The sequence below is a fragment of the Nocardioides deserti genome (assembly GCF_014266025.1).
Taxonomy (GTDB): domain Bacteria; phylum Actinomycetota; class Actinomycetes; order Propionibacteriales; family Nocardioidaceae; genus Nocardioides; species Nocardioides deserti.
This window is the reverse complement of record NZ_JACMYC010000004.1, coordinates 338,190-392,339: the sequence shown is the minus strand read 5'-3', so window position 1 is coordinate 392,339 and position 54,150 is coordinate 338,190. Positions and strand designations below refer to the sequence as shown.

65 protein-coding genes and 1 tRNA gene (2 of these 66 running past the window's edge) are annotated in these 54,150 nt (G+C 73.2%); 28 read left to right on the top strand and 38 right to left on the bottom strand.

The annotated features are described in order from the left end of the window. Positions 1-151, bottom strand: partial view of a glycosyltransferase family protein gene (locus H7344_RS09845; protein ID WP_229706886.1) — the beginning only. The gene continues 920 nt to the left of window position 1, outside the view; the window shows 151 of its 1,071 coding nt (coding positions 1-151); the start codon lies at positions 149-151; its stop codon lies off the left edge, out of view. A gap of 253 nt (positions 152-404) precedes the next feature. On the opposite strand from H7344_RS09845, the gene H7344_RS09840 reads away from it, so the two are divergent. Both H7344_RS09840 and H7344_RS09835 read left to right on the top strand, forming a co-directional pair. After that, complete coding sequence (locus H7344_RS09840; RefSeq protein WP_186345824.1) at positions 405-1,583, top strand: zinc-dependent alcohol dehydrogenase; 1,179 nt, start codon at positions 405-407, stop codon at positions 1,581-1,583. Beyond that, positions 1,580-2,020 (top strand): SRPBCC family protein, encoded by a 441-nt coding sequence (locus H7344_RS09835; RefSeq protein WP_186345823.1) that lies wholly within the window; start codon positions 1,580-1,582, stop codon positions 2,018-2,020. Before H7344_RS09840 ends, H7344_RS09835 begins: the two co-directional genes overlap by 4 nt. Positions 2,021-2,077: 57 nt before the next feature. Here H7344_RS09835 and H7344_RS09830 read toward each other — a convergent pair whose 3' ends face one another. Next, complete coding sequence (locus H7344_RS09830; RefSeq protein ID WP_186345822.1) at positions 2,078-2,746, bottom strand: helix-turn-helix transcriptional regulator; 669 nt, start codon at positions 2,744-2,746, stop codon at positions 2,078-2,080. A gap of 114 nt (positions 2,747-2,860) precedes the next feature. Here H7344_RS09830 and H7344_RS09825 point away from each other — a divergent pair, with 114 nt between their 5' ends. Together H7344_RS09825 and H7344_RS09820 are read left to right on the top strand one after the other, a co-directional pair. Next, complete coding sequence (locus tag H7344_RS09825; RefSeq protein WP_186345821.1) at positions 2,861-3,061, top strand: hypothetical protein; 201 nt, start codon at positions 2,861-2,863, stop codon at positions 3,059-3,061. After that, the gene (locus H7344_RS09820) at positions 3,058-3,696 is read left to right on the top strand and encodes a methyltransferase (protein WP_229706887.1); all 639 of its coding nucleotides are present in this window, start codon (positions 3,058-3,060) and stop codon (positions 3,694-3,696) included. The genes H7344_RS09825 and H7344_RS09820 overlap by 4 nt, the downstream gene beginning before the upstream one ends. A 139-nt stretch (positions 3,697-3,835) precedes the next feature. On the opposite strand, the gene H7344_RS09815 is transcribed toward H7344_RS09820, so the two are convergent. Genes H7344_RS09815 through H7344_RS09805 form a run of 3 tightly spaced genes read right to left on the bottom strand, consistent with a single transcriptional unit; the run spans position 3,836 to position 5,189 of the window. Next, positions 3,836-4,084, bottom strand: a complete 249-nt coding sequence (locus H7344_RS09815; protein ID WP_186345820.1) for a CDGSH iron-sulfur domain-containing protein — start codon at positions 4,082-4,084, stop codon at positions 3,836-3,838. Continuing rightward, entirely contained in the window at positions 4,081-5,049 is a 969-nt protein-coding gene (locus tag H7344_RS09810; RefSeq protein WP_186345819.1) for an iron-containing redox enzyme family protein, read from the bottom strand. Before H7344_RS09810 ends, H7344_RS09815 begins: the two co-directional genes overlap by 4 nt. After that, a complete protein-coding gene (locus H7344_RS09805) occupies positions 5,049-5,189 on the bottom strand; it encodes a hypothetical protein (RefSeq protein WP_186345818.1) in 141 nt (46 codons plus the stop codon). Before H7344_RS09805 ends, H7344_RS09810 begins: the two co-directional genes overlap by 1 nt. A 135-nt stretch (positions 5,190-5,324) precedes the next feature. On the opposite strand from H7344_RS09805, the gene H7344_RS09800 reads away from it, so the two are divergent. Next, positions 5,325-5,657, top strand: a complete 333-nt coding sequence (locus H7344_RS09800) for an STAS domain-containing protein (protein WP_186345817.1) — start codon at positions 5,325-5,327, stop codon at positions 5,655-5,657. Positions 5,658-5,946: 289 nt separating this feature from the next. Here the strand turns inward: H7344_RS09800 and H7344_RS09795 are convergent, their stop codons facing one another. After that, positions 5,947-6,450: a pyridoxamine 5'-phosphate oxidase family protein gene (locus tag H7344_RS09795; protein WP_222130444.1), complete on the bottom strand. Its 504-nt coding sequence runs from the start codon at positions 6,448-6,450 to the stop codon at positions 5,947-5,949. Between the two features lie 161 nt (positions 6,451-6,611). Here H7344_RS09795 and H7344_RS09790 point away from each other — a divergent pair, with 161 nt between their 5' ends. The 8 genes from H7344_RS09790 to H7344_RS09755 all read left to right on the top strand — a co-directional run bounded on the left by H7344_RS09790 (position 6,612) and on the right by H7344_RS09755 (position 15,186). Next, on the top strand, positions 6,612-7,346 hold the full coding sequence (locus tag H7344_RS09790; RefSeq protein ID WP_222130443.1) for an HAD family hydrolase: 735 nt from the start codon (positions 6,612-6,614) through the stop codon (positions 7,344-7,346). Between the two features lie 65 nt (positions 7,347-7,411). Continuing rightward, positions 7,412-9,661: a SpoIIE family protein phosphatase gene (locus H7344_RS09785; RefSeq protein WP_186345816.1), complete on the top strand. Its 2,250-nt coding sequence runs from the start codon at positions 7,412-7,414 to the stop codon at positions 9,659-9,661. Between the two features lie 63 nt (positions 9,662-9,724). Beyond that, positions 9,725-10,033, top strand: a complete 309-nt coding sequence (locus H7344_RS09780) for an STAS domain-containing protein (protein ID WP_186345815.1) — start codon at positions 9,725-9,727, stop codon at positions 10,031-10,033. Then, complete coding sequence (locus tag H7344_RS09775; RefSeq protein WP_186345814.1) at positions 10,030-10,422, top strand: ATP-binding protein; 393 nt, start codon at positions 10,030-10,032, stop codon at positions 10,420-10,422. The genes H7344_RS09780 and H7344_RS09775 overlap by 4 nt, the downstream gene beginning before the upstream one ends. Before the next feature lie 39 nt (positions 10,423-10,461). Continuing rightward, entirely contained in the window at positions 10,462-11,871 is a 1,410-nt protein-coding gene (locus H7344_RS09770; RefSeq protein ID WP_186345813.1) for an MFS transporter, read from the top strand. 60 nt (positions 11,872-11,931) lie between these two features. Next, positions 11,932-13,107: a hypothetical protein gene (locus H7344_RS09765; protein ID WP_186345812.1), complete on the top strand. Its 1,176-nt coding sequence runs from the start codon at positions 11,932-11,934 to the stop codon at positions 13,105-13,107. Between the two features lie 206 nt (positions 13,108-13,313). Next, complete coding sequence (locus H7344_RS09760) at positions 13,314-14,540, top strand: hypothetical protein (protein WP_186345811.1); 1,227 nt, start codon at positions 13,314-13,316, stop codon at positions 14,538-14,540. Between the two features lie 25 nt (positions 14,541-14,565). Beyond that, positions 14,566-15,186: a class F sortase gene (locus H7344_RS09755; RefSeq protein WP_186345810.1), complete on the top strand. Its 621-nt coding sequence runs from the start codon at positions 14,566-14,568 to the stop codon at positions 15,184-15,186. Positions 15,187-15,417: 231 nt separating this feature from the next. On the opposite strand, the gene H7344_RS09750 is transcribed toward H7344_RS09755, so the two are convergent. From H7344_RS09750 to H7344_RS09720, 7 genes are read right to left on the bottom strand one after another with little or no spacing between them, the layout of a single operon-like run. Then, entirely contained in the window at positions 15,418-17,868 is a 2,451-nt protein-coding gene (locus tag H7344_RS09750) for a penicillin acylase family protein (protein ID WP_186345809.1), read from the bottom strand. A gap of 43 nt (positions 17,869-17,911) precedes the next feature. Further along, a complete protein-coding gene (locus H7344_RS09745; RefSeq protein ID WP_166193439.1) occupies positions 17,912-18,211 on the bottom strand; it encodes a GroES family chaperonin in 300 nt (99 codons plus the stop codon). A 32-nt stretch (positions 18,212-18,243) separates the two neighbouring features. Then, complete coding sequence (locus H7344_RS09740) at positions 18,244-18,495, bottom strand: DUF3618 domain-containing protein (protein ID WP_186345808.1); 252 nt, start codon at positions 18,493-18,495, stop codon at positions 18,244-18,246. After that, positions 18,492-19,337: an energy-coupling factor ABC transporter ATP-binding protein gene (locus tag H7344_RS09735; protein WP_229706888.1), complete on the bottom strand. Its 846-nt coding sequence runs from the start codon at positions 19,335-19,337 to the stop codon at positions 18,492-18,494. The genes H7344_RS09740 and H7344_RS09735 overlap by 4 nt, the downstream gene beginning before the upstream one ends. Then, entirely contained in the window at positions 19,334-20,026 is a 693-nt protein-coding gene (gene cbiQ / locus H7344_RS09730; RefSeq protein WP_186345807.1) for a cobalt ECF transporter T component CbiQ, read from the bottom strand. The genes H7344_RS09735 and cbiQ overlap by 4 nt, the downstream gene beginning before the upstream one ends. Continuing rightward, positions 20,027-20,449, bottom strand: coding sequence for a PDGLE domain-containing protein (locus H7344_RS09725; RefSeq protein ID WP_186345806.1), 423 nt, complete (start codon positions 20,447-20,449; stop codon positions 20,027-20,029). Further along, a complete protein-coding gene (locus H7344_RS09720; protein WP_186345805.1) occupies positions 20,446-21,132 on the bottom strand; it encodes an energy-coupling factor ABC transporter permease in 687 nt (228 codons plus the stop codon). Before H7344_RS09720 ends, H7344_RS09725 begins: the two co-directional genes overlap by 4 nt. A 102-nt stretch (positions 21,133-21,234) precedes the next feature. On the opposite strand from H7344_RS09720, the gene bcp reads away from it, so the two are divergent. Together bcp and H7344_RS09710 are read left to right on the top strand one after the other, a co-directional pair. Then, complete coding sequence (bcp, locus tag H7344_RS09715) at positions 21,235-21,711, top strand: thioredoxin-dependent thiol peroxidase (protein WP_186345804.1); 477 nt, start codon at positions 21,235-21,237, stop codon at positions 21,709-21,711. Positions 21,712-21,751: 40 nt separating this feature from the next. After that, positions 21,752-21,825, top strand: a tRNA-Leu gene (locus H7344_RS09710). A 16-nt stretch (positions 21,826-21,841) separates the two neighbouring features. Here H7344_RS09710 and H7344_RS09705 read toward each other — a convergent pair. After that, complete coding sequence (locus H7344_RS09705) at positions 21,842-22,354, bottom strand: hypothetical protein (protein WP_186345803.1); 513 nt, start codon at positions 22,352-22,354, stop codon at positions 21,842-21,844. A 63-nt stretch (positions 22,355-22,417) separates the two neighbouring features. On the opposite strand from H7344_RS09705, the gene H7344_RS09700 reads away from it, so the two are divergent. Both H7344_RS09700 and H7344_RS09695 read left to right on the top strand, forming a co-directional pair. Further along, positions 22,418-23,215: an SDR family NAD(P)-dependent oxidoreductase gene (locus H7344_RS09700; protein ID WP_186345802.1), complete on the top strand. Its 798-nt coding sequence runs from the start codon at positions 22,418-22,420 to the stop codon at positions 23,213-23,215. Between the two features lie 45 nt (positions 23,216-23,260). Further along, positions 23,261-24,151 carry a bile acid:sodium symporter family protein gene (locus H7344_RS09695; protein ID WP_186345801.1) on the top strand — a complete coding sequence of 297 codons (891 nt, stop codon included), beginning with the start codon at positions 23,261-23,263 and terminating at the stop codon, positions 24,149-24,151. A 138-nt stretch (positions 24,152-24,289) separates the two neighbouring features. Here H7344_RS09695 and rdgB read toward each other — a convergent pair whose 3' ends face one another. The 4 genes from rdgB to H7344_RS09675 form a co-directional block, all read right to left on the bottom strand. Continuing rightward, positions 24,290-24,907 (bottom strand): RdgB/HAM1 family non-canonical purine NTP pyrophosphatase, encoded by a 618-nt coding sequence (gene rdgB, locus H7344_RS09690; protein WP_229706889.1) that lies wholly within the window; start codon positions 24,905-24,907, stop codon positions 24,290-24,292. A gap of 4 nt (positions 24,908-24,911) precedes the next feature. Next, the gene (gene rph, locus H7344_RS09685) at positions 24,912-25,640 is read right to left on the bottom strand and encodes a ribonuclease PH (RefSeq protein ID WP_186345799.1); all 729 of its coding nucleotides are present in this window, start codon (positions 25,638-25,640) and stop codon (positions 24,912-24,914) included. A gap of 64 nt (positions 25,641-25,704) precedes the next feature. After that, a complete protein-coding gene (locus tag H7344_RS09680) occupies positions 25,705-26,511 on the bottom strand; it encodes an ABC transporter permease (RefSeq protein WP_186345798.1) in 807 nt (268 codons plus the stop codon). Then, entirely contained in the window at positions 26,508-27,443 is a 936-nt protein-coding gene (locus tag H7344_RS09675; RefSeq protein ID WP_186345797.1) for an ABC transporter ATP-binding protein, read from the bottom strand. Before H7344_RS09675 ends, H7344_RS09680 begins: the two co-directional genes overlap by 4 nt. A gap of 132 nt (positions 27,444-27,575) precedes the next feature. Between H7344_RS09675 and H7344_RS09670 the strand changes: the two genes are divergently transcribed. Both H7344_RS09670 and H7344_RS09665 read left to right on the top strand, forming a co-directional pair. After that, positions 27,576-28,742, top strand: a complete 1,167-nt coding sequence (locus H7344_RS09670) for a sensor histidine kinase (RefSeq protein WP_186345796.1) — start codon at positions 27,576-27,578, stop codon at positions 28,740-28,742. Beyond that, positions 28,739-29,419 (top strand): response regulator, encoded by a 681-nt coding sequence (locus H7344_RS09665; RefSeq protein WP_186345795.1) that lies wholly within the window; start codon positions 28,739-28,741, stop codon positions 29,417-29,419. Before H7344_RS09670 ends, H7344_RS09665 begins: the two co-directional genes overlap by 4 nt. Before the next feature lie 240 nt (positions 29,420-29,659). Here H7344_RS09665 and H7344_RS09660 read toward each other — a convergent pair whose 3' ends face one another. Beyond that, a complete protein-coding gene (locus H7344_RS09660) occupies positions 29,660-30,433 on the bottom strand; it encodes an MBL fold metallo-hydrolase (protein ID WP_186345794.1) in 774 nt (257 codons plus the stop codon). Positions 30,434-30,607: 174 nt separating this feature from the next. On the opposite strand from H7344_RS09660, the gene H7344_RS09655 reads away from it, so the two are divergent. Next, positions 30,608-31,660 carry an alkaline phosphatase family protein gene (locus tag H7344_RS09655; RefSeq protein WP_186345793.1) on the top strand — a complete coding sequence of 351 codons (1,053 nt, stop codon included), beginning with the start codon at positions 30,608-30,610 and terminating at the stop codon, positions 31,658-31,660. 28 nt (positions 31,661-31,688) lie between these two features. Here H7344_RS09655 and H7344_RS09650 read toward each other — a convergent pair whose 3' ends face one another. The 5 genes from H7344_RS09650 to H7344_RS09630 form a co-directional block, all read right to left on the bottom strand. Next, positions 31,689-32,801 (bottom strand): DUF3152 domain-containing protein, encoded by a 1,113-nt coding sequence (locus H7344_RS09650; protein WP_186345792.1) that lies wholly within the window; start codon positions 32,799-32,801, stop codon positions 31,689-31,691. Continuing rightward, positions 32,792-33,739 (bottom strand): PLP-dependent cysteine synthase family protein, encoded by a 948-nt coding sequence (locus H7344_RS09645; protein ID WP_186345791.1) that lies wholly within the window; start codon positions 33,737-33,739, stop codon positions 32,792-32,794. Before H7344_RS09645 ends, H7344_RS09650 begins: the two co-directional genes overlap by 10 nt. Positions 33,740-33,777: 38 nt before the next feature. Beyond that, complete coding sequence (locus H7344_RS09640) at positions 33,778-34,341, bottom strand: NYN domain-containing protein (RefSeq protein ID WP_186345790.1); 564 nt, start codon at positions 34,339-34,341, stop codon at positions 33,778-33,780. A gap of 51 nt (positions 34,342-34,392) precedes the next feature. After that, complete coding sequence (locus H7344_RS09635) at positions 34,393-34,668, bottom strand: MoaD/ThiS family protein (RefSeq protein ID WP_186345789.1); 276 nt, start codon at positions 34,666-34,668, stop codon at positions 34,393-34,395. Between the two features lie 80 nt (positions 34,669-34,748). Beyond that, complete coding sequence (locus H7344_RS09630; RefSeq protein ID WP_186345788.1) at positions 34,749-35,183, bottom strand: Mov34/MPN/PAD-1 family protein; 435 nt, start codon at positions 35,181-35,183, stop codon at positions 34,749-34,751. Between the two features lie 84 nt (positions 35,184-35,267). On the opposite strand from H7344_RS09630, the gene gdhA reads away from it, so the two are divergent. Then, on the top strand, positions 35,268-36,614 hold the full coding sequence (gdhA, locus tag H7344_RS09625; protein ID WP_186345787.1) for an NADP-specific glutamate dehydrogenase: 1,347 nt from the start codon (positions 35,268-35,270) through the stop codon (positions 36,612-36,614). A 107-nt stretch (positions 36,615-36,721) separates the two neighbouring features. On the opposite strand, the gene H7344_RS09620 is transcribed toward gdhA, so the two are convergent. Genes H7344_RS09620 through clpS form a run of 3 tightly spaced genes read right to left on the bottom strand, consistent with a single transcriptional unit; the run spans position 36,722 to position 38,107 of the window. Further along, positions 36,722-37,189, bottom strand: a complete 468-nt coding sequence (locus H7344_RS09620; protein WP_186345786.1) for an NUDIX hydrolase — start codon at positions 37,187-37,189, stop codon at positions 36,722-36,724. A 34-nt stretch (positions 37,190-37,223) separates the two neighbouring features. Next, a complete protein-coding gene (locus H7344_RS09615) occupies positions 37,224-37,814 on the bottom strand; it encodes a DUF2017 domain-containing protein (RefSeq protein WP_186345785.1) in 591 nt (196 codons plus the stop codon). Beyond that, on the bottom strand, positions 37,811-38,107 hold the full coding sequence (gene clpS, locus H7344_RS09610; RefSeq protein WP_186345784.1) for an ATP-dependent Clp protease adapter ClpS: 297 nt from the start codon (positions 38,105-38,107) through the stop codon (positions 37,811-37,813). The genes H7344_RS09615 and clpS overlap by 4 nt, the downstream gene beginning before the upstream one ends. A 109-nt stretch (positions 38,108-38,216) precedes the next feature. Here clpS and H7344_RS09605 point away from each other — a divergent pair, with 109 nt between their 5' ends. The 5 genes from H7344_RS09605 to H7344_RS09590 all read left to right on the top strand — a co-directional run bounded on the left by H7344_RS09605 (position 38,217) and on the right by H7344_RS09590 (position 42,759). Beyond that, entirely contained in the window at positions 38,217-39,458 is a 1,242-nt protein-coding gene (locus tag H7344_RS09605; RefSeq protein WP_229706960.1) for a nicotinate phosphoribosyltransferase, read from the top strand. A 32-nt stretch (positions 39,459-39,490) separates the two neighbouring features. Next, on the top strand, positions 39,491-40,048 hold the full coding sequence (locus H7344_RS20230) for an isochorismatase family protein (protein WP_222130442.1): 558 nt from the start codon (positions 39,491-39,493) through the stop codon (positions 40,046-40,048). Then, on the top strand, positions 40,041-40,826 hold the full coding sequence (locus tag H7344_RS20225) for an enoyl-CoA hydratase-related protein (protein ID WP_229706890.1): 786 nt from the start codon (positions 40,041-40,043) through the stop codon (positions 40,824-40,826). The genes H7344_RS20230 and H7344_RS20225 overlap by 8 nt, the downstream gene beginning before the upstream one ends. Before the next feature lie 176 nt (positions 40,827-41,002). Continuing rightward, entirely contained in the window at positions 41,003-41,500 is a 498-nt protein-coding gene (locus H7344_RS09595) for an ArsR/SmtB family transcription factor (protein ID WP_186345781.1), read from the top strand. Then, positions 41,497-42,759, top strand: coding sequence for an MFS transporter (locus tag H7344_RS09590; RefSeq protein WP_229706891.1), 1,263 nt, complete (start codon positions 41,497-41,499; stop codon positions 42,757-42,759). Before H7344_RS09595 ends, H7344_RS09590 begins: the two co-directional genes overlap by 4 nt. A 15-nt stretch (positions 42,760-42,774) precedes the next feature. On the opposite strand, the gene H7344_RS09585 is transcribed toward H7344_RS09590, so the two are convergent. Then, positions 42,775-43,302, bottom strand: coding sequence for a DUF1697 domain-containing protein (locus tag H7344_RS09585; protein WP_186345780.1), 528 nt, complete (start codon positions 43,300-43,302; stop codon positions 42,775-42,777). Positions 43,303-43,321: 19 nt separating this feature from the next. Next, positions 43,322-44,560: a 4-hydroxyphenylpyruvate dioxygenase gene (gene hppD / locus H7344_RS09580; protein WP_186345779.1), complete on the bottom strand. Its 1,239-nt coding sequence runs from the start codon at positions 44,558-44,560 to the stop codon at positions 43,322-43,324. A gap of 82 nt (positions 44,561-44,642) precedes the next feature. Between hppD and H7344_RS09575 the strand changes: the two genes are divergently transcribed. Continuing rightward, on the top strand, positions 44,643-45,128 hold the full coding sequence (locus H7344_RS09575; RefSeq protein WP_186345778.1) for an Lrp/AsnC family transcriptional regulator: 486 nt from the start codon (positions 44,643-44,645) through the stop codon (positions 45,126-45,128). A 92-nt stretch (positions 45,129-45,220) separates the two neighbouring features. Here H7344_RS09575 and H7344_RS09570 read toward each other — a convergent pair whose 3' ends face one another. From H7344_RS09570 to H7344_RS09550, 5 genes are all read right to left on the bottom strand, one after another. Next, a complete protein-coding gene (locus H7344_RS09570; protein ID WP_186345777.1) occupies positions 45,221-45,868 on the bottom strand; it encodes an IclR family transcriptional regulator in 648 nt (215 codons plus the stop codon). A gap of 214 nt (positions 45,869-46,082) precedes the next feature. Continuing rightward, positions 46,083-47,771: a DEAD/DEAH box helicase family protein gene (locus H7344_RS09565; protein ID WP_229706961.1), complete on the bottom strand. Its 1,689-nt coding sequence runs from the start codon at positions 47,769-47,771 to the stop codon at positions 46,083-46,085. A 149-nt stretch (positions 47,772-47,920) separates the two neighbouring features. Next, the gene (locus H7344_RS09560) at positions 47,921-48,190 is read right to left on the bottom strand and encodes a DUF3039 domain-containing protein (protein WP_186345776.1); all 270 of its coding nucleotides are present in this window, start codon (positions 48,188-48,190) and stop codon (positions 47,921-47,923) included. 103 nt (positions 48,191-48,293) lie between these two features. Further along, positions 48,294-48,851 carry a YqgE/AlgH family protein gene (locus H7344_RS09555; protein WP_308423314.1) on the bottom strand — a complete coding sequence of 186 codons (558 nt, stop codon included), beginning with the start codon at positions 48,849-48,851 and terminating at the stop codon, positions 48,294-48,296. A gap of 80 nt (positions 48,852-48,931) precedes the next feature. Further along, positions 48,932-49,495: a hypothetical protein gene (locus H7344_RS09550; RefSeq protein ID WP_186345775.1), complete on the bottom strand. Its 564-nt coding sequence runs from the start codon at positions 49,493-49,495 to the stop codon at positions 48,932-48,934. A gap of 131 nt (positions 49,496-49,626) precedes the next feature. On the opposite strand from H7344_RS09550, the gene H7344_RS09545 reads away from it, so the two are divergent. Further along, the gene (locus H7344_RS09545; RefSeq protein ID WP_186345774.1) at positions 49,627-50,331 is read left to right on the top strand and encodes a TetR/AcrR family transcriptional regulator; all 705 of its coding nucleotides are present in this window, start codon (positions 49,627-49,629) and stop codon (positions 50,329-50,331) included. Between the two features lie 3 nt (positions 50,332-50,334). Here the strand turns inward: H7344_RS09545 and H7344_RS09540 are convergent, their stop codons facing one another. The 4 genes from H7344_RS09540 to H7344_RS09525 form a co-directional block, all read right to left on the bottom strand. Beyond that, positions 50,335-51,351, bottom strand: coding sequence for a DUF3048 domain-containing protein (locus H7344_RS09540; RefSeq protein ID WP_186345773.1), 1,017 nt, complete (start codon positions 51,349-51,351; stop codon positions 50,335-50,337). Between the two features lie 157 nt (positions 51,352-51,508). Beyond that, complete coding sequence (locus H7344_RS09535) at positions 51,509-52,276, bottom strand: SDR family NAD(P)-dependent oxidoreductase (protein ID WP_186345772.1); 768 nt, start codon at positions 52,274-52,276, stop codon at positions 51,509-51,511. 69 nt (positions 52,277-52,345) lie between these two features. Beyond that, on the bottom strand, positions 52,346-52,777 hold the full coding sequence (locus tag H7344_RS09530) for an HIT family protein (protein WP_186345771.1): 432 nt from the start codon (positions 52,775-52,777) through the stop codon (positions 52,346-52,348). Continuing rightward, on the bottom strand, positions 52,777-54,150 hold the 3' portion of the coding sequence (locus tag H7344_RS09525) for a M15 family metallopeptidase (RefSeq protein WP_186345770.1). It continues 69 nt past the right edge of the window; 1,374 of the gene's 1,443 nt are visible here — the last part of the coding sequence; its start codon lies beyond the right edge, outside the window; its stop codon occupies positions 52,777-52,779. Before H7344_RS09525 ends, H7344_RS09530 begins: the two co-directional genes overlap by 1 nt.

The window sequence follows — 54,150 nt, the reverse complement described above, 5'->3', positions numbered from 1 at the left end:
GCTCGCGGACCCAGTCCGCCTCGAGCATCGCGGGCGGCCACCAGACCTGCGAGTCGGCCGGACGGCCCTTCGGCCGCGGGTCGGGCAGCCGCCGGGGAGCGGGGCCCGTCTCGGGCGCGAGGTGCCGGACGTAGACGTGCCCGGACGGCACGGAGGCCACCGTCACGGGTCGGTCCGCGCGCGCGTGGCGACGGCGGACCGAGGTCACCGGGGCAGGGTCGACGAGCGTCACTGCCCGCCGGTGCCCCCTGGCGTGATGCGCGACCTCACCCCAAAGGACGAAAGCGGCTCGTGCCCACCGACCCGCGGACGCCCCGTGTGCCCGGGGACGAGCCGGGTCACCGGACGGTCGAGACGCACCCACGGACGAAGCGGCCCGCGCGGCCGACGAGGAGGAGCACCGGATGAAGGCAGTGACCTGGCAGGGATCGCAGAACATGCAGGTGGTCGAGGTGCCGGACCCCACGATCGTCGACCCCACGGACGCGATCATCAAGGTGACCTCGACCGGGCTGTGCGGATCCGACCTCCACCTCTACGAGCCGCTCTCGCCGTTCATGACCAAGGGTGACGTCGTCGGCCACGAGCCGATGGGCGTCGTCCAGGAGGTCGGCCCCGGAGTCAAGGACCTCAAGGTCGGCGACCGGGTCGTCGTGCCGTTCAACGTCAGCTGCGGCACCTGCTGGATGTGCTCGCAGGGCCTGCACAGCCAGTGCGAGACGACGCAGAACCGCGAGCACGGCACCGGCGCGAGCCTCCTGGGCTACAGCAAGCTCTACGGCCAGGTCCCTGGCGGCCAGGCCGAGTACCTCCGCGTGCAGTTCGCCGACACCCTGCCGATCCGGGTGCCCGAGGGTCCCTCCGACGACAGGTTCCTCTACCTCTCCGACGTGCTGCCGACGGCGTACCAGGCCGTGCGGTACGCCGAGCTGCCGGACGACGGCGTCCTGCTCGTCATGGGCGCCGGCCCGATCGGCGACATGGCCTCCCGGATCGCGCTGCACGAGGGCCACCGCGTGATCGTCGTCGACCGCGTCCCCGAGCGGCTCGAGCGCGTCCGCGCCCGCGGCGGGGAGACCATCGACCTCGACGCCGTCGACGACCTAGCCGAGGAGGTCCGCAGCCGCACCGGCGGTCGCGGCGCCGACTCCGTGATCGACGCGGTCGGCATGGAGGCGCACGGCAACCCGGCCGCCGAGAAGGCGATCAAGGCCGTCGGTCTGCTCCCCGACGCCATCGCCGAGCCGCTGATGCTCAACGTCGGCTTCGACCGCCTGGCCGCGCTGCACGCCTCGATCGACTGCGTCCGCCGCGGCGGCACGGTCTCGCTGTCCGGCGTGTACGGCGGCGCGACCGACCCGATGCCGATGTTCCAGCTCTTCGACAAGCAGGTGCAGCTGCGGATGGGCCAGGCCAACGTCCGGCGCTGGAGCGACGACATCCTGCCGCTGCTCACCGACGGCGACCCGCTCGGCACCGAGGACTTCGCGACCCACCACCTCCCGCTGGACGCCGCGCCCGAGGCGTACGCCAAGTTCCGCGCCAAGGAGGACGGCATGGTCAAGGTGGTGTTCCGCCCGTGAGCACCACCACCCGCCGCATCCACGCCACCCCCGAGCAGGTCTGGGAGGTGCTGTGCGACGGCTGGCTCTACCCGCTGTGGGTGGTCGGCGCGTCGCGGATGCGCGACGTCGAAGAGAGCTGGCCGCAGGTCGGGGCGAAGCTCCACCACTCGGTCGGCACCTGGCCGTTGCTCATCGACGACAACACCGAGGTGCTCGAGGCGCGTCCGCCCTCGTTGCTGGAGCTGAAGGCGCGCGGTTGGCCCGCCGGCACCGCCCGGGTCCGGCTGCGCCTCGACGCCGTCGGCACCGAGACCGAGGTGACCATCGAGGAGGACGTCGAGGACGGCCCCGGCCGGCTCATGCCCAAGCCGTTGCGCGACCTCCAGCTCGGCTGGCGCAACGTCGAGTCGCTGCGCCGCCTGGCGTACGTCGTCGAGGGGCGCGTCGCGGGCTGACCCGACCCTTCCGCCCAGCCCCTGCGTCGTCCGTCGGCCGGCCCCGGTCCCGAGGCTTCAGTCCTCGCGCTGGGTCCGGCCGTCGACGTGGCGGACGCGGTCGGGCTGGAACCCGTGCTCGATGCCGAACGCCACCGCCTGCGCGCGCCGGTTGACGTCGATCTTGCGGTAGAGCGTGCGGATGTAGGTCTTGACCGTGTTGACGCCGATGTAGGCGCGCTGGCTGATCTCCTGGTTCGACAGACCCTGGGTGATGAGGGCCAGCACCTCCGACTCGCGCTGGCTCAGCCCCAGCTCCTCCCCCGGCCAGCGCCCGAACTCCCCCGACTCCGCCGGCTCGGTCGCCTCCGGGGTGACCGTCTCCCCGCGGTGCACCCGCTCGATCAGGTCGACGAGGTCCTCCGCGCTGATCCCCTTGGAGAAGTACGCCGCCGCACCGTTCTCGAGCGAGCGCTGCACCAGGTCGGGCTGCACGTTCCAGCTGAACACAGCGACCTTCGCGTCGGTCCCGTGCAGCAGCGCGTCGATGTCGGTCAGGTCGCCCTGCACCTGCCCGAAGGAGTCGTAGAGCACGACGTCGACGTCGCTCGCGACCGGTGTGCGACTGTCGAGCTCGACCACCTCGACCCGGTCGGCGAACGGCTGCAGCAGCGCGGCGACGCCCGCGACGACCAGCTCGTAGTCGTTCACGATCGCTATGCGCACGGGGCGCGTCTGCTCGGCCATGGGAGCATCCCACCACACGTGCGCCGGGCCGTTCATGCGCGGACGGCACCGCATGGCCGCCGCGGCTTCGGGACACAGGGCGGGCATGTGCCTGTGCCGAGACGGGGAGCCGTCATGACCGACCACAAGCCGGTGGACAACCGGCGTGCCCGCTACCTCATCGCCGCTGCCGTGCTGGTCCTCGTGGTGGTGGTCGGAGCGGTCTACTTCCTCATCGTCGGGATCCGCGGGGACGAGGAGGACACCGGCCCGAAGAGCCCCACGACCGACGTCGTCGTCCCAGGCCTCCTGATCCACGCGGGCGCGGGCCGGTGACGGCCCGTCCCGGCACCGCGGTGGGCGAGCAGGTCGCCTTCGGACCCCTGACCATCATCTTCGACGAGCGCGTCCTGCGGCCCCGGCCCTGGACGGTCGGCCAGTCCGAGTGGGCGGCCGAGCTGCTGGCCGACGCGCCGGCCGGACCGGTGCTCGAGCTGTGCTCGGGAGCGGGCCAGATCGGCCTGCTCGCGGTGCACGACAGCGATCGGCAGCTGGTCTGCGTCGACGCCAACCCCGTCGCGTGCGCCTACACGCTGCAGAACGCCGCGGCGGCCGGCCTGGGCGACCGGGTCGAGGTCCGCAACGGCGACCTGGCCACGATGGTGCCGACCGACGAGCGGTACGCGCTCGTCGTCGCGGACCCGCCGTGGGTGCCCGCCGCCGACACCGGCCGCTTCCCCGAGGACCCGCTGCTCGCGATCGACGGCGGCAGCGACGGCCTCGTCGTCGCGATCGCCTGCGTCGAGGTCTCGGCGGCACACCTGCTGCCTGGCGCCTCGCTGCTCATCCAGCTCGGCAACGTCGAGCAGGTCGACGCCCTCGCCGGCTCGGTGGCCGCCCGCTCCGGCCTCACCCTCGACTCCACCCGCGTCTTCGAGCGCGGCGTCGTCGCCCGGTTCGTCCGCGGCTGAGCCGGCCGGTAGTGGCCGGCCGCGTCGTGTCGTTCATCAAGGTATGCAGACGAACCGGCACCGCGGCCGCCGTCGGTTTCCCTGCATACCTGGATGAGAACTCCGGCCGGATGGTCCCAGGCCAGCGGTGCGAGTCCCGCTAGGGACGCAGCTTCTTCGGCAGCAGCTTGTGCGTGCCGTCGCACCACGGCTTGGTGGCGGACTTGTTGCACCGGCAGACGGCGCTGACCGGGCGGGTGGTGCGGTGCCGGTTGCCCTCGGCGTCCTCGATGACCGCGTCGCCGCGCAGCAGCATCGGGCCCTCGGGGCACATCACGATCGTGGGCCGTTCCTCGACCACCGGGCGTGCGGCGGGGTCGGGCGTCGGGTCGGCGGACTGGGCGCTCATGCGTCCACCCCCCAGCGCTCGAGCAGGTCGCGGGCCTGGCGGTCCTCGGTGTCGAGGCAGGCGAAGGCACCCAGGAAGACGTCGTCGGCCAGGTTCGGCTCCATCGCGACGAGGGGCACGCAGATGTCACGCACGGCGAGCTGCTCGTGGACGGCGTCGGCCTCGACGTGCTCGCGGTAGTACTCGACGATCTCGTCGGGGAAGCCGAGGCGCTCGAGGCCCTGGGCCATCCGGCGCGACGGGATCGAGCTGGTCGCCTCGAACGCCGCCAGGTGGCCGAGCGAGGCGGCACGCAGCCGCCGGTGCAGGCCGAGGAACGACTGGACGTTGTTCGACTCCAGCACCGGCACGGTCGCCTCGTCGACGTACGCGCCGTACTCCGACCGGAGGCCCGCAGCCTCGAGGCCGCGCTCGAACAGGTGCTGGTGCAGCCGGGCGGGGTTGCCGTCGCCGTACTCGTCGAACTGCAGCTCCATCAGCGCGGCCTTCGGGCCGGTGGGCAGCCGCGGGACGACCCAGGCGGAGGGGTCGGCCTCCTTGAGGTGGTAGACCGACTTCTGCCGGAGCAGCTCCATCGTCTGTGCCTCGGTCGCGTCGGTCTGGACGTAGCGCGCCATCGACGGCCCGTCGTGGGCGGCGATGTAGTCGAACAGGTCCTTGGCAAGGTCCTCCACGCGGTCGCTGGTGCGCTCGGGCCGGTGCGCGTCGTACCGCTCACGCAGCTCGGACTCCAGCACCTCCTCGAGCCCCGCCCGCACGCGCAGCACGTCCGGGCTCCACTCCCAACGGTCGTCGACGTCCTCGAAGCCGCGGTAGTGCAGCTCGTACGACGCCCACAGAGCGATCGCGCGGTCCTCGGCGTCGTCGGCGACGCCGGCATCGAGCACGACCGCCGTGCCGGGCTCCTCCCGCAGCGCGGTGAACAGCTGCTCGCTGAGCGTCCCGCGGGCCTTCGGCAGCAGCATCAGTCCCGGCTCCCGTCGTCCTCGCGGTCCAGCCGGTGCCAGACACCGCGGCAGTCGCGGAACCCGGTCCCCGGTCCGTCGGCGATCGGGAGGTCCACCTGCGTGGGCGGCGCCGGGCGCCCGTCGGTCAACAGCGTCATGCCGCCCCGGTGACCGGCCCCACCGCCCCGGAAACCTGCGCTGTCCACAGGCGGCGGCGCCCGAGCCCCCGGAACTACCCCGAGGGGTGAGGACATGGGTTTCGGGACCGCTCGCCTCGCCGATAGGGTCGAGCCATGCTCGAACGGCCTTTCTCGTCCTCCCACGCCGATGGGGTCCTGACCCTCGGCGGGTCCATCGACGAGTACGCCATCGCCGCGCTCCGCAGCGCGATCAAGGAGCACTCCGACGAGCACCGCCGTCCGCTGACCGTCGAGCTGAGCGACGTCGACTTCCTGCCGAGCGTCGCGGTCGGCGTGCTCGCCACCGGCCTGCGCCAGGCGGAGGAGAACGGCGCGGAGCTCGCCCTCGTCGCGGCGCCCGGCACGATCGCCCACCGCGTCCTCGTCATCACCGGCATGCCGTTCTTCGAGGCGGTGCCGGAGCACGGCACCCCCGGCACCGTCTGACTCAGCACCGTCTGACCCGTCTCCACTGCTCCGTCGCTCACCGGCGGCTCGGCTCTTCACCCGATGGGGTGAAAACCACATCGGATGTGATTGCCGTTCCGGTCGCCCGGGTACTTCCCGAACGCCGGCGGTTCCTCCGTAAGGGCCTTACGCAGACCCTGTGGCTGCGGGGACGACCGCCGGCGCATCTCTCACCGGACGATCGCGACGTCCGGACGGCACGAGGCCCGGCGCTCGACAAGCGCCGGGCCTCGTCGTCCGTGCGGGGACGGTGACCGCGGCAGCCGGGCTACAGGTCGACGGATCCGGTGTCGGCGTCGTAGGTGTCGCCGGTCAGCTTGGTCTTGGCGAAGCTGATCAGCGAGGCGACCTTGCCGCCGGGGCTGTCCCAGTACTCCCCGTGCTCCACCGCGACGTGGATGAGCACGGCCTGCGGGTCCTCCGGCCCGCCGGGGAGCCAGGCCTCCGCGAAGGTGTTCCAGAGCTCGCGCAGCTTCGCCTCGTCGTCGACCACGGTGGCCGCCCCGCGCAGGGCGACCCAGGAGTCGCGGGCCGAGAAGGTCAGCCCGACCTGCGGCCGGGCGCGCAGGTCCTCGACGTGCTGGGTGTCGCGGGCGGTGATGAACCACAGGTCCGCGGTGGGCTCGACCTCCTGCCGCGCCATCGGGACCGACCGCATCCGTCCCTCGGCGTCGACGGTTGTCATCATCGCGATCGGCATGTCGTCGATCAGGTCGACGAGCTTGCGCTCCTCCGCGTGCGGGGTGTCCTGGCCGGTGCTGGCGTCGCTCACGTGGGTTCCCTCCCGGTGGTCGAGTGGTGCGTACGCCGCTCGGCGCGGCGTCCTCGTGCGGTACCCCCGCCGTGGGGGCCCGCACACGGCCCAGCCGGTTCGGAGCCGATCCGCCAGCCGCACCTGACTGCCGGAGCGTCCGGCGGGGAACCGTGCTCGCGATGACCATGCGAACCCCCGACACCCCCAGCCGCCCCGCCCGCCCCGAGCGCCCCGACTCCGTCGTCCTCGACCTGGACGGCACGCTCGTCGACTCCGTCTACGTCCACGTCGGCTGCTGGCGGGCGGCCTTCCGCGACGTGGGCGTCGACGTCGCGTCCCACCGGCTGCACCGCGCCATCGGCATGGGCGGGGACCGGCTCGTGGCGGAGGTGACCGACGACAGCGTCGAGCGGTCGGTCGGCGACGACGTGCGCGCCCGGCACGCACACCACTTCGACGCGAGGTTCGGCGAGATCGTCGCGCTCGACGGCGCCGAGGACCTGCTGGAGGCGCTGCGGACCTCGGGTCTCCAGGTCGTGCTGGCCAGCTCCGGGGAGCGCGAGCTCACCGACCGCCTGCTCGACCTCGTCCCCGGGACGTCGGCGATCCGCGCGACACTGGCCGGCGACGAGGCGGAGTCCAGCAAGCCCGCGCCCGACCTGCTCTCGGTGAGCCTCGAGCGGGTCGACGCCGCGCGTGCCTTCGCCGTCGGCGACACCGTCTGGGACGCCGAGTCGGCGCACGCCGCCGGCGTGGCGTTCGTCGGGGTGCTGACCGGTGGGGTCACCGCGGCGGAGCTGCGGGAGGCCGGCGCGGTCGAGGTCGTCGAGGGTCCGCGGGAGCTCGCCGAGCGGCTCGACGAGGTGCTCGCCGCGGTGGCCGAGGAGGCGGCGGGAGCCGACCGACAGGGGTGAGCCCGGCGCGGGTCGCCGACCGGTAAAGTGGCCCGCGACCTGCTGCGACTGCCGATGGAGCCCGCGTGACCGAGACGGTGTCGCCGCACACCCCGGCGTACGGTCGCGTCGACCTCAACAACTGCGACCGCGAGCCGATCCACATCCCGGGCGCCATCCAGCCGCACGGCGTGCTGCTCGCGGTCGACCCGGCCACCGGCACCACCGTGATGGTCTCCGCCAACGTCGAGGAGCTGCTCGGCGTCCCGCTCGACGAGGCGCTCGGCCGTCCCCTCACCGATTTCGTCGGCGAGGGCGCCACCCGCGCCATCGAGCACCATGCGGAGCTCGCGACCGCCCGCGAGCCGCTGACGCTGCTCCTGCCGGCCGACCGCGGCGGCGCGCTGGCCGGCGGCACGGTCGACGTCGGCGTGCACACCTCCGGCGGCCGCCTCGTCGTCGAGATCGAGTCGCTCGAGCGCGGCCGCGCCCTCCCGATGTCGTACCGCTCCGCCCGCAGCGCGATGGGCCGCCTGGCCGCGTCGACGACGGTCGACGAGCTGACCGCCCAGCTGGCGCGCGAGGTCTCCTCGATCACCGGCTTCGACCGGGTCATGGTCTACCGCTTCGACCAGCACTGGAACGGCGAGGTCGTCGCCGAGGAGCGCCGCGAGGACCTCAACCCGTTCCTGGGCCTGCACTACCCGGCCACCGACATCCCGGCCCAGGCCCGGCGGCTCTACACCGCCAACTGGACCCGGCTCATCGCCGACATCGGCTACACCCCCGTACCTCTCCACCCGGTGCTCGACCCGGCCACCGAGGCGCCGCTGGACCTGTCGCACTCCACGCTGCGCAGCGTCTCGCCGATCCACGTCGAGTACCTCTCCAACATGGGCGTCACCGCCTCGATGTCGGTCTCGCTCATCGTCGACGAGGAGCTGTGGGGCCTGGTGGCCTGCCACCACTACTCCGGTCCGCACCGGCCGAGCCAGGACGCCCGCGCCGCGGCGGAGTTCCTCGGCCAGGTCGCCTCGCAGATGGTCGCCGAGCGGGAGCGCTCCGACCAGCGCGAGGCCGCGCTCGCCGCTCAGTCGACGCTGGCGAAGATGACCGCCCGACTCTCTGCCTCGAGCGACGCCCCGCTCGACGGTCTCGTCGCCGACCCCGACCTGCTGCGCCTCATGGACGCCGGCGGCGTCGCGCTCTGCCACGACGAGCAGCTGCACACCGCCGGCCAGGTGCCCGACGACGACGTCGTACGCCGCATCGCCCAGCTGCTGCTGCGGCCCACCGGCGACGTCGTGGCCAGCGACCACCTCGCCGTGCTCGACCCCGCACTGGCCGAGCACGCGCCGGTCGCCGCCGGGGCGCTGTGCATCGCCGCCGGCCCGGAGAGCTGGCTGCTGTGGCTGCGGCCCGAGCTCGAGCAGGTCGTCGACTGGGGCGGCGACCCGACCAACAAGCTGCTCGCCGCGCAGGAGGGCCCCGAGGTCCGCCTCTCCCCCCGCAAGTCCTTCGAGAAGTGGCAGCAGGTCGTGCGCGGGCACAGCGCCCCGTGGGAGGCCTGGCAGGCCGACGCCGCCACGGCGCTGCAGACCCACGTCAACGGCCTCATGCTCCAGCGCTCGCGCGAGCAGATCGCGGTCGCGGAGTCCCTCCAGCGCTCGATCCTGCGCGAGCAGCTGCCCGAGGTCGAGGGCATCGACGTCGTCGCCCGCTACCTCCCGGCCTCGACCTTCCAGCTCGGCGGGGACTGGTGGGACGCCGTCGAGGTCGGCGGCGGCCGCGTCGCCTACGTGGTGGGCGACGTCGCCGGGCACGGCGTCAGCGCGGTCGGGGCGATGACCCAGATCCGAACCGCGATGCGCGCCTACCTCTTCGCCGGCGACGACCCCGGCACCTGCCTGGACCGCCTCGACCAGCTGATGTCGTCGCTCATCGACGAGCGCGTCGCAACCGCCCTGGTGGCCGTCGTCGACGCGGACAGCCGCCGGGTCGAGCTGGTGAGCGCCGGGCACCCGTTGCCGCTGCTCTTCGACGGCGTCACCGCTCGCGACGTACCCGTCACCGCGCGCCCCCTGCTCGGCCTCGGCGAGGGTCACGCCCGCGCCGCCGAGGTCGAGGTGCCGCCGGGCTCGACGCTGCTGATGTTCAGCGACGGCCTCGTCGAGCGGCGCGAGGTGGACCTGCTGGCCGCCCTCGACCTGCTCCGCGAGGCCGGCGGCACCGGGCCCGGCGACGAGCCGCTCGACCGGTGGATCGACCGCCTCGTCGAGGCGGTCCCCGGCGAGAAGGACGACGACACCACCGTCCTCGCCATCCGGTTCCACTGACCTCCGAAGGCGAGGGGAGGCACGGCCGCCACGGCCGAGGACCGCCTCCGTTACGATGACCGGGTGTTGGATCGACCCTTCAGTGCGGACTACGACGAGCAGAGCCGCACCGTGCGCGTGAGCGGCACGATCGACGAGCTCGCCGGCCCCCGGTTCCGCGACGTCCTGCAGAAGTACAGCAAGGACTTCGCCGAGACCCTCGTGGTCGACCTCAGCGACGTCGACTTCATGCCGAGCCTCGCCATCGGCGTGCTCGCCACCGCCCACAAGAACATGAGGAACGCCGGGGCCGAGCTCGACCTCGTCGCCGAGGACGGGTCCGTCGCGCAGCGCGTGCTGCACGTGTGCGCGATGCCCTACCGGACCGCATGAGCACCGGCGACGTCCGGTCCTACCGGCTCCCCTTCGAGCTGGCCGCCGCCACCGCGGCGCGGCACCAGCTCCACGACTTCCTGACGCAGGCGGGCGTGCCCGACCGGATCGTCAACGACGCGGCGCTCGTGGTCAGCGAGCTGGTCACCAACGGCGTCGAGCACGGCCGGTCCGACGACGACGCCATCCACGTCTCCTGGTGGGTGCAGGACGGCATGCTGACGCTCTGCGTGCGCGACGACGGCAGCGAGGCCGAGCCGACCGTGACGCAGGTCGACATGTACGCCCCCCGCGGCCGTGGCCTCGCCCTGGTCGAGTCGATCTGCCAGAGCCTCCAGATCGACCGCTCCGAGGGCACGCAGATCACCGCCACGCTCAAGCTGGGCTGACCCGTAGCACCACGCTCCCGGCCCGCGATCACCTTCGCGGTGCTGGCCACGGCAGCGGCGTCGTTCTCGCTGCTGCAGTCGTTGATCGTCCCGGTCCTCGCCCGGATCCAGGTCGAGCTCGACACCGACCAGGCGACCGTCACGTGGGTGCTGACGGCGTACCTGCTCTCCGCCTCGATCTGCACTCCCCTGCTCGGCCGGATCGGCGACGTGGTCGGCAAGGTGCGGATGCTCGTCATCACGATGAGCGCGCTCGTCGTCGGGTCGCTGATGGCGGCCTTCGCGCCGAGCATCGGCTGGCTCATCGCGGCGCGCGTGGTGCAGGGTGCCGGTGGCGGCGTGCTGCCGCTGTCGTTCGGGATCATCCGCGACGAGTTCGGACGACGGATGCCGACCGCCCTGAGCGTGATCGCCTCGCTGACCGCCGCCGGCTTCGGCATCGGCGTCGTCGTGGCAGGGCCGATCGTCGACGGGCTGGGCTACCGCTGGCTGTTCCTGCTGCCGATGTTCGCGACCGCCGCGGCCGCCGTCGCCGCCCTGCTGTTCGTGCCCGAGTCGCCCGTGCGCACCGCCGCCCGGCTGCCGGTGCTGCCCGCGCTGCTGCTCAGCGGGTGGCTCGTCTCGCTGCTTCTGGCGCTGAGCAAGGGCAACGCGTGGGGCTGGGCCTCCGGCCGCGTCCTCGGCCTGCTGGCCGCTGCGGTCGTGCTGCTGGTCGTCTGGGTCCGCACCGAGTCCCGCGCACCGGTGCCGATGATCGACATGCGGATGATGCGCCGGCGTGGGGTGTGGACCACCAACCTCGTCTCGGGCTTCGTCGGGTTCGGCATGTTCGCGTCGTTCGGCTTCCTGCCGCAGTTCCTGCAGACCCCCGAGGAGGCCGGCTACGGATTCGGCGCGACCATCTCGGAGTCGGGGTGGCTGCTGCTCCCCTCCGCGGTCGCGAGCTTCCTCGTCGGGTTCGTCACCGCCCGGCTCGTGCGGACGCTCGGCGCCCGCGTGGTCGTGGTGACCGGCGCGCTCGCCGCGGCGGCGACGTACTTCTCCATGGCCCTGCTCCACGACGAGACCTGGCAGCTGTACGCCGCCACGAACGTCCAGGGCCTCGGCTCCGGCCTGATCTTCTCCAGCCTCGCCGGCGTCGTCATCGCCTCGGTGCCGCCGGAGCAGACCGGCGTCGCGAACGGGATGAACGCCAACATCCGCACCATCGGCGGCGCCGTCGGGTCGGCCGTCATGGCCGGGATCGTGACCGCCCACGTGCTGCCGAGCGGCATCCCCGAGGAGCGCGGCTACACCCTCGGCTTCGCCGTCATCGGCGTCGTGATGCTGCTCGCCGCGCTCGCGGCGGCCTTCATCCCGGACGTCCGGCACCTCGGCGGGGCGGCCGATCCTCAAGACGGCCGCAAGATTGTCCCCTCCCGCCGCAAGGTTCCTGCAACACGGACCTGATCGGCCGAGACCGCTGCGACGCTTCTTCCACCAAGCTACCTCCCGGAAGAAGACACCTACGTGCGCACCCGCCTCGCTCCACTCGCCGCCCTCGCGGCGGCCGCCGTCGTCGTCCCGGTCGTCAGTCTCGCGCCCACCTCGGTGGCGGCGCCCAGCACGGACAAGGTGTGCGCCCCGCTCTCGTCCGGGAAGATCGACACCAAGGGCGACCCGCAGTCGGTCACCGTCCATGCCCCCGCCGGGAAGATGATCGTCGGCTACTGCGTGAAGGCCGGCAGTGCCCAGCAGGGCAACGGCCCGGTCACGGTGGATCTCGCGAAGCCGGTCGACACCCTCACCATCCGGCACCCGTCGGGCAAGGCGGTCTCGCACTACTCCGTGCGCTGGGGCACGATCGTGTCGCCGGCGCCCACCACGCCGGCCCCGACCACCCCGTCCGAGCCTGCGCCCACCACCCCGGCCCCCACCGAGCCCGCGCCGACCATCCCGGCTCCGACGACCGGCCCTGACCCCGTCGTCGTGCCCGACCCGGTCGTCGTCGAGGACACCGAGAACGACCCGGCCGTCGACCCGCACGGCAACTTCGACTGGAACTGGCGCTACGCCGACCCGTCCTGCTACGGGCTCTTCGTCCCCTACCCGTCGAACATCCCCGACGGGCAGTCCAACGACGTCAACGTCCGCGTGTGGACGGACTCCGCCGGCGAGGTCACGCTGAACTTCCACAACAACGTGGCCACCTGGTCGGGCAACCAGGAGTTCGTCTACAGCCAGCACCGGAGCTGGCCGGCCGGCGTGCGCGAGTATGCCGTGGTCTGGACCCAGGTCGGCGGCAGCAACTACCACTACGGCGAGAAGTTCCACCAGGAGCCGGCCAAGGCGCCGCTGACCTGCCGGATCAACGACGACGGCGACCCGGAGACGTACGACGTGCCGCTCGCCGTCAGCGACATCGAGGGCTGGCGCACCAGCGCGACGACCGTTCGCAAGGGCGCCACCCCGCCGGCCGCCCGCGTCACCGTCGAGCAGCCGGGCCTGGAGACCCTCACCCTGCAGCGCTACCAGGCCGGCCGCAGCTGGAGCACCGTGAAGACCATCACGCCGGGCAGCCGCACGACCACGGTCGTCTTCCCGCGGGAGAAGAGGAAGGGCACCTACCGCTACCGCCTGGTGCTCCCCGGCTCGGAGGCGACCACCGGCGCGACCACGAAGGCGTTCATCGTCCGGGTCCGCTGACCGTCCGAGGAGGACTGCCACCGCGAGGTGGCCCACGAGCCACGAGGGCCGGTTCCCCGGGGGGAGGACCGGCCCTCGTGCCATGCCCGGGGACGTCGGCACGAGGGCGCACCCGTAACCCCGCCGCCGTGCGGCCGTTGGGATGACTGGACCACTGTCGACATCGGGGCCGCGTTCCGGGAGGCGCGCGGCGGGGGAGCCACACCGTGACCACACGTCGTACCGCCGCGCGGATCGCCGCCGCGACCACCGCCAGCTCGCTCGTGCTGCTGACCGGCGCGCCCGCGCTGGCCGCCGAGGACCCGGTCGCGCAGGCCAGCGCCACCGCCGTGCGGCTCACGATCGGGGGCACGCCCGCCGACTCCGGGACCTACCGGGTCACCAACGACGGCAAGCGGCAGCGCACGACGGGCAGCGACAGCCCCGCGATCTCGGTGCTGACGGGCCAGGACTTCATCCAGGCCGGCACGTTGGCGCAGAAGGCGCGCACCCAGATCGAGGACGGCCGCGGCGCGTCCGCAGCCTGCTCCGGCCTGGCCGGCGACGGTGCGGTGCTGCTCGAGGTCGACGAGGGCAGCTGCCTGCGCCCGGGTGAGAACCTCGAGCTGAACGCCGGGAACCTCGACCTCTCGAACCTCCAGATCCTCCGGTCCGACTTCCTCGCCGGGTTCGACCAGCAGCTCCAGGACGCCCTCGCGCCGGTCCTCGACCCGCTTCTCGCCGGCCTCCAGACGGCGCTCGAGCAGGTGCTCACCGCCGCAGACGCCGCGATCGTCCTCGACCTCGGTGCGATCCAGAGCTTCTGCATCGCCCGCCCGGGCGAGGTCAGCGGCGGCACCACGCTCGCCGGCGCGGGCGCCTCGCTGCGCCTCGCCGGCCAGGAGGTCGACCTGGTCGACCTGCCGGCCGACCCCGCCCCGAACACCAAGCTCGTCACCGACCTCGGCGAGGTCGTCGACCTGCTCCTGCAAGCGCTGCGCACGCAGTTCACCGAGGCCATCGGCGGCGCGCTCGGCCCCCTCGCCCAGGTCGTCGACCAGGCCGAGGTGCTCACCTCCGCGCTCGGCACCGTCGGCGAGCAGCTCGCGCCGCTGGAGGACAACGTCCTCGACGTCACGCTCAACAAGCAGGAGCGCGGACGTGACCGGATCGACGTCACCGCGCTTGACCTGCGGCTGCTGCCCGCCGCGGCCAGCTTCGGCGTGGAGCTGCTGAACGTCGAGATCGGCCACAGCAGCTGCGGTCCGAACGGGCGCGTCCAGCCCGACGAGCCGAACACCCCGGCGCCGCAGCCCCAGCCGGAGGAGCCGCAGGTCCCGATCTCGGTGCCGGCGGGCAGCGACGGCGCGCTGGGCACCGGCGGGCTGGTCGCGCTTCTCCTGGCCGCGATCGGCGCCGGCGTCGCCGCCACGCGTCGTACGCTCCGCTCCTGAGCCGCCCGGACCGACCGAGCCGACCGTGACCAGCGCCGACGACACCGAGCCGGGGCCGGGCGCGCGCCGGGAGGCGGTACGCCGCCGGGTCGCCGCGGTCGCGCACGGTGTGTGGGTCGGGGTGCTGGTGCTGGCCCTCGGGCTCACCGTGGCCGGCGCGGTGCTGCCGGGAGGCGAGTCCGCGGCGCGGTCGTACGTCGCGCCGGCGCCCGCGCAGCCGATCCGGCTGAAGATCCCCTCGCTCGACGTGGTCGCGCCCGTCGCGCCCATCGGCATGCGGCCCGGCCGCGTGCTCCAGCCGCCGGCCGACCCCGACCAGGTCGGCTGGTGGGACGTCAGCGCCCGCGCCGGCGCGCGGGGCGGACAGACCGTGGTCACCGGCCACACCGTGCACACCGGCGGCGGGGCGCTCGCCCGGGTGCCGTCGTTGAAGCAGGGCCAGCGCGTGCTCGTGGTGAGCCGCAAGGGCACGGTCCGCTACCGCGTGACGACCGTGCAGGTGATGAGCCGAGCGAGACTCGCCGAGCGCGCCGAGGCGCTCTTCGGCCAGGACCACGGCCGGGGCCGGCTGGTGCTCGTGACCTGCTCGGACTGGAACGGCTCGTACTTCGAGAACAACGTCGTCGTCCTCGCCCGGCCCCTCTGAGGGACCGGACGAGGACGGACCGGCTGCTCCCTGCTGGGGTCAGCCGGAGCCACGACCGGACGAAGTTGACGAGTGTCGACGTAGTGGTCCCCGTCGCCTTCGTTACCGGCAGGTTCGACAGGCGGGAGCCTGACCTTCTGGGCCTCCGCAACACCTCTGGGCCCAAGCAACGGCCCAGAACGTCAGGCGTACCACCTATGGGTGGTACGCCTGCACGGCCGGCGCCCCCTCTCAGCGGCCCGTGACGACCTTCCGCCGGACCAGGTCGCGCCGGACCTGGGCGTCGGTCCAGGGGAAGCGGACCCACTTCTCCTGGGCGAAGAGGCGGGTCTGGTCCGACGACCACGGGGAGGCGGGGTCCTCGGACTGGCCGTAGGTGAGGATCGTGCGCGCGTCGAGGCCGCCGCCGCGCCGGTAGCTGATCGCCTGGATGTGCGAGGAGCCGTAGGTGATCGGCTTGTACCGCCCGCCCTTGGTCACGTTGCGCGAGGACAGCACGTTGGCGTTGCCGAGCTCGTCGCCGTCACCGCCGCCGAGGCCGATGGCGGGGGCGCCGCGGTCGCCGGCGACCTGGAGCGAGCCCCACCTCGCGTCGAAGGGCACGCCGGCCTCGCGCACCGCGGCGATGGCGTCGGCCATCGCCTGCACGACGCCGGGGTTGGCCCAGTTGAGGCCGCGCGGGGTGTTGAGCGGGTCGGCGGCACTGAACGGCACCGTCCAGACCGTGTCGACCAGGTCGAGGGGCAGCGCGGGCAGCCGCTCGACGAAGGCCTCGAAGAGGTGGACGCCGCGGGAGTCGCGGTCCGAGCGGCCGTCCCACGTCCGGAGCGCGGCGCACGCGTCGGTCTCCCCCGTCAGCGAGCAGACCCGGTCGAGGGCGCCGTCGGCGCGCATCACCTCGGCAGCCATCACCCGGTTCTCGTGCTGGTGGCCGCGGAAGCTGGCCGGCGTCTCCTTGCGGCCCTTGGCGAGCCGACGGGCGACGTAGTCGGCGACGACGCGGGTGCGCATGGTCCGCTCGCAGCGCTCGCAGCCGATGATGCTCGGGAAGCCCTCGAGCCGCGAGGCCGGGTGGGGCAGCCAGTAGGAGTCGTTGGCGTTCATCACCCAGTCGCGGCGCACCACCGACGGCAGGTTCCGCGGGCCGAGGATGCCGGGGCGCTGGGCGTCGGCGTCCGCGCCCCACGCGCAGTCGCTCTCGGCGCGGGTGCCGTCGAGCCCGGGCAGGCCGGCGACGGTGTCGATGACCCGGCCGACGACGGTGAGACAGCGCTGCTCCATGGCGTTGGTGACGTGCGGGACGACCGAGTGGTCGGCGTACAGCACGTCGCCCTTGCGGTCCGCGGCCGTCGTGTTGACCCACGGCATGCCGCCACCTCGGTCCTGGCGGCGCAGCAGGTCGCGGACGTCGCGCGCCTTGCCCATGTCCAGGAACGTGTCGAGCGTGCGCAGGTGCTCGGCGTTCGCGTCCCGGATCGCCCACACGCTCAGCGGGCTCCACGGCATCAGCTGGGCGGGGTCGTCGACGACGTAGCCCTGGGCGGTGCGCCACACGTCCTCGGTGACGGTGCGGACCTTGCCGCCCCGGCGGACCTTGACCCGCACCTCGTGGCGCTGGAGCTGCTTCGGCCCGCTCTCGGTGAGGTACGACGTGGGGCCGAGGAGGCGGTACTCGTAGGGCGTGAAGCGGTACGCCGTGGAGACGGTGTGGCTCCACGCGACGTCCTTGTTCCAGCCGATGTTGATCGCGGGCGAGCCGATCAGCGAGGCACCGGCCACGTCGTAGCGGCCCGGGATCGTCTGGTGCTGCTGGGTGAACTTGTAGCGGCCCTTCCACGGGAAGTGCGGGTTGCCGAGCAGCATCCCCTTGCCGGTGCTCGTGACGCGGCCGCCGGCCGCGGTCGCGTTCGAGCCGAAGGGCGCGTCGGGGTCGCGGCCGAAGCCCTTGAGGAGCGCGTCCTTGTCGACGTCAGCGGCCCGCAGCGGCAGCTCGGGGAGGCCGGGGTCGGTGAGCGTCGGCGGCGCGGCGTCGGCGATCTCCGGGATGAACACGCCGGTGGAGGCGAGCAGGTTGGCGAGGTACACGCCGTACCAGAGGTCGAGCGGGGTGACGTCGGGCTTCAGGTAGCCGGCGCCCTTGCAGGCCGGGTCGGTGACGCCGGTGCGGCCCTCCTCGCGCAGGTAGGTGTTGAGGCCGGCGGTGTAGCCCCGGACCATCGCCCGGGCCTGCTTGCCGGGGCCGGCGACCTTGTCGCGCAGCAGCTTCTCGACGACCCGGCGGTTGCGCAGGTCGCCGACCACGGTGTCGACCTGGAGGTTGCTGGCGTCGAGGGTGACCTGGTCGTTGTAGCGACCCTTCGGGCCGAACCACAGCGACCGCTCGCCGCGGCCGGTGACCAGGGTGTCGGCCAGCGTGCACAGCGACGCGCCCGCGGCGGCGTACCCGCTGCCGAAGCCGAGCGAGCCGAAGTCGTCGGCGGTGATGTGCGGGATGCCGTGCTTGGTCCACTCGATCGTCGCGCGGTAGCGCGCCGGCTTCCCGACGGCGGCGGGCGAGGCGGCGGACGTCGTGGCGGCACCGGGCCCCTCGGGCGCACCGGAGGCGGTCGACGGGACGGACACGGCGAGGCCGGCGGGCACCAGGGCGGCCGCGGCGAGGGAGCAGGTCAGGCGTCTCAGCACGCCCGCTCAACGGCCGCTGACCTGCGGAGTTACGTCAGACGTGTCAGAGGTAGAGCCCGGTCGCCTCGTCGGCGAGGCGCTCCGCGGCGACCGCGTGGACGTCGCGCTCACGCATGACGACGTACAGCTCGCCGTGCACCTCGACCTCGGCCTTGTCGCCGGCCTCGAAGAGCACGCGGTCGCCGACCTCGACAGCCCGCGCGTGCGGACCGACGGCGACGACCTTCGACCACGACAGCCGGGTGGCGCCCATCGCGGCGGTGGCGGGGATGACGATCCCGCCGGAGGAGCGCCGCTCACCGGCGTCCGCGTCGACCTCGCACAGGATGCGGTCGTGCAGCATCTTGATCGGGGTCTTGTCAGAGGCGGGCACGATCAGCCGGCGACCTTCCGGACCACGACGAGCAGGGCGACCGCGCCCACGACCGCGCCGACGGTCTTGAGGATGTTGTCGGTGCGGGGGTTGCCGGCCGCGTCGACGTAGTGCGCCTTGATGGTCGCGACCTCGCGGCCGACGATCGTCTTCGGGCTCGAGCGGTACAGGAGCTGGTCGATGGTGGTCGCCAGGCGCTCGCGGGTCTCCTCGATCTCGCGCTCGAGGGAGGAGGTGTCGTTGCCCTTGCTCACGTGAGGTCTCCTGGGTTCGTGTGCGTGCCGGGAGATGCTACCGATCCCCCGGTGTCCGGCGTGCGGCGCGGTGCGGTCCCCTGCCCGGTGCCCACTCCTGGCCCGAGCGTGCGGGGGTCGAAGCCGAAGGGCAGCTCGAGGCGGTGCGCGCGCATGAGCGCGTCGTCGGTGAGGACGTCGTACGTCGACCCGTCGGCCACGACCGTGCCCCCGGAGAGCACGACGGCGCGGGGGCAGAGCTCGAGGGCGTAGGGCAGGTCGTGGGTGACCATCAGCACCGTCACGTCCAGCGCGCGCAGGATGTCGGCGAGCTCTCGTCGGGAGGTCGGGTCGAGGTTGGAGGACGGCTCGTCCAGCACCAGCACCTCCGGCTCCATCGCGAGCACGGTGGCGACCGCGACGCGGCGGCGCTGGCCGAAGGAGAGGTGGTGCGGCGGGCGGTCGACGTGCTCGGCCATCCCGACCTGCTCGAGCGCGGCCATGACCCGGCGGTCCAGCTCGGCGCCGCGGACGCCGAGGTTGGCGGGGCCGAAGGCGACGTCCTGGCGGACCGTGCCCATGAAGAGCTGGTCGTCGGGGTCCTGGAAGACGATGCCGACGCGGCGCCGGACCTCCTGGATGTGCTTCTTCTCCACCGGCAGCCCGCTGACCGCGACGCTCCCCGCACCGGCGGTGAGGATGCCGTTGAGGTGCAGGACGAGCGTGGTCTTGCCGGCGCCGTTCGGGCCGAGCAGCGCCACCCGCTCCCCGCGGTGGACGTGGAGGTCGACGCCGAAGAGCGCCTGGTGGCCGTCGGGGTAGGCGTAGGCCAGGCCGCGGACGTCGAGGACGGGGGCGCTCATCGGTGCTCGTGCCCACCTGTCGTCGTCGGCAGCGTGCCGGTGTAGCCGCGGGACAGCATCGCGAGGTGGACCCGCTCGCCCCGCTCGTAGCTGCGGATGAACAACGCCCCCAGCGAGCGGGCCAGCACCGGCCAGTGCCGAGGCGAGCGCGGCTCGCAGCCGCGCGAGCGCATGGCGGTCAGCGTCCGGCCGAGGTCAGCGGTGACCACGTCGAGGTAGCGCAGCATGAACGACATGATCTCGACCAGCAGCGGCGGCATCCGCAGCCGCCGCAGCCCAACCAGCACGTCGGTCGGCTCCGTGGTCGCGGCCAGGGTGAGCGAGGCCATCACGCCGATCGTTCCCTTGACGGCAAGGCCCCACGCGGCGACCAGGCCGGGCTCGGAGACGGTGAGGCCGAGGACTTCGGTGCGTGGACCCTCCGCGACGAACGGCACGAGCGCCGCGAAGACGAGGAACGGCACCTCGACGACCATCCGCCGCAGCACCCAGCCGAGCGGCACCCGTGCGACCAGCACGGTGCCGACCACGACGGCGGCGTAGGCCGCGAACACGGCGTACCACTCGCGGGGCGTGGCGACGACGAGCAGGACGAAGCCGACCAGCACCAGGATCTTCAGGTGCGCCGGCGCGCGGTGGACGGCGCTGTGGCCGTGGTGGTGCAGACGGTGGCCGTGGGCGGCACCCACTCAGGCCCGCTCGGGTGCGGAGGCGCGCTCGTCCGAGGTGTCCGGGGCCTGGTCGGTGGGGTCGGTGGGGCCGCGCCGGCGCAGGGCGAGCGCGAGGCCGCCGGTCAGCACGAGCACGACGAGGGTCCCGAGCACGCCGGCGATGCCGACGCTGAGCCGCTCGTCGTCCACGCCCTTCGTGGCGTAGTCCGCGAAGGGGCTGTCGGCGGTCGGTGAGTCCTCGGCGGTGTCGAGGAAGCCGGTCTCCCCCGCGACGTGCTCGAGGCCGTCGGGGTGGGAGCTGGCGTAGTAGCTGGCGACGCCGGCCACGAGGAGCGCGACGACGAGGCCGGCGACCAGGAGGGCGCGGGTGCTGACCCGGCGGCGGACCGGCTGCCGGGCCCGGTCGTCGGTCGTGCCGCTGCCGCTGGTGTGGGTGCTCATGCCGCCACCGTCCGGATCTCGAGCTCGCGGGCGGCCACCAGCGGTCGGGCGCCGCGGACCAGGTCGGGCCGCACCGCGACCACGGCGCCCACCACCAGGCCGGTCACGACCGCCTCGCCGATGCCGATGAGGACGTGCCAGCCGAGCATCGCGGTGAGCACCTTTCCGGCGTCGACCGGGGCGGTGCCGCCGATCGCGAAGAGCAGGCTGAAGACCGCCGCCGCGACCGGGACCGACACGAACGCCGCGACCGCCGCGGTCGGCGCGACCGTGCCGAGTCGGTGCGGCAGCACGGCCTGGAGCGCGCGGAACACGACGTACCCGACCAGCGCGGTGACCACGCCGATCAGCACGACGTTGGTGCCGAGCGCGGTGATGCCGCCGTCGGCCATGAACAGTGCCTGGACGACCAGCACCACCGACACGCACAGCAGGCCGGTCCACGGGCCGACCAGGACGGCGGCCAGCGCGCCGCCCATCAGGTGGCCGCTGGTGCCGGCGCCGACGGGGAAGTTGATCATCTGCGCCGCGAACACGAACGCCGCCACGAGCCCCGCCATCGGGGCGGTGCGGTCGTCGAGCTCGGTGCGCGCCCTGCGGAGCGCGACGCCGACCGCGGCCGCGGCGACCACCCCCGTCGCGACGGACGTCGGTGCGTCCAGGAACCCGTCGGGCACGTGCATGGTGCGGCTCCTCGGCTGTCGGAGGTCGTCGGTACCGTCGACGGCGCCGGCGGACCCCGCCCAGCCTATGTTGTTGCACATCGCTCGCAAGAAGGAGAACCCGTGGCCGAGACGCCCCGCCTGTCCCCCGGTGATGCCGCACCGGACTTCACCCTGCCGGACGACACCGGTGAGCAGGTGACGCTCTCGGACCTGCGCGGGCGGAAGGTGATCGTCTACTTCTACCCCTCCGCGATGACCCCGGGCTGCACCAAGCAGGCCTGCGACTTCAGCGACTCCCTCGACTCGCTGCAGGCGTCCGGCTACGAGGTGCTCGGCATCTCGCCCGACAAGCCGGAGAGGCTCGCGAAGTTCCGCGAGAAGGAGGGCCTGACGATCCGCCTGCTCTCCGACGCCGACAAGGCCGTGATGACCGCCTGGGGTGCGTTCGGCGAGAAGAAGCTCTACGGCAAGGTCGTCCAGGGCGTCATCCGCTCCACCGTCGTCGTCGGCGAGGACGGCACCGTCGAGGTGGCGCAGTACAACGTCAAGGCCACCGGCCACGTCGCCAAGCTGCGCAAGGACCTCGCGCTGGCCTGACGCGCGGCCGGCGCCGCGGCGTACTTAGACTCGGCGCCGCGCGCCCGTAGCCCAATTGGCAGAGGCACCAGGTTTAGGTCCTGGCCAGTGAGAGTTCGAGTCTCTCCGGGCGCACCCTCCGGGATCGGGGTCACGCGCCGTCGAGCGCTGCCTCGTACGACGCGACCTCGCGCCGCGTGAGCGCGAGCCGCATCCGCACGACGACCGAGCCGCGCACGACGTGCTGCTCGGCGTCGCGCGGGAGCATGCCGCCCGTCAGGGACAGCATCTCCTCGGAGCGGCGCTGCGCGGACTCAGGAGATCCCCACACCTCGACGAGCGCGCCGCACTCGATGCCGGGCTGGTCACACGGGAAACGGGAGTCGAGCACGGTCCAGCCCTCGACGAAGTCCGCCGGCCCACCGGGCATCCTGACCAGGTCGCCCTTGCGCAGCGGCACCAGCCGCTCGGTCGTCGGCATCGCCCCGAGCGCGGCGGCGACCTCCGCCCCGCTCGGACCACGGTCCCCGCTCTCCGCAGCCGTAGCCGGACCACCCGCCGGTGCAGGGCCCTCGGCGCAGGACGCCAGCCCGACGGCCAGTCCGATCGTCAGGCCCGCGACGAGCAGGCGGGCCAGCAGCGACGGAGTGACCCGAGTCGGCATGGCGGCACCGTAACCGCTGAGGGGACCGGTCTCGAGCCATCCACCGCGGGGTACCCGGCCGCCATGGACTCCACGAAGCAGGCAGGGCTCGCGCTGGTGACCGGTGCGTCGACCGGGATCGGGCTGTCGGTGGCCCGCGAGCTGGCCGGGCGCGGGTACGACGTGGTGATGGCGGCCGAGGAGCCGGAGGTCCACGTCGCCGCGGCTGAGGTCAAGACCACGCACGGCACCGACGTCCGCGCCGTCCAGGTCGACCTGACCCGTCCCGAGGAGGTCGAGCACCTGTGGCGCGAGGCGGCCGGCACCGGCCGGCCCGTCGACGTGGCGGTGCTCAACGCGGGCGTGGGGGTCGGCGGGACCTTCGCCGACACCGACCTCGACCGTCACCTCGGGCTGGTCGACCTCAACGTCCGCTCGACCGTGCACCTGGCCAAGCTCGCCGTCGACGACATGGTCCGGCGCGGATCGGGCCGGATCCTGGTGACGGCGTCGATCGCCGCGGTCGCGCCGAGCCCGTTCCAGGCGACGTACGCCGCGTCCAAGGCGTTCGTGCACTCCTTCGCCGAGGGCATCCGCCACGAGCTGCAGGACACCGGCGTCAGCGTCACGTCGTTGATGCCGGGCCCGACCGACACCGAGTTCTTCCGGCGCGCCGACCTGCTCGACACCCCGCTGGGCCAGGGCCCGAAGGACGACCCGGACGACGTGGCGCGCGACGGGCTCGACGCGTTGTTCGCCGGCAAGCCGCACGTGGTCGCGGGCTCGATGAAGAACCGCGCCCTCGCCGAGATCGCCACGCACCTCCCTGACCGGCTGACGACGAAGGCGTTCGCGGCGCAGACCAAGAAGAAGGACGACTGAGCGGTTCTGCGCCCGTGCTGTGACGGCGGTCACTAGAGTCCGCGCATGGACTCCGCCCTGACCACCGTCGGTCTGCCCATCGCCTTGGGCATCATCATGCTCGGCCTCGGGCTGTCGCTCGTGCCCGACGACTTCCGTCGGGTCGCGCGGCACCCCAAGGCGGTCGCCGTGGCGCTCGCCTGCCAGCTGGTGCTGCTGCCGCTGTTCTGCTTCGGGCTGGTCAAGGTGCTCGACCTGTCCCCGCTGCTCGCCATCGGCATGTTGCTGCTCGCCGCCTCCCCGGGCGGCACGAGCGCCAACCTCTACAGCCACCTCTTCCGCGGCGACGTCGCCCTCAACGTCACCCTCACGGCGATCAACTCGATCGTCGCGATCGTCACGCTGCCGGTGATCACCAACCTGGCGATCAGCCACTACGGGCTCGAGGACGAGGTGTCCCTGCAGTTCACCAAGGTGGTCGAGGTGTTCGCGGTCGTGCTGGTGCCGGTGGCGATCGGCATGCTCATCCGGCAGCGCGCCGCGGCGTTCGCCGCCCGGATGGACAAGCCGGTGCGGATCGGGTCGGCGGTCATCCTCGGCGTGCTGGTGCTCGGGATCCTGCTCGACCAGCGCGAGGACGTCGGGGACTACATCGCGGACGTCGGCCTGGCGGCCGCCCTGTTCTGCGCGGTCTCCCTCGTCGTCGGGTACGTCGTGCCCCGCGCGGCCGGGATCCGGGAGAGCGAGGCGATCGCCTCCTCGATGGAGATCGGCGTGCACAACGGCACGCTGGCGATCTTCGTCGCGGTCGAGGTCCTCGACAGCACCCGGATGTCGGTGCCGGCCGCCGTCTACTCGGTCTTCATGTTCATCTTCGCCGCCCTGTGGGGGCTCCTGCTCACCCGGTACCTCGCCCGCCGCGACACGGCGTCCCCGCGGTCGACGCCGGTGGGCTGAGCGGCGAGCTGCATGTAACGCGCTGTCCGTACAACTACCGCGCCGTTCGAGCGGCGCGGTAGCTGTACGGATGGCGCGGTAGTCGGTCGGACGGCGCGTTACCTGTGCGGACGGCGCGGTAGACCGACGGACGGCGCGTTACATGTGGAGCGCGCGGGCCACGAGCGGGGCGATCTCCCTCAGGGCGCGGCCGCGGTGGGAGACGGCGTCCTTCGCGGCCGGGTCGAGCTCGGCGGAGGTCAGCCCGGGGGCGGCGTGCTCGTCGGCGACGAAGAGGACGTCGTACCCGAAGCCGCCGCTGCCCCGCTGCTCGCGGATGACGTGCCCGTCCATCCGGCCGTGCACGACCAGCTCGGTGCCGTCGGGGTGGACGAAGGCGATCGCGCAGGCGAAGTGGGCGGTACGCCGCTCGTCGGGGACGTCCTCGAGCTGCTCGAGCAGCAGCCGGTTGTTGCGGGCGTCGTCCTTCGGCTTGCCCGACCACCGCGCCGACAGCACGCCCGGCATCCCGTTGAGCGCGTCGACGCACAGGCCCGAGTCGTCGGCCAGCGCGGGCAACCCGGTGGCCGCCGCGCCCGCGCGGGCCTTGAGCAGCGCGTTGCCCTCGAAGGTCGACTGGTCCTCGACCGGCTCGTCGTACGCCGTGACGTCGTCGAGGCCGACCACCTCGACGTCGGGAGCGTGCTCGCGGAGGATCCGCTCCATCTCGGCGAGCTTCTTGGCGTTGCGCGAGGCGAGGAACACCTTGGTTTCCACAGGCTCAACCAACGCGGAGCGCCTCCTGCTGCATCCGGGTGAGGTCGGCGCAGCCCTTCTCGGCCAGCCCGAGGAGCGCGTCGAGCTCGGAGCGGTCGAAGGCGGCGCCCTCGGCGGTGCCCTGGACCTCGACGAACTTCCCGTCGCCGGTCATGACGACGTTCATGTCGGTCTCGGCGCGGACGTCCTCGACGTAGGGCAGGTCGAGGCGCGGGACGCCGTCGATGATGCCGACGCTGACCGCGGCGACCGAGCCGGTGAGCGGCTGGGCGGAGGCGGCGAGCGCCCCGGAGGCCTTGAGGGACGCGACGGCGTCGGCCAGGGCGACGTACGCACCGGTGATCGCGGCGGTGCGCGTGCCGCCGTCGGCCTGGAGGACGTCGCAGTCGAGGACGATGGTGTTCTCGCCGAGCGCCCGGTAGTCGATGACGGCGCGCAGCGAGCGGCCGATGAGCCGGCTGATCTCATGGGTGCGGCCGCCGATGCGACCCTTGACCGACTCGCGGTCCGAGCGGGTGTTGGTGGCGGCGGGGAGCATGGCGTACTCCGCGGTGACCCAGCCGAGGCCGGAGCCCTTGCGCCAGCGTGGCACGCCCTCCGAGGCCGACGCGGCGCACAGCACCCGGGTCTTCCCGAACTCCACTAGCACCGAGCCGGCGGCGTGGTCCAGCCACCCGCGGGTGATCTTGATCGGGCGCAGCTCGTCGTCGGCCCGGCCGTCTTCGCGTGTCATGGGGACCACGCTAGAGGGCCGGGCCGACGTCGGGGAGCCGGGGCGGGCCCCGGGCAGCCGGGTGCTACTTGACCTCGGCCCGCAGCACGCGGATCCAACCGAGCACGAACGGGACGACGATCCAGATCAGCGTGGTGGTGCCGAGCTGGGCGTACTGCTCACCGGTCAGCCCGGCGCCCCCGAAGCTGCTGAAGAGCGGCTCCTGCGCCGTGCCGAGGTCCAGCCACGGCGCGAGGTCGCGCAGCGCCGAGACCAGGCTGAACACGATGCTCGAGGCGATCGGCAGCACGAAGAACGTCACGATCGCGGCCGGGGTGTTGAGCAGGATCAAGCCGTAGGCCAGACCCTGGAGGATGGTCAGCAGCTGGAGGGCCAGGAAGAGCGCGAACAGCTTGGTCTCGAGGTCGTCGAAGCCGCCCTCGGCCCCGCCGAGGACCGTGCAGACCGCCGCGACCACGAGCGCGGCGACGAACGCCGCGAGACCGAAGATCAGCGCGGCGACCGTCTTGGCGGCGATCACCTTGGTGCGCGCGGGCTCCAGCGAGAAGGTCACCATCGCCGTGCGCTGGCTCCACTCGCTGGTGACCAGCAGGATGCCGAGCACCGGCAGCAGGAAGCCCTGCGGGGTGGCCGAGATGCCGATGAAGTTGCCGAACGTCCGGTCGGGACCGTCGGCGGCGAAGAAGAAGATCGTCATGATCGCCGCGGTGATCAGCACGATCGCGCCGAGCAGCCACCGGCCGGCGCGGGTGTCGTAGATCTTGCGCAGCTCGACCCCGACCAAGCGGGTGAACGGCACCTTCGGCGTGCCGGAGACGTCGAGGGTCATCGAGGGTCCGGCGGCGGAGGACGAGGGGGTGGTGGTGCTCATGCCTGGGCTCCTTCCTGGAGCTGGGTCGCGGCCTCGGGGTGGCCCTCGCGCTGGGTGCCGGCGGTGAGCTCGAGGAAGAGGTCCTCGAGGCCGCGGGCGCCGCTGCGCAGGTCCGTCAGCACGACGCCGGCCTCGAGCGCGGCGCGGCCGACCTCGGCGGGCTCCGCATCGACGCGCAGCCCGGAGCCGGCCGGCGCGGCGGCGTACCCCTTGGCCTGCAGGGCGCCGGCCAGGCGCTCGTTGTCGAGGGAGGTGACCAGCGCGGCCGCGGGGCCCGACTGGGCGAGCAGCGACGCCTTGTCCCCCTGCGCGACGATCTTGCCGCGGCCGATGAGGATCATCTCGTCGGCGACCAGCTCGACCTCGTTGAGCAGGTGGCTGGAGAGCAGGACGGTGCCGCCGCGGTTGGCGTAGCCCTTGAGCAGGTCGCGCATCCAGCGGATGCCGGCCGGGTCGAGGCCGTTGGCGGGCTCGTCGAGGATGAGCACCGACGGGTCGCCGAGCAGCGCGTGGGCGATGCCGAGACGCTGCTTCATGCCGAGGGAGTAGTTGCGCATCCGGCGCTTGGCCTCGGCGTCGGTCAGCGACACCAGCGCCAGCATCTCGTCGACGCGCGACATGGGAAGGCCCATCGTCTTCGCGCCGAGGGTGAGGATCTCGCGGCCGGTGCGGCCGGCGTGCTGGGCACCGGCGTCGAGGAGCACGCCCACGTGACGGCCCGGGTTCGGGATGTCGTGGTAGTCCAGCCCCCCGATCGTCACGGTCCCGCGGGTCGGCGGGGTCAGGCCCACCATGATCCGCATCGTGGTGGTCTTCCCGGCGCCGTTCGGCCCGAGGAAGCCGGTCACGCGGCCGGGTTGGCAGGTGAAGCTCACGTCGTCGACGGCGGTGAACCCGCCGTACGTCCTGGTCAGTCGGTCGACCTTGATCATGCCCCCACCCTGCCCGACGCGGGCCGCTCCGCGCACCGGACGCGCGGCGGTGCCGGGGTGACCTAAGTAGGGGTTCGGCGCCGACCGGCGCAGGCTGGGGGTACGCCGGCGGGCGGCCCTAGCCTGTCGGGCGTGGACCGGCCGACCCAGGACGACGTCGCGCCGCCGCTGACGCCCTGGGGGCGGACGTGGCGGCTGCTCGCCGTGCTGGCGCTGAGCGCGGCCGTGTGGCTGCCGATCGCGGAGGACCAGCTGCGCGAGACGCCGTGGCTGGGCCGGCTCGACGTGACCCTGGGCGTGCTGTCGTGCCTGCTCGTCACCCAGCGGCGGCGCTGGCCGCTGGCCGTGGCGTTGCTGCTCAGCGCGTTCGGCGCGGTCTCGGGCCTCGCCGCCGGCCCCGCCACGCTGGCCGCCGTCTCGGTGGCGACGCGACGGCGGTGGCCGGAGCTGGTGGCGGTCTTCGTCGTCGGGCTCGCCGGCGCGCAGGTCTTCACGATGACCCAGGACGACCGCAGCACCGACCCGCTTTGGCTGCTCACCACGCTCAACGTCGTGGTGCTGGCGGCGTGCATCGGGTGGGGCATGTACGTCGGCTCGCGCCGCGAGCTGCTGTGGACGCTGCGGGCCCGGGCCGAGCGCGCCGAGGCCGAGCAGGAGCTCCGCGCGGACCGGGCCCGGGCGACCGAGCGGGCGCGGATCGCCCGCGAGATGCACGACGTCCTCGCGCACCGGATCTCCCAGATCTCGCTGCACGCCGGCGCGCTGGGGTTCCGCGAGGACCTGACCGCCGAGGAGATGCGGGCCAGCGCCGCGGTCATCCAGGCCAAGGCGCACGAGGCGCTCACCGACCTGCGCGGGGTGCTCGGCGTGCTCCGCGACGAGGACACCGGCGAGGTGGTGCACGCGCCCCAGCCGACGTACGACGACGTCCCGCGGCTGGTGGCCGAGGCGCGGGAGGCGGGGCTCCACGTCGAGCACGTCGACCGGGTGGACGACAGCGCCGGGCCGGTGCCCGACGTGGTCGGCCGCACCGTCTACCGGATCGTCCAGGAGGGGATCACGAACGCCCGCAAGCACGCGCCGGGGGCCCTGCTGACCATCGAGCTGGCCGGGTCGCCGGAGGAGGGCGTCGCCGTGACGCTGTGCAACCCGCTCGGCTTCGGAGTGGCCGTCACGCCCGGCGCCGGCCTCGGGCTGGTGGGGCTGTCGGAGCGGGCCGCGCTGCGCGGTGGCCGGCTCGAGCACCGTCGCGACGGCGGGGCATTCGTGCTGCACGGGTGGTTGCCGTGGACGGCATGACCACAGGTCTCCCTGCTCCCGTGCGGGTGCTGGTGGTGGACGACGACCCGATCGTCCGGTCGGCGCTGTCGCTCATGCTGGGCGGGCAGGCCGACCTCGAGGTGGTCGGCGAGGCCGGCGACGGCCAGGAGGGCGTGGCGCTCGTCGAGCGGCTGCGTCCCGACGTCGTGCTCATGGACATCCGGATGCCGGTGCTCGACGGGCTCGAGGCGACCCGACGGCTGCACCGACTCCCGGAGCCGCCGCGGGTGATCGTGCTGACGACGTTCGACGCCGACGAGCACGTGGTGCAGGCGCTCGCCGCCGGCGCGGACGGGTTCCTGCTCAAGGACACTCCCCCCGCCCGGATCGTCGAGGCACTGCGCAAGGTCGCCGACGGCGAGCCGATGCTCTCCCCCTCGGTCACCCGCACCCTCATCGACCGGCTGCGCGCCGACCACGCCGACCCGGCCGACGACCGGGCGGCCCGCGCGGAGCGCCGGCTCTCGTCGCTGACCGACCGCGAGCGCGAGGTGGCGCTCGCCGTCGGCCGCGGCCTCAGCAACGCCGAGATCGCCCGCGAGCTGCACCTGTCCGTGCCGACCGTCAAGGCGCACGTGTCGCGGCTGTTCGAGAAGCTCGTCGTCACGAACCGCGTGCAGATCGCCATCTGCGTCCACGACGCCGGGTTGGCCTGAGCGTCGCCTGGTCCCTCGGGGTCCGGCGACCCGCGGCTTGCCCGGACCCCTGATGTCCACGGCCGCCCGACGGGGTCCCGGGCGCACACGATCGTTCAATTGAGCGGTTGTTGCGGGGTGGAAGCGCTTCCGACTGCTACTCCCCAGCAATTGAACGATCGTTGACGCCCGGACGCCCGGGATCGAGACGCCGAGATGGGATGGCCCGGGAGCGCGAGCTGTCGACGCGCAGGGGCTGGCTCAGGAGCCGAGCTCGTAGACCGCGCCGGGGCGGGCGAGCTCGAGGGGGCCGTCGTACACCGCGGTGGCCTCGGCGAGGACGACGGCGGGGTCGTGCCAGGGCGGGACGTGGGTGAGGACGAGCCGGCGGGCGCGGGCGCGGGTGGCGGTGGTGCCGCAGTCGGCACCGGTGAGATGCAGGTCCTCGGGGTTGTCCTGGCCCTCCTCGAAGGATGCCTCGGCGAGGAACAGGTCGGCGTCGGCAGCCAGCCGGTCGAGCCCTTCGCACGGGCCGGTGTCGCCGCTGTAGGCGAGCACGGCGCCGTCGGCCTCGATCCGCAGGCCGAAGGCCGGCACCGGGTGGGCGACCGGGACGGGGTCGACGGCGAACGGCCCGATCCGGACCGGCCCGTCCCAGACCACGAAGTCGAACTCCTCGCGCATGCCGGGGTCCAGCGGCAGGTCGTAGGCGCGGGCCATCCGGTCCGCGGTGCCCTCGGGGCCGTGCACCGGGATCCGGCGCTGCGGACCGTCGGGGTGGTAGCGCCGCAGCACGTGGTAGCCGCACAGGTCGAGGCAGTGGTCGGCGTGCAGGTGGCTGAGCAGCACCGCGTCGATCGCGAGCGGGTCGGCGACGCTGTGCAGCGGGCCGAGCGCGCCGCTGCCGAGGTCCACGAGCACCCGCCAGGTGCGGGAGCCGGTTCCGTCGTCGTGCTCGGCCTCGAGCAGGTAGCAGCTGGCCGGCGACGTGGGTCCCGGGTAGGACCCGGAACAGCCGATGACCGTGAGCCTCACGCGCGTCCTCCCCCGAGACGTCCGCCCGCGGTGACCCGGGCGCCGGGGACGGCGGCGGGAGCGGACACGAGCGGCACGGACGCAACGGTAAGCGCAACCGCCCTCGATTGGCACGGACTCTTGAGCAGCGTCACGTCGCGTCGAGCCACGTCACACGCGGGTTAGCGTGGGTGCGTGCGCCGTACCCCCCTCGTTGCCGCCGCGCTGACCGCGCTTGCCTCGCTCGCCTGCACCTCCACCCCGGCCGGTACGTCGCCGGGTGACGCGTCGGCGGACGCGTCGGCCACCGCGGCCCGGGCGTCCGCGGCCACGCGCGAGGTCCCGGCCGACCGCCGCGTGCTGGCGATCTCGGTGGACGGTCTCAACCCGTCGGCGCTCGGCCGGCTGGGCCGTGGCCGCACGCCGGCGCTCCACCGGCTGCTCGCCGAGGGCGCGTCGACCCGGAACGCCCGCACCGCGCGCGAGCTGACCCTGACGCTGCCCAACCACACCGGCATGGTCACCGGCCGCCGGGTCGACGCGAGCCGCGGCGGTCACGGCATCACCTGGAACTCCCACCGCCCCGGCACGACCGTCCAGCGCGCAGCCGGCCACGGGGTGGCGTCGGTCTTCAGCGTCGTCCACGCCGCCGGGGGCGAGTCGTCGGTGTTCACCGGCAAGGACAAGTTCACGCTCTTCGACCGCTCCTGGCCGGCGGGCGTGACCGACCTGACGTACGACGAGGACCCGCTTGCCCTGGTCAAGGCGGCCCGTCGCGACCTGCGCCGCGAGGACCGGGCGCTGACCTTCGTCCACCTCGCCACCCCCGACGTCGCCGGGCACGAGCACGGCTTCATGACCGGGCCCTACCTCGAGGCCGTCGCGGCGACCGACTCCCTCATCGCGAGGCTCGTGCGGGCGGTCGAGGCCGACCCGGGGCTCCGGCGGGAGGTCGTGGTCGTGCTCACCGCCGACCACGGCGGCAAGGGCAAGGACCACTTCGACCCGACGCGGTACGCCGACTTCCGGGTGCCGTTCCTGGTGTGGGGTCCAGGCATCGCGCCCGCGGACCTCTACGCGCTCAACCCCGACCGCCGGGCGCCCGGCCGCTCGCGCACGTCGTACGCCGGCAGCCAGCCCGTCCGCAACGGCGACCTCGCCAACGTGGTGACCGGCCTGCTCGGGCTCGGCCCGGTGCCGGGGAGCGAGCTCGGCGTCGACGACCCGCTGGACGTCGTCGCGGACTGACCGCCGAGGCGGTCCGACGGGCCCAGCGCTAGCGCAGCTCGCGGACCGTCGGCCAGGGGTTGAACCGGCAGCCGCCGAGACCCTTGGACTGCTGCTGCATGACGGGGGCGAGCTGGCCGGCGCCGCCGCAGGACGCGTGGCCGCGGCCGAGCCAGTGGCCGGTCTCGTGGTTGACGACCATGTGGCGGTAGTCGCGCAGCGCGCCGCGAGCGGCGTTCCAGGCCGGCGAGGCGTGCTTCCACCGCTCCTGGTTGATGACGACGTAGCGGCCGACCCGGCAGCTCCACTGGGCACTGCAGATCGGGTGGAACGTCGGCACCTCGCCGGCGGCGGCGAGCACCAGGGTGAACGACCCGCCGCGGCGGACCGGCACGAACCGGACGCCCCCGCCGCGCCAGCCGCGCGCGTCGGCGTAGGTCTCCTGCGCCTGCCGGCGGAACGTCGCCAGGCTGGTGGTGATCCGCCCGCGGGTCTGCACGGAGTAGGTGACCGTCCGACGGACCCCGACGCGGTGCTCGACCCGCCGCGGAGCGGTGCGCAGCCGCACGGTCGTGTGGCCGGGCGCGGTCAGCCTGACGTCGGCGCGGACGTTGCGGCCGACGTCGCCGGGGCGCAGCCGGTAGGTGCGGCCGCGCTCCCCCGCGACCAGCTTCCCGCCGACGCGCCAGCGGACGCGCTGCACCCGCGGCGCGGGGCGCACGTCGCCGAGCGTGACGCGGACCGTGCGCCCGAAGCGGGTCACCCCGGCGACCCCCGGTGCGGTGCGCACCTGCAGCGGCGCGCGGCGTACGCGCTCGGTGGGCTCGGACCGCACGGTGGTCGAGTACCCGGCGCTGTCGGTGGCCGTCACCTCGACGCTGATCCGGCGGCCCAGGTCGTCGAGGCCGAGGTCGTAGGTGCGGCCGGTGGCACCGGGGACCGGCTCGGCGGCTCGCAGCCACTGGTAGCCGAACGTGAGGTCGGTGGTGTCCCACCGGCCCGCGCCCGCGACGAGCCGCTCGCCGAAGACCGGCTCGCCCTTGACCAGCGGCGACTGGGTCGGCGCCGGCTCGGCGGCCGCCGTGGCCGGCGTCGCGACGAGCAGGCCGAGGCCGAGCAGCAGCGCGGCCAGCAGCCGGGGCAGGCCCGACCTCAGGCCCACAGCTGGCCCTCGAGCCGGTCCTCGGCCTCGTCGACGGTGCCCTCGTAGGCGCCGGTGGAGAGGTACTTCCAGCCCCCGTCGCAGACCACGAACGCGATGTCGGCGGACTCGCCCGCCTTGACGGCCTTCGCGGCCTGGCCGAGCGCGGCGTGCAGGATCGCGCCGGTCGAGACGCCCGCGAAGATGCCCTCGAGCTCGAGCAGCTCGCGCACGCGGCGTACGGCGTCGCGCGGGCCGACCGAGAAGCGGGAGTCGATCAGGTCGGCGTCGTACAGCTCCGGCACGAACCCCTCGTCGAGGTTGCGCAGGCCGTAGACCAGCTCGCCGTACCGCGGCTCGGCCGCCACGATCCGCACCTCCGGCTTCGCCTTCCGGAAGAACCGGCTGACCCCCATCAGGGTGCCGGTGGTGCCGAGCCCCGCGACGAAGTGGGTGATCTCCGGCAGGTCGGCGAGCAGCTCGGGGCCGGTGCCCTCCTCGTGGGCGAGGGCGTTCGCGGCGTTGCCGTACTGGTAGAGCATCACCCAGTCGGGGTGCTCGTCGGCCACCCGCTTGGCGACGCGGACGGCCTCGTTGGACCCGCCCGCGGCCGGTGACGACACGATCTCCGCGCCCCACATCCGCAGCAGCTGGCGCCGCTCCTCGGAGGTGTTCTCGGGCATCACGCAGACGATCCGGTAGCCCTTGAGCTTGGCGGCCATCGCCAGCGAGATGCCGGTGTTGCCCGACGTCGGCTCGAGGATCGTGCAGCCGGGACGCAACGTGCCGTCGGCCTCGGCCTGCTCGATCATCCGCAGCGCCGGCCGGTCCTTGATCGACCCGGTCGGGTTGCGGTCCTCGAGCTTCGCCCACAGACGCACGTCCGGACTCGGGCTGAGCCGGGGCAGGCCGACGAGCGGAGTGCCGCCGACGGAGGCGAGCAGGTTGTCGTAGCGCATGGTCGTCGCAGTGCCCTTCGGGGTCTGACGGTCGGGTCTCAGCGCAGGAAGCGCTCGGGGTCGAACTCGTCGAGCGGGATGATCCGCACGCGCGGCAGCGGCACGTTGAACGCCCGCACGTCGTCCTCGAGGTCGTGGAGCTCGATGCCGAGCTGGTCGAACTGCGCGCTGGCGTACTCCCGGAGCGCCACCAGCCCGACGCGACGCTTGTAGGCGCTCTCGGAGAGCAGCCGGGAGAGGTGCTCGGCGAAGTCGGCGTCGTGGCTGACGAGCAGCACGTCGTCGGCACGCTGGACCAGCGCGTCCAGCGTGCGCTGGATGCCGATGTCGACGACCTTCTCGTCGGCCCGGCCGGACAGCGGGACGGGGCGGTAGTCCAGCGCGAGCAGCGCCTGCACGAAGCTGCTCGGGAGCGTCCCGTTGGAGGCGTTGAGGAAGAACAACCCGGTGACGGGCTGCCCCCACAGCTGCTCGGCGTACGCCGTCACGCGCTCCCAGCGGGGGCGCTCCTCAGGCAGCGGCCGGCGGCCGAGGAGAGAGTTGCCGAGCGTGGCGTCGATGTTCTCGCCGTCGACGAGGACGAACGTGCGGCGGTCGGTCATCAGGCGCTCACCATCGGAGCACCGTACCGCCGCCGCACGGGAGGCGTCGGGTCAGCAACCACCGGCGACGGCCGGCAGGACGACGACCTGGTCGCCGTCGGAGAGCTGGGCCTCGAGGCCGCCGATGAAGCGGACGTCCTCGTCGTTGATGTAGACGTTGACGAAGCGGCGCAGGTCGCCGTTGTCGATGAGGCGGTCCTTGATGCCGGGGTGGTTCGCCTCCAGGTCGTCGATCAGCGCGCTCAGGCTGCCACCCTCGCCGGTCACGGCCTTCTCGCCGTCGGTGTAGGTGCGCAGGATGGTCGGGATACGGACCTCGATGGCCATGGCTTCTCGGACTCCTCGTCGGTGCTGGTCTGGTGCTGGTCTGTGGTGCGGGACCGGGCGCTGCGCTGGTCAGGCTCGGGTCAGGCGCCGGGCAGTGCCGGGACGACGGTGACCTCTTCCTCGGTCACCTCGCCGTCGACGATCCTGTAGGACCTGAACTCCACCGGGCCCGCGTTATTCCCGTGCTCGCGCGTGCTGACGAGCACGTAGTGAGCGCCGGGCTCGCTGGCCAGGCCGATGTCGGTGCGGCTCGGGTAGGCCTCGGTGGCGGTGTGCGAGTGGTAGATCACGACCGGCTCCTCGTCGCGGTCCCACATCTGCTTGTAGAGCTCGAGCAGCTCGGTGGAGTCGAACTCGTAGAACGTCGGGCTCCCCGCCGCGTTCACCATCTCCACGACCCGTTCGGGCCGGTCGCTGCCCTCCGGGCCGGCCACGATGCCGCAGGCCTCGTCGGGGTGGTCGCGCTTGGCGTGCCGGACGATGGCGTCGTACGTCGCCTGGTCGATGGTGAGCACGCGCCCAGCCTAGGCGGGCCGTCCGCATGCCGGACACCGTGCCCGGTCCCCGGACCGTCCCGAGCCTTCCTTAGGCTTCTCCCCATGGAAACCCTGGACCCGATCCTCCAGCCGCACTTCGAGACGGTCCTCGCCCGGAACCCCGGCGAGGGCGAGTTCCACCAGGCGGTGCTGGAGGTGCTGGAGTCGCTCGGCCCGGTCGTGCGCAAGCACCAGCACTACGTCGACGAGGCCGTCATCGAGCGGCTCTGCGAGCCCGAGCGTCAGCTGATCTTCCGCGTGCCGTGGACCGACGACCAGGGCCGGGTCCAGATCAACCGCGCCTTCCGCGTCGAGTTCAACTCCGCGCTCGGTCCCTACAAGGGCGGCCTGCGGTTCCACCCGTCGGTCTACCTCGGCATCGTGAAGTTCCTCGGATTCGAGCAGATCTTCAAGAACGCGCTGACCGGCATGCCCATCGGCGGCGGCAAGGGCGGCTCGGACTTCGACCCCAAGGGCCGCAGCGACGCGGAGGTCATGCGCTTCTGCCAGTCGCTGATGACCGAGCTCTACCGCCACCTCGGCGAGTACACCGACGTCCCCGCCGGCGACATCGGCGTCGGCGGCCGCGAGATCGGCTACCTCTTCGGGCAGTACAAGCGGATCACCAACCGCTACGAGTCCGGCGTGCTGACCGGCAAGGGCCTCTCCTACGGCGGCTCGCAGGTGCGCACCGAGGCCACCGGCTACGGCACCGTCTTCTTCACCGAGGAGATGCTGCGTCTGAGCAACCGCTCGCTGTCCGGCCGCCGGGTGATCGTCTCCGGCTCGGGCAACGTCGCGATCTACGCCGCGCAGAAGGCCGCCGAGCTCGGCGCCCACGTCGTCGCGTGCTCGGACTCCTCCGGGTACGTCGTCGACGAGGCCGGCCTCGACATCGCGCTGCTCAAGCAGGTCAAGGAGGTCGACCGGGCGCGCCTCTCGGCCTACGCCGACCAGCGACCCGACGCGTCGTACGTCGCCGGCGGCCGCGTCTGGGACGTGCCGTGCGAGGTGGCGCTGCCTTGCGCGACCCAGAACGAGCTCGACGCCGCCGCCGCGCAGGCGCTCGTCACCAACGGCGTGCTCGCCGTGGCGGAGGGCGCGAACATGCCCTGCACCCCCGACGCCACCCGCGTCTTCCAGGAGAAGGGCGTCCTCTTCGCCCCCGGCAAGGCGGCCAACGCCGGCGGCGTCGCCACCAGCGCGCTGGAGATGCAGCAGAACGCCTCCCGCGACTCCTGGTCCTTCGCCCACACCGAGGAGCGGCTGCGCGACATCATGGTCGGCGTCCACGAGCGCTGCGCCTCCGCCGCCGACGAGTACGGCACCCCCGGCAACTACGTCGCCGGCGCCAACATCTCCTCGTTCCTCCAGGTCGCCGACGCCATGCTGTCGCTCGGCGTCGTCTGAGCGGCTCGCGGCCCTCCTCGGACCGACTCCGGGGTAGTAACGGACGTTCTTGTCCTTCGCCGGGGTAGTCACGGACGTTTCCGACCGTTACTACCCCGACGACGGGCTCAGGTGAGGAACCGCGCGGCGACCTCGTCGGCGAGGCCGGCGTCGATCCGGGCGAGCATGTGGTCCTCCATCGGCGGGAGGTCGGCGAGCGGCCACCAGCGGACGTCGGTGTTCTCGTCGTCGGCGGCGTGCGGCTCACCGGCGACCCACGAGCAGGCGAAGGTCAGGTCGAGGTAGACCCCGCGGTCGCCGTTGGGGTGGGTGATCCTCGGGCTCACGCTCACCGCGGCGAGCCGGTCCACCGAGATCTCGACCCCGGCCTCCTCGAGCGCCTCGCGCCGGGCCGCGACGGCCGGCTCCTCGCCGGGGTCGACGATCCCGGTCACCGGCGCCCAACGGCCGTTGTCGACGCGCTCGGTCAGCAGGACGTCGTCCCCGCGGCGTACGACCGCCGTCACCGCGGGCAGCCACAGCTCCCGGGTGCCGACCAGCTCGCGGAGCTCGGCGACGAACGACGGGATCGGCACGGCGCCGAGTCTCCCACCTCGAGCGGCGCGGTGGTCAGCGCCGCGCGCTCAACGCCTCGACGAGCGTCTCCTGGAGGTAGCCGACCCACTCGTAGATGTCGTGCGCCTGGGCGCGGGGGTCGTCGTCGGGGAGGCCGTGCCAGTAGTCCTCGTCGCCGTCCTCGACGCCGAGCCGGGTGGCCAGCGCGAGCCGGACGTCGGTGAAGGAGCGCATCCAGGTCTCGGCGGTCGGCTCGTCGAGCTCGACGTCGATCATCAGCCCGTCCTCGGTCAGCTCGGCGGGCAGCCCGGCCTCCTCGAGGCCGTCGATGATCGTCGCCGCGGCGCGGGCCTTGCCGTCGCGCAGGGCGCCCTCGGTGTAGCGGCGGAACTCCGAGGCGGCCTCGGCGTCGTCGCGGTACGCCGTGGGGAACAGGCGCGCGAGCACCGGGTCCTCCGGCTCGGTCGTGGGGCCGCTGAAGTCCATCATCGCCTCGAACGGGTCCGCGCCGTCGGTCGGCGCGGCCGCCTCGTTGCGCAGCAGCTCGACCAGCTGGGAAGCGAGCGAGCGCAGCAGGTCGGCCTCGAAGCCGGTGAAGTTGGCGATGACCCGGCCGCTGCGGCGGTGCCGCGCGAAGCCGCTCACTCGGAGCGGTCCATCGTCGCCCAGAGGCCGTACTCGTGCATCGCCTGCACGTCGCGCTCCATCTCCTCGCGGGTCCCCGAGCTGACGACGGACTTGCCGTCCTCGTGGACCTCCATCATCAGCTTCTCGGCCTTGCGCTTGTCGTAGCCGAAGTACTTCTGGAAGACGTAGGTCACGTACGACATCAGGTTGACCGGGTCGTTCCAGACGATCGTCACCCACGGCTTGGCCAGGAACGTGACCTCGTCGGGGGTGGTGGTCGGCTCGACCTCGACAGGACTGGCGGCGGACACGCCTCCATGGTGTCACAGCGATGTGGGCACTCTTGTCCCTGTGACCTCCACGACGGCACCCACCACCACGGCATCGACCGCGCTCCTCACCGACCACTACGAGCTGACGATGCTGCAGGCGGCGCTGGCCGCCGGCACGGCCGGACGCCGGTCGGTCTTCGAGCTGTTCCCGCGCCGCCTGCCGGAGGGCCGGCGGTACGGCGTGGTGGCCGGCGTGGGCCGCGCGCTGGACGCGATCGAGGCGTTCCGCTTCGACGACGAGGTGCTCGCGGCGCTCGAGGACGTCGTCGACGAGCCGACGCGCGAGTGGCTGGCGTCGTACCGCTTCTCCGGCGACGTCTGGGGCTACCCGGAGGGCGAGGTGTACTTCCCGCACTCGCCGCTGGTGGTGGTGGAGTCGACCTTCGCCGAGGCGGTGCTGCTGGAGACCGTGCTGCTGTCGATCTACAACCACGACTCCGCGATCGCGTCGGCCGCCTCGCGGATGACGATGGTCTCCTGCGAGCGGCCGTGCGTGGAGATGGGCTCGCGGCGCACCCACGAGGAGGCGGCGGTGGCGGCGGCGCGGGCGGCGTACGTCGCCGGCTTCGCCGGGACCTCGAACCTCGCGGCGCGGCAGCGGTACGGCGTACCCACCTCGGGCACGTCGGCGCACAGCTTCACGCTGCTGCACGACACCGAGACCGACGCGTTCCGCGCCCAGGTCGCCTCGCTCGGCGAGGGCACGACGCTGCTCGTCGACACCTACGACATCGCCGAGGCCGTGCGGGTCGGCGTCGAGGTGGCGGGGACCGGCCTCGGCGCGGTGCGGCTGGACTCCGGCGACCTCGGGTCGCTCGCGTCGGAGGTGCGCGGCCAGCTCGACTCGCTCGGCGCGACCGGCACGCGGATCATCGTGACGAGCGACCTGGACGAGTACGCCATCGCGGCGCTGGCCGCGGCGCCGGTCGACGGGTACGGCGTCGGCACCCAGCTGGTGACCGGCTCGGGACACCCGACCAGCGGGTTCGTCTACAAGCTCGTGGCCCGCGAGGGCGAGGGCGGCGCGACGGTGCCGGTGGCGAAGAAGAGCGCCGACAAGGCGTCGTACGGCGGCCGCAAGTACGCCCTGCGCCGTCTCGACAGCCGCGGCACCGCCGAGGCGGAGGTGGTCGGCACCGGCCGCGTGCCCGAGAACGACGGCGACGACCGCGAGCTGCTCGTCCCGCTCGTGCGCGACGGCGAGGTCGTCGGCCGAGAGCCGCTCGAGGCCGCGCGCGAGCGCCACCTGCGCTCGCGCGGCGAGCTGCCGCTGGCCGCCCAGCAGATGTCGCGCGGGGAGCCCGTGATCCCGACGATCCGCCTGGACTGACTCGGGCCGACCCGCTGGACTAGCCTCGCCGCATGGCTCGCGCACTCCTCGTCGTCGACGTCCAGAACGACTTCTGCGAGGGCGGCTCGCTGCCCGTGACCGGTGGGGCGCAGGTCGCCCGCGACGTGACCGCGCTGCTGCGCGACCGGGCCGCCGACTGGGCCCATGTCGTCGCCACCAAGGACCACCACCGCGATCCCGGCGACCACTGGTCCGACGACCCGGACTTCGTGCACTCCTGGCCCCGGCACTGCGAGGTCGGCACCGCCGGCGAGGACTTCCATCCCGAGCTGGACCCGGCGCCGTTCGAGGCGGTCTTCCGCAAGGGTGAGCACGCCGCGGCGTACTCCGGCTTCGAGGGCCTCGCCGAGGACGGCTCCACGCTCGCCGACTGGCTGCGCGCCCGCGGGGTCACCGAGGTCGACGTCTGCGGCATCGCCACCGACCACTGCGTGCGCGCCACGGCGCTCGACGCCGCCGCGGCCGGGTTCGCCACGCGGGTGCTGCTCGACCTGTGCGCCGGCGTCGCGCCGGCCACCACCGAGGCCGCGCTCGTCGAGCTGCGCGAGGCGGGTGTCGAGGTTGCCTGAGGCGCCCCGGCAGGGGTCGCCCGAGGTGCACGTCGACCTCACCGACGGCGTGCTGCGGCTGACCATGGACCGGCCGCGCGCGCTCAACGCCCTGACGCCCGACATGCCGGCGCTCATGGCGACGGAGATCGAGCGGGCGACCGCCCGCGACGACGTGCGGGTGGTCGTGCTGGCTGGCACCGGGCGGGCGTTCAGCACCGGCGCGGACATCTCCGGGAAGTACACGATCGACGACACCTCCATGGACACCGCGAACCGGTGGATCCGCGCGATCACCACCTGCGACAAGCCGGTCGTCGCCGCGGTCAACGGCGTCGCCGCCGGCGTCAGCTGCTCGGCGGCACTCGCGTGCGACCTGGTCGTCGCGGCCGAGTCGGCGTCGTTCCTGCTGCCGTTCGCCAACGTCGGGCTGATGGTCGACGGCGGCGCCTCCGCGACCGTCGCGGCCGCGATCGGCCGGGCCCGGGCGATGCGGATGGCGCTGCTCGCCGAACCGCTGCCGGCCCGCACGGCGTACGACATCGGGCTGGTCAGCCACCTCGCGCCCGACGCGTCGTTCGCCGAGGAGGTCGACGCGCTCGTCGCGCGGCTCGCTGCCGGCCCGCCGCTCGCGCTGGCCGCCAGCAAGAAGGCCGTCAACGCCGCCACCCTCACCCAGCTCGACGCCGCCCTCGAGCGCGAGAAGTCCGGCCAGTCCGTGCTGCTGCGCACCGCCGACGTCGTCGAGGGTGTCGTGGCCTTCGCCGAGCGTCGTCCGCCGGTCTTCCGCGGCGAGTAGCCCCCGCCGGTAGCTGCTTGTAACGCGCCGTCGTGACAACTACCGCGCCGTTCGAACGGCGCGGTCGTTGGTCGGACAGCGCGTTGCAAGCGACCACCGCCACCAACTCCCCAACAACCACTTGACGGTGGCGACCGACCAGCGGCAGACTCCCCAACGAGTCTTTGGGAGGTCGGATGGACGAGCCGGTGCAGGCCCTGCGGGCGACCGCGCACCCCCTGCGGCTGCGGATGCTGTCGCTGCTGACGGGTGCGGAGCTGAGCGCGGCCGAGGTGGCGCGCGAGCTCGACATCACGCACGCCAACGCGTCGTACCACCTGCGTGTGCTGGCCCGCGCCGGTGAGGTGGTCGTGGCCGGCGAGGAGCGGGTGCGCGGCGGCACGGCCAAGCGCTACCGGCACCCCTGGCGCGAGGGCCTGAAGCCCGCGGGGGCGCCCCGGGACATCGAGGTGCGGGCGATGGGCCAGGAGCTGGTACGCCGCTGGGAGGACCGCACGAAGGACCGGGCCCAGCTCTGCGACGCCGAGCTGTGGGTCAGCGAGGAGGCCTGGGCCGAGGCGATGACGCTCGTCCAGCGGGCGGCCGAGCTGGTCCACGAGGAGGCGCGCCCGCCGCGGAGCGAGGGCACCCGCAAGGTCGCGCTGACCATCGCGGCGTTCGGGATGGAGCCGTGAGCACCGTGGCGCGGCACAGCGCGCTGGCGCCGCTGCGGGAGCGCAACTTCCGGTGGTACTTCCTCTCCCGCCTGGTCAACCTGTCCGGCACGACGATGGCGCCGATCGCGCTGGCGTTCGCCGTGCTGGAGGTCAGCGACTCCGCCGGCGACCTCGGCGTGGTGCTCGCCGCGCACTCGATCCCGATGGTCGTCTTCATGCTCGCCGGCGGCGTCATCGCCGACCGGGTGGGCCGGACGCTCGTCATCCAGGGCGCGAACGTCGCCTCCGGGCTCAGCCAGGGCCTGCTCGCCGCGCTCCTGCTGGCCGGCCAGGCCGAGCTGTGGCACTTCGTCGTGCTCTCCGCCGTCAACGGCACGGTCTCGGCGGTCAACCTGCCGGCTCTCGCCGGTCTCGTCCCGCAGCTGGTCCCCCGTGACCAGCTGCAGGCGGCGAACGTGCTGGTGTCGATGACGCGCAGCACGATGCTCATCCTCGGCCCGACCGTCGCCGCCGGGCTGGTCGTCACCGTCGGCCCGGGCTGGGCGCTGGCGGTGGACGCCGCGGCCTGGCTGGTCGCGGCGGTCATGCTGCTGCCGGTGCGGATCCCGGCGCGCACCCGCCACGGCGTCACGCCGTCGGTGCTCGGCGAGCTCCGGGAGGGCTGGACGTTCTTCCGCTCGACCACCTGGCTGTGGGTGGTCGTGCTGGTCTTCTCGGTCACCAACGGGATCCACGAGGGTGCGTTCAACACCCTCGGGCCGGTGCTCGCGAAGGACAGCGACATCGGCGAGCACGGCTGGGGCCTGATCGTCTCCGCCCAGGCCGTCGGACTGCTCGTGATGACGCTGGTCCTGATGCGGGTGACGCTGCAACGGCCGCTGCTGGTCGGCATGGTGGGCGTGGCGTTCTTCGGGCTGCCGATCCTGGTCATGGGCGCGGTGCCGCAGACGTTTCCGATCATGCTCGCGGCCGTCGTCGCCGGCATGGGCGTGGAGATCTTCGGCCTCGGCTGGAACCTCGCGATGCAGGAGAACGTGCCCGAGGAGATGCTCTCGCGCGCCTACTCCTACGACATGCTCGGCTCGTTCGTCGCGATGCCCATCGGCCAGCTGACGTTCGGTCCGCTGGCCGAGGCCTTCGGCATGCGCGCCGTCCTGGTCACGGCGGGCGCGGCGTACCTCCTGCTCTCGCTGGCGACCTTGCTGTCGCGCTCGGTGCGCTCCCTGCCGCGGGCGAGCGCACCCGACCCGAGCAGGGCCGTGGAGGCGGTCGGCTGACCTGCCCGGCAGCGCTCAGGAGCACCACTTCTCGACCAGCGCCCGGACCACGGTGAGGTTGCGGTTGGTGGCGACGCCGAGCCGTTTCTCGACGGTCGCGTTGGTCAGGCTGGCGCCGCGGTAGCTCTCCCCCAGCATCAGGTGCACCGCCCGGCTGCCGACCCTCGCGACCGCGTCGGCGGTGCTGCGCTCCTCGAGCGCGCGCACCGCCTCGGGCGGCGGCTCGTCCTTGAGGAACGAGACGTAGTGGTTGCCCTCGTGGCCGTACGCCGCCGCCTGCTCGGCGACCTCACGCAGCTCCGCCGGAGTCAGCACGATCGTCGGCACCTCGAAGCCGGCCTCCGTGCGGAACGCCTCCTCCAGCGCCGCCTCGACCTCCGCCCGTGACTCGAGCGGGCAGTCGAAGCGGACGTTGCCGGTGTTGATGTGCGTGCGCACGTCGGTCCAGCCGAGCCCCTCCACCGCGGCGACGATCCGGTCCTTCGGGAACTTGCGCTTGGCGCCCAGGTTGATGGCGCGGAGGAAGGCGAGGTACGTCGGCACGCGGCCATCCTGCCGCAGGTCACAGGTTGCCGCGGGCCTCCTGCTCGCGCTCGATCGCCTCGAAGAGCGCCTTGAAGTTGCCCTTGCCGAACCCGAGCGAGCCGTGCCGCTCGATGAGCTCGTAGAACACCGTCGGCCGGTCGCCGACCGGCTTGGTGAAGATCTGCAGCAGGTAGCCGTCCTCGTCGCGGTCGACCAGGATCCGCCGCGCCTTGAGCTCTTCGATCGGCACCCGCACCTGGCCGATCCGCTCCCGCAGCTCGGGGTCGTCGTAGTAGGAGTCGGGGGTGGCGAGGAACTCCACGCCGTTGGCGCGCATGACGTCGACGGTGCGCAGGATGTCGTTGGTCGCGAGCGCGATGTGCTGGCAGCCGGCGCCGTCGTAGAACTCGAGGTACTCGTCGATCTGGGACTTCTTGCGGGCGACCGCCGGCTCGTTGAGCGGGAACTTCACCCGGTGGTTGCCGCTCGCGACGACCTTCGACATCAGCGCGGAGTAGTCGGTGGCGATGTCGTCGCCGATGAACTCCGCCATGTTCGAGAAGCCCATGACCCGGTGGTAGAACTCCACCCACTCGTCCATCCGGCCGAGCTCGACGTTGCCGACGCAGTGGTCGACGGCCTGGAAGAGCCGCTTCGGGTGGTCGGCGGGGCGCACGAGCGACGAGGTGCGGGCGACGTACCCGGGCAGGTAGGGGCCGGCGTACCGCGAGCGGTCGACGAGCGTGTGGCGGGTCTCGCCGTACGTCGCGATCGCGGCCGTCCGCACGGTGCCGTGCTCGTCGGACTCGTCGTGCGGCTCGACCAGCACCGTCGCGCCGGCGGACCGGGCGTGCTCGATGCACGCGTCGACGTCGGGCACCTCGAGCGCCAGGTCGACGACGCCGTCACCGTGGCGCCGGTGGTGGTCGAGGACCGGGCTGTCGGGCGTCACGCCACCGGTCAGGACGAACCGCGCGCTGCCCGAGCGCAGGACGTAGGACTTGCTGTCGCGACAGCCGGTCTCGGGGCCGCGGTACGCCTCGAGGTCCATGCCGAAGGCGAGCTGGTAGAACGCGGCCGCCTGCGTGGCGTTGCCCACGACGAAGCCGATCGCGTCCATGCCGGTGACCGGGAACGGGTCGCGGCTGGCGTCGTACTCCACCAGCCCGACCAGCTCGCGCAGCTGGTCCAGGGTCAGGTCGGCCTTGAGCTCGTCGGCGGTGAGGGCGCCGCCGGTCGTCCCGGCGTCACGGGTCGGGTCCTGGGTCGTCGTCATGTCCGCAGGGTGGGCCAGGTCACGCAACCTGTGCAATGGTGTTTCGGCACGCTGGACAACTTGCTCAGTCGAAGGAGCGCCGATGGACGAGCTGGACGGCAGGTTGCTCGCCCTGCTGCACGACGAGCCGCGGGTCGGCGTGCTCGAGGCGTCGCGCCGGCTCGGGGTCGCGCGCGGCACCGTCCAGGCCCGGCTCGACAAGCTGGTCGCCCGCGGTGTCGTGACCGGGTGGGGGCCGGAGCTGGACCCGGCGGCGCTCGGCTACCCGGTCACGGCGTTCCTGACGCTGGAGATCCGCCAGGCGACCGTCGCGGACGGGACCGGCGGCCACGACGCGGTCGCCGCCCACCTGGCGACCATCCCGGAGGTGCTCGAGGCGCACACCGTGACCGGCGCCGGCGACCTGGTCGCCCGCGTCGTCGCCCGCTCCAACACCGACCTCCAGCGGGTCATCGACGCCGTCCTCGCCTCCGACGCTGTCGTCCGCTGCTCGACCACGATCGCGCTGGCCACCCAGGTGGCGTACCGGACGCTTCCGCTCGCGCTGCAGGCGGCCGGGCGGTCGTGAGGTTCATCGGGGAGCCGATGGACCTCACGGTGCGCCGACGAAACTCCATCGGGGCACCGTCACCTTCACCGGGGCCCCGATGAACCTCACGGCTAGGCCGACCGGAGTCGCTCGGCGACCTCGTGCGCGGCGTCGACGACGCGGGGGCCGACCCGGTCGGCGTCGAGGTCACCGAGGGTGACGATGCCGACGCTGGCCTCGATGCCGTCCACGTCGAGCACGGGCGCGGCGAGCCCGCGGGCACCGGCCTGGAGCTCGCCCGCCGTCGTGCACCAGGCGGGACGTTCGGGGTCGCGGTCGCGGCCGAGCAGGACCGCCCGGCCGGCGGCACCCTGGCCGAGCGGGTGGCGGGAGCCGACCCGGTAGCCGACGTGGAAGTCGGTCCACGACGGCTCCACCACGGCGAGCGCCAGCCCCTCCTCCCCCTCCGCGACGGTCAGGTGCGCGGTGCAGCCGACGGCCTCGGCGAGCGAGCGGAGGACGGGCCCGGCGAGGTCGCGCAGCACCGGCTGCACCGCCGACGCGAGGTGCAGCACCCCGAGGCCGACGTGGAGCCGGCCGCGGCCGTCACGGCGTACCAGCGCGTGCTGCTCGAGGGTGCTGACCAGGCGGTACGCCACGGTGCGCGGCACGTCCAGCGCGCCGGCGGCCTCGGTCACCGTCAGCCCGTCCGGTGCGGCGGCGAGCAGGCTCAGCAGCCGCAGCCCACGGTCGAGCGTCTGGGAGGTCTCGGCCGGCACGGGTGCAGCCTAGGGACACCCGCCTCACGCGGGCTGCGTCCGGCCGGGTGGGCGCGGACCGGGGCGGGTGGTCGGGGCGTCGACGATCGTTCAATTGCGCGGCATTGGTCGTGGGCAAGCGCTTGCGCACGTCCATCTCCGCGCAATTGCGCCGAAGTGGACCGGCCCCGAGCCCCGCAGCCCGCGACCCGCCCCGACCACCAGCCGAGCCGGATCAGGACGACTTGCGCGTGGCCGCCCACTCGCGGATCCGGTCGATCCGGGCGTGCAGCTGCTCGGCGTTGGCGACGGCGGCGGCCGGTCCGCCGCACTCCTTGCGCAGCGCGGCGTGGGTGATGCCGTGCGCCTGGCCGGTGCGGTGGTGCCAGGCGGCGACCAGGCCGTTGAGCTCGCGGCGGAGCACGGCCAGCTGCTCGTGGGTGCTCAGCTGGGCGACGGAGTCGCCGGCGGCCTCGGCGGGGGTGGCGACGGCCTTCTGCTTGCGCGCCCGGTCGCTCTGCCGCTGGCGCAGCAGCTCGCGCATCTGGTCGGGCTCGAGCAGGCCGGGGATGCCGAGGAAGTCCATCTCCTCCTCCGAGCCGACCTGCACCTCGCCGGCGTGGCCCCACTCGCCGCCGTCGAAGAGCACGCGGTCGAAACGGGCCTCCGAGCCGAGCGCCTCGAAGGACATCTCGAGCTCGGCCGAGGCGGCCTCGCTCTCGTTCGCCCGCGCGAGCAGCTCGTCCTCGGCGGCGAAGATGTCGCCCTCGTCGGTGACCTTGCGCCCCAGCACGTGGTCGCGCTCGACCTCCATCTCCGAGGCGAACCCGAGCAGCGAGGGCACCGACGGCAGGAACACCGACGCGGTCTCCCCCTTGGCCCGGGCACGCACGAAGCGACCGACCGCCTGGGCGAAGAACAGCGGCGTCGAGGTGGTCGTCGCGTAGACGCCGACCGCCAGCCGCGGCACGTCGACGCCCTCGGAGACCATCCGGACCGCGACCATCCACCGGTCGTCGCTGTCGGTGAAGGCCGAGATCTTCTTCGACGCCAGCTTCTCGTCGGACAGCACGACCGTCGGGGACTCGCCGCTGATCTGCTTGAGCAGCTTGGCGTACGCGCGGGCGCTGTCCTGGTCGGTGGCGATGACCAGGCCGCCGGCGTCGGGCACGTGGCGACGCACCTCCGAGAGCCGCTTGTCGGCCGCGGCCAGCACCGACGGCATCCACGAGCCCTGCGGGTCGAGCGCGGTGCGCAGCGCCTGGTTGGTCAGGTCCTTGGTCAGCGGCTCGCCGAGCCGCGCGGAGACCTCGTCGCCGGCGCGGGTGCGCCACGTCATGTCGCCGGAGTACGCCATGAACAGCACCGGCCGCACGACGTGGTCGGCCAGCGCGTGGGCGTAGCCGTAGGTGTAGTCGGCCACCGAGCGCGGTACGCCGTCGGGCCCGGGCGCGTAGGTGACGAACGGGATCGGGTTGATGTCGGAGCGGAACGGCGTGCCGGTCAGCGCCAGGCGCCGCGCCGCGGGCTCGAACGCCTCGCGGACGCCCTCGCCCCACGACAGCGCGTCGCCCGCGTGGTGGACCTCGTCGAGGATGACCAGCGTCTTGAACCGCTCGGCGCGGATGCGCATCGCCAGCGGGTTGACCGCCACGCCGGCGTACGTCACCGCGACCCCGACGTAGTCGGCGGAGGTCTTGCCCTTGCCGGCGGCGTACGTCGGGTCGATCGGGATGCCGGCGCGGGCGGCGGCCTCGGCCCACTGGAGCTTGAGGTGCTCGGTCGGCGCGACGACGATGATCCGGTCGACGATGCGGCGGCCGAGCAGCTCGGAGGCCACCGACAGCGCGAAGGTCGTCTTGCCCGCCCCCGGGGTGGCGACCGCGAGGAAGTCGCGCGGCTGGTCGGTGAAGTACTTCGTCATCGCCGCCTGCTGCCAGGCACGCAGCGACGGAGCGGTGCCCCACGCGGCGCGCTCGGGCCAGGCGGGGCTGAGCGCGGGCGTCAGCGAGAGGTCGAGCTCGGTCTCGTCGGAGGCGGTGCGGCGGGCGGTCGGACGGTCCTGCCGTCCGGTCACTCGTCGCCCGACTCGTCGCGCATGCTCTCCCAGGCTTCCTTGCACTCGGGGCAGACCGGGAACTTCTCCGGGGCGCGGCTGGGCACCCACACCTTGCCGCAGAGCGCGACGACGGGCGTGCCCATCACCATCGCCTCGGTGAGCTTGTCCTTCTCGACGTAGTGCGAGAAGCGCTCGTGGTCACCGTCGTCGGTGGGGACGGTGCGCTGGTCCTCGCGGACCCTCTCGTCGACGGCGGTGCCGGTCCCGAATCCGATCTGGCTCACGGGCCCAGCCTACGTCAGGACACCCCCGGACGCGGCAGTCGCGGGACCCCCGGTGGACCCAAGCCGGGGACCAGCCGGGGACCAGCCGGGGACCAGCAGCGGCTCAGTTCAGGTCGGGGTTCGCCGGGCGGGTGGCGTGCCAGGCCAGCTCGCCGGGCTGGCGGCGCAGCACGTCGCGCCACAGGCCGTCGGGGTCGAGCCGGAACGGGTCCGAGGGATCGGCGGGCACGACGTACCAGCTGCCCTCCTCGACCTCGCCCTCGAGCTGGCCGGCACCCCACCCGGCGTACCCGGCGAAGATGCGCAGCCCCGCGAGCGTGCCCTCGACCAGCTCCCGGGGCGTGTCGAGGTCGAGCAGGCCGAGCCGGCCGTCGATCGCCCGGAAGCCGACCGGTGCGTCGTCGGCGTCGCGCAGCAGCGCCACCGCGAGCGCGCCCTCGGGGCCGACCGGGCCGCCGGAGAAGAGCACCTCGGGCTCCGCGACCACCTCGCCCCAGCCGCCGAGGACCTCGGAGACGGCGACCGGTGAGGGACGGTTGACCACGACGCCGAGCGCGCCGCTGGCGTCGGCGTCGAGGAGCAGGACGACGGTGTCGGCGAAGTTCGGGTCGAGCAGGGCGGGCGTCGCCACCAGCAACATCCCCGCCTGCAGCTCGCCCACCCCTCCATCATGACCCACGCCGCCGACGACGGGTGGGCTCGGCAGGCACGAGGACGGCCGACCGGTCCTGGGCGGACGGGTCAGGCTGCGAGGGCCGCGCGCAGGCGGCCGAGGCGGTTGCGCAGCGAGGCGCGGGCACCGTCGTGGGTGGTCGTCGCGGAGCGCGCCGCTGCGATCACGGCGCTCAGGGTGCGGGCGCGCTGCTCGATGCGGGCGCCGGTCTCGGCGGCCAGGGCGGCGCCGCGGCTGTCGTGCACGCTCGCGCGACCGGCCATGATCGCGAGCAGGATGTGCTCCTTGCGGGTCGCCTTGGCGATGGCCTCGGCCATCGCGTCGTCGACCGGCTCGTCGCGGTAGTGGTCGAGGATCGCGCGGACGCCCGGCATCTCGTCGGCCAGCGCCCGCCAGGCGGTGATGACTGCGGCCTCGAGGTCGAGCGGCTGGGTGGCCAGCTCGCGCTCGATGCGGCCGGCGAGCCGGGTGTGCCAGCGCAGCGAGAGCGCGCCGTACAGCGCGAGCTCGTCGCCGAAGGTCTCGCGCACGCCCGGCAGGTCCATCGGGAGGACGCCGTCACGGCGCTCGTCGGCGATGCGGATCACGGAGCGCAGGATCTCTCCGCGGTGGTGAAAGGAAGTCCAGGTCATGGTCAGCTCCTTCTCGGGTGCTCACATACCGTGAGTACGTACCCAGAGTACGGAGCCATACCCGCGGTATGCAACGAGTCGGTGGGTGATCCGCGCCACCCGTACCGGCGGTCGGTGCCTAAACTGCCGGGATGCCACCGAAGCCGAGCGTCTCGAAGCTGGTGCCGAAGGTCCCCGGGATGCCCGGCGTGACCGGCGCGAGTCGTCGCCAGCAGTACTCCGCCTCCACCAAGCGGGCGCTGGTCGACGTGGCCGAGGAGCTCTTCACCGACCTGGGGTACGCCGCGGCGTCGCTCGACTCGATCGTCGCCGGCGCGCGGGTGACCAAGGGCGCGCTCTACCACCACTTCAGCGGCAAGCAGGCGCTCTTCGAGGCGGTCTTCGAGCGGGTCGAGGCCGACGCCTCCCGCGCGATCCAGAAGGCGCTGAAGGGCAAGAAGGACCCCTGGGAGAAGGCGCTCGCCGGCCTCCAGGCGTTCCTCGCCGTGGTCCAGGAGCCGCGCTACCGCCGCATCGTCATCCAGGAGGGCCCGTCGGTCCTCGGCTACGAGCGCTTCCGCGAGCAGGAGGAGCGCTCGACGTTCGCCAACGTCCTGGAGATCGTGCGCGCGGTGCTCAACGCCGGCACGTGGGAGCTCGAGGAGGAGATGCTGCAGACCTTCGCCCGGATCTTCTTCGGCGCGATGTCCTCCGCCGGCGAGTCCGTCTCCAGCGCCGACGACCCCATCGCCGCCGCCGAGCGGGTCGAGACCGCGATCGCCTTCATCCTCCAGGGCTTCCAGGTCCTCGCCGCCGACGGCGTGCCGCTCCCCGGCGCCACGCCCGAGGCCGACTGAGTCTCAGCGGGCGAAGGTGACGTTCCCGGCCTCGCGGGGGACGAGCTCGATCCAGGTGTGGCCGGCAGGGACCTTCAGCTCGCCCTGCTTGGTGGCGAGCTCGATGGGGGCGCCGAGGCCGTCCTTGGACCAGGTGCCGCGGACGACGCGGCCGTCGTGGAAGAGCATCGCCTCGCCCTTGCCCTCGAGCTTGGTCTCGGGCACGGGGTTGCCGGCCGGGTCGCGGTAGCCGGCGTCGCCGACCTCCACGCGCAGCACCAGCACCGAGTCGGCGGGGAACTCGTCGCCGGCGGCGGCGTACCCGTTGTCGATGGTGTAGCGGCCGTCGCTGAAGCTCCAGCTGGTGGTGTGGCCGCCGCCGAAGCTCGCGGCCAGGCTGGTGGCGGGCTTGCCCTTCGGCAGGTCGGCGGCGTCGCCCCAGGTGAGGTAGTCCGCGGGCCGCTCGCCGCCACGGGTGAGGGTGGCGGTCTCGTCCATCCGCGCGAACAGGTTGTACGGCGCGCTGCGGCCGCCGGCGCGGTAGAAGCCCTTCGCGCCCTCGCCGAAGAACTCGATCCCCGCGCCGTTGATGCGCTTGATGGTGATCGGCGCCGCGCCGCTGGTGACCATCGAGGCGTCGACCGGGCTGACGATGCCGATGTCGCTGGCCCGCATCGAGCGGACCGGGCCGGCGTCGTCGGGCACCCGTGAGTAGTAGAACGCCGCGAGTCGGGTCATCCCGCCCTCGACGAGCTCCTCGACGACCAGGTCCGCGGACCCGAGACCGACCTGCGGGGCGCTCGAGGAGGTGTTGTCCATCTTCAGCACGAGCACCGGGTGGTCCTGCACCGCGGAGTCCTCGCCCTTGACCGGCAGGCCGGTGAGCGGCCAGGTCGCGGCGAGCTTCGAGCCGGCGCTGGTGGCCTGCGGGTCGTTGCCCTCGTCTCCCCCGGCTCCGTCGTCGGAGCTGCCGCACGCGGAGAGCACCAGGGCGGTGGCGGCGATGGTCGAGGCGAGGGCGCGGGTCCGGGTGCGGCGCACGGCGGGCTCCAATGCAGAGAGATTGACTAGTGGTTCGGTCGACTAAGGCCGACGAGTCCCAGTGTGCGGCGCAGGGGCCGCGGCGGCGCGGAGGCGCGCCCGGACGGGGAGGTCGCCGACCGGCGGCACCTCCCGCGTCCGACCGGGAGAGCGGGTGTCAGCCGAGCTTGGCGCCGCCGTCGACGTACAGCGTCTGGCCGGTGATGTACGACGCCTCGTCGCTGGCGAGGAACGCCACGGCGGCCGCGATGTCCTCGGGGAACCCGACCCGGCGCACCGGGTTGGCCTCGGCGTTGAGCTTGCGGAACTCCTCGACGTCCATCTTCAGCCGCGCCGCGGTGGCGTCGGTCATCTCGGTGGCGATGAAGCCCGGCGCGACCGCGTTGGCGTTGATGCCGAACGGGCCGAGCTCGATGCCCAGCGTGCGGGTGAAGCCCTGCACGCCCATCTTCGCCGCGGAGTAGTTGGCCTGGCCACGGTTGCCCAGCGCGGAGACGCTGGAGAGGTTCACGATCTTGCCGTACTTCTGCTCCACGAAGTGCTTCTGAGCAGCCTTGGTCATCAGGAACGCACCCTTGAGGTGGACGCCCATGACCAGGTCCCAGTCCTGCTCGGTCATCTTGAACAGCAGGTTGTCGCGCGTGATGCCGGCGTTGTTGACCAGCACGTGGATGCCACCGAGCTCGCCGACGACCCGCTCGACGGCGGCGTCGACCGACTCGGCGTCGCTGACGTCCGCACCGATGCCCACGGCCTTCGCGCCGTCGATGACCGGCAGCTTCGCGGCGGCCTGGGCCGCAGCGGTCTCGTCGAGGTCGATGATCGCGACCGAGGCACCCTCCTCGGCGAACCGGGTGGCGGTGCCGAACCCGATCCCGCGGGCGGCTCCGGTGACGACGGCGACGCGCCCGTCGAATCGACCCATGACTGCACTCCTGATTGCTCGGTGGCTGTGGCCCGCCGGATGCGGACGATCGCACACGCTACGACAGCGCTAGGACAGTGCGGCACGCAGTCTCGCGGCGTACGCCGCCCGCTCGGCCGGGTCGGCGTACCGGTGCCGCGGCCAGAAGAACCCCCGCAGCCCGTCGCCCTTGGTGCGCGGCACGACGTGCAGGTGCAGGTGGGCCACGGACTGGCTGACGACGTTGTTCATCGCGACGAACGACCCCTGCGCCCCGAGCGCGTCGACCACCGCGGTCGCGAGCCGCTGCGCGTGGGCGAGGAACGGGTCGCGCAGCGGGGCCGGCAGGTCGGGCAGCGTGACCACGTGCTCGCGCGGGACGAGCAGCACGTGGCCCTTGAACACCGGTCGCTGGTCGAGGAAGGCCACGAAGTCGTCGTCCTCGAGCACCCGGTCGGCCTCGGCCTCCCCCGCCACGATCGCGCAGAAGACGCAGTCGGCCGGGGCCGGGGTGCGCGCCATCAGTGGCAGACCTCGGTGCCGCAGGCGCGGGCGACCGGTCCGGGTACGACGCGCCCGCTCGTCGTGCGCGCGTCGAAGTGGTGGGCGTCGAAGGTGCCGTAGGTCCAGCGCAGGCCGTGGGCCGCCATCAGCCGCACCACCGCGTGGCCACGCGAGCGCCAGGCGACGCGGGGGTGGCTGCGGCCGACCCACCACGAGTTGGGGGTCCAGCCGTGGGAGGCGCGGTAGGGGTTCTCCCACGGGTTCACGTCCAGCGACCGGCCGTAGGAGTGCGGCGAGCGGACGCCGGGCCGGCCGACGACCCAGCGGCAGTTGAAGGCGGAGGTGTTGCCCGCGGCCATCGAGCGGTAGTCGTCGGCGCCGTTGAGCCGGCCCGACCAGCCGAACCGGTCGACGCGGTACATCGAGCGGATCGGGAAGCGCCGCTCGTGCATCGCGGCCAGCGCCCGCCCGATCCGGCCGGCCGCGCTCGCCGCGGCGACCACCTCGCCGCGGTGCCGGTAGCCGTCGTACCCGTAGTAGTTGACGCGCACCAGGCGCAGCCCGGCGCGCCCGACCGGGCAGCCGGGGCGCCAGCTGCGGCCGACCATCGAGCGCCACACGCCGTCGGGGATCCGCGAGACCCGCAGCTGAGGGCCGGGGCCGCTGGCGCGCGGCTGGGCCGGCAGCGAGACCCGCGGGCGCGGCGCACCTGCCGGCAGCACGACCGGCTCCCCCGGCGGGACGTTGTCGACGCGGTGCACCGGACTGGTCCCCCGCTCGACCCAGCTGTTGCCGCGGGCGACCGCGCGCCAGACGGTGTCCACGCGGGGCCGGACCCGGAGCTCGGCGCGTCCGTCGGAGCTGGTGATCACCGTGCGGTGCAGCCGCCAGGCGCCGCCGCGGGCCTTGCGCCGCACGTCGACCTTGGCCTGCACCGGGACCCCGTTCCCGGTCCGCCAGACGACGCGCAGACGCACCTTCCGACCGTCGACGACCCGCTCCGGCCCCTGGAGACGCACCCGGCTGCCGCGCTTGACCACGGGTGCGCGGAACGCCGCCGACTGCGACGCGGCGTACGTCGCGTCGCCCGCGAAGCCCGCACGGAAGATGTTGTCGGTGCCACTCCGGCTCAGCACCGCCTCCGTCGCCGCCCGGCCCGCGGCGTCGGTGGTGGGCGTGGCGACCGGTTCCCAGGATCCCCGGACGTACCGCTCGACCGTGATCGGCGCATCGACCACCGGCGTCCCGTCGGCGGCGGTCAGCGTCGCGACCAGGTCGGTCGGCCGGTCCGCGTACCGCGCCGGCGCCGTGAGCGTCAGCGTCGTCGCGACCGGCGGTGGCTCGCCCGAGTCGCCAGGGTCGCCCGGGTCGGCGCCAGCGGCGGCCGGGAC

Excerpts from the sequence above, each read along its gene's own strand:
- H7344_RS09645 (WP_186345791.1), bottom strand. The coding sequence starts at position 33,739 with ATGCGCTACGACAACCTGCTCGCCTCCGTCGGCGGCACTCCGCTCGTC.
- H7344_RS09640 (WP_186345790.1), bottom strand. The coding sequence starts at position 34,341 with ATGACCGACCGCCGCACGTTCGTCCTCGTCGACGGCGAGAACATCGAC.
- H7344_RS09550 (WP_186345775.1), bottom strand. The coding sequence starts at position 49,495 with ATGACCTGGACTTCCTTTCACCACCGCGGAGAGATCCTGCGCTCCGTG.
- H7344_RS09725 (WP_186345806.1), bottom strand. The coding sequence starts at position 20,449 with ATGAGCACCCACACCAGCGGCAGCGGCACGACCGACGACCGGGCCCGG.
- H7344_RS09830 (WP_186345822.1), bottom strand. The coding sequence starts at position 2,746 with ATGGCCGAGCAGACGCGCCCCGTGCGCATAGCGATCGTGAACGACTAC.
- H7344_RS09575 (WP_186345778.1), top strand. The coding sequence starts at position 44,643 with ATGGACGAGCTGGACGGCAGGTTGCTCGCCCTGCTGCACGACGAGCCG.
- H7344_RS09705 (WP_186345803.1), bottom strand. The coding sequence starts at position 22,354 with ATGCCGACTCGGGTCACTCCGTCGCTGCTGGCCCGCCTGCTCGTCGCG.
- H7344_RS09605 (WP_229706960.1), top strand. The coding sequence starts at position 38,217 with ATGCTGCAGGCGGCGCTGGCCGCCGGCACGGCCGGACGCCGGTCGGTC.
- rph (WP_186345799.1), bottom strand. The coding sequence starts at position 25,640 with ATGACACGCGAAGACGGCCGGGCCGACGACGAGCTGCGCCCGATCAAG.
- H7344_RS09815 (WP_186345820.1), bottom strand. The coding sequence starts at position 4,084 with ATGAGCGCCCAGTCCGCCGACCCGACGCCCGACCCCGCCGCACGCCCG.
- H7344_RS09840 (WP_186345824.1), top strand. The coding sequence starts at position 405 with ATGAAGGCAGTGACCTGGCAGGGATCGCAGAACATGCAGGTGGTCGAG.
- H7344_RS09635 (WP_186345789.1), bottom strand. The coding sequence starts at position 34,668 with ATGGCCATCGAGGTCCGTATCCCGACCATCCTGCGCACCTACACCGAC.
- H7344_RS09810 (WP_186345819.1), bottom strand. The coding sequence starts at position 5,049 with ATGCTGCTGCCGAAGGCCCGCGGGACGCTCAGCGAGCAGCTGTTCACC.
- H7344_RS09675 (WP_186345797.1), bottom strand. The coding sequence starts at position 27,443 with ATGATCAAGGTCGACCGACTGACCAGGACGTACGGCGGGTTCACCGCC.
- H7344_RS09700 (WP_186345802.1), top strand. The coding sequence starts at position 22,418 with ATGGACTCCACGAAGCAGGCAGGGCTCGCGCTGGTGACCGGTGCGTCG.
- H7344_RS09805 (WP_186345818.1), bottom strand. The coding sequence starts at position 5,189 with ATGACGCTGTTGACCGACGGGCGCCCGGCGCCGCCCACGCAGGTGGAC.
- H7344_RS09775 (WP_186345814.1), top strand. The coding sequence starts at position 10,030 with ATGAGCACCGGCGACGTCCGGTCCTACCGGCTCCCCTTCGAGCTGGCC.
- H7344_RS09530 (WP_186345771.1), bottom strand. The coding sequence starts at position 52,777 with ATGGCGCGCACCCCGGCCCCGGCCGACTGCGTCTTCTGCGCGATCGTG.
- H7344_RS09735 (WP_229706888.1), bottom strand. The coding sequence starts at position 19,337 with ATGAGCGCCCCCGTCCTCGACGTCCGCGGCCTGGCCTACGCCTACCCC.
- H7344_RS09680 (WP_186345798.1), bottom strand. The coding sequence starts at position 26,511 with ATGAGCACCACCACCCCCTCGTCCTCCGCCGCCGGACCCTCGATGACC.
- H7344_RS09545 (WP_186345774.1), top strand. The coding sequence starts at position 49,627 with ATGCCACCGAAGCCGAGCGTCTCGAAGCTGGTGCCGAAGGTCCCCGGG.
- H7344_RS09825 (WP_186345821.1), top strand. The coding sequence starts at position 2,861 with ATGACCGACCACAAGCCGGTGGACAACCGGCGTGCCCGCTACCTCATC.
- H7344_RS09535 (WP_186345772.1), bottom strand. The coding sequence starts at position 52,276 with ATGGGTCGATTCGACGGGCGCGTCGCCGTCGTCACCGGAGCCGCCCGC.
- H7344_RS09595 (WP_186345781.1), top strand. The coding sequence starts at position 41,003 with ATGGACGAGCCGGTGCAGGCCCTGCGGGCGACCGCGCACCCCCTGCGG.
- H7344_RS09565 (WP_229706961.1), bottom strand. The coding sequence starts at position 47,771 with ATGACGAAGTACTTCACCGACCAGCCGCGCGACTTCCTCGCGGTCGCC.
- gdhA (WP_186345787.1), top strand. The coding sequence starts at position 35,268 with ATGGAAACCCTGGACCCGATCCTCCAGCCGCACTTCGAGACGGTCCTC.
- hppD (WP_186345779.1), bottom strand. The coding sequence starts at position 44,560 with ATGACGACGACCCAGGACCCGACCCGTGACGCCGGGACGACCGGCGGC.
- H7344_RS09665 (WP_186345795.1), top strand. The coding sequence starts at position 28,739 with ATGACCACAGGTCTCCCTGCTCCCGTGCGGGTGCTGGTGGTGGACGAC.
- H7344_RS09800 (WP_186345817.1), top strand. The coding sequence starts at position 5,325 with ATGCTCGAACGGCCTTTCTCGTCCTCCCACGCCGATGGGGTCCTGACC.
- H7344_RS20230 (WP_222130442.1), top strand. The coding sequence starts at position 39,491 with ATGGCTCGCGCACTCCTCGTCGTCGACGTCCAGAACGACTTCTGCGAG.
- H7344_RS09790 (WP_222130443.1), top strand. The coding sequence starts at position 6,612 with ATGACCATGCGAACCCCCGACACCCCCAGCCGCCCCGCCCGCCCCGAG.
- H7344_RS09745 (WP_166193439.1), bottom strand. The coding sequence starts at position 18,211 with ATGCTGCACGACCGCATCCTGTGCGAGGTCGACGCGGACGCCGGTGAG.
- H7344_RS09695 (WP_186345801.1), top strand. The coding sequence starts at position 23,261 with ATGGACTCCGCCCTGACCACCGTCGGTCTGCCCATCGCCTTGGGCATC.
- H7344_RS09720 (WP_186345805.1), bottom strand. The coding sequence starts at position 21,132 with ATGCACGTGCCCGACGGGTTCCTGGACGCACCGACGTCCGTCGCGACG.